Annotated in this window: 48 protein-coding genes (2 of these 48 cut by a window edge); 35 read left to right on the plus strand and 13 right to left on the minus strand. The window is 66.5% G+C overall.

The genetic code is table 11. From position 1 onward, the window contains the following. The 4 genes from FLG15_RS00205 to kduD form a co-directional block, all read left to right on the plus strand. Positions 1-62, plus strand: partial view of a family 43 glycosylhydrolase gene (locus tag FLG15_RS00205; protein WP_057678716.1) — the end only. Its footprint begins 1,522 nt before the window's first position; 62 of the gene's 1,584 nt are visible here — the last part of the coding sequence; the start codon falls outside the window, past its left edge; its stop codon occupies positions 60-62. A 141-nt stretch (positions 63-203) separates the two neighbouring features. After that, the gene (locus FLG15_RS00210; protein ID WP_017159605.1) at positions 204-1,262 is read left to right on the plus strand and encodes a LacI family DNA-binding transcriptional regulator; all 1,059 of its coding nucleotides are present in this window, start codon (positions 204-206) and stop codon (positions 1,260-1,262) included. A 1,031-nt stretch (positions 1,263-2,293) separates the two neighbouring features. Then, positions 2,294-3,148 carry a 5-dehydro-4-deoxy-D-glucuronate isomerase gene (gene kduI / locus FLG15_RS00220; RefSeq protein ID WP_057679970.1) on the plus strand — a complete coding sequence of 285 codons (855 nt, stop codon included), beginning with the start codon at positions 2,294-2,296 and terminating at the stop codon, positions 3,146-3,148. Positions 3,149-3,331: 183 nt separating this feature from the next. Further along, a complete protein-coding gene (gene kduD, locus FLG15_RS00225; protein ID WP_057679969.1) occupies positions 3,332-4,087 on the plus strand; it encodes a 2-dehydro-3-deoxy-D-gluconate 5-dehydrogenase KduD in 756 nt (251 codons plus the stop codon). Between the two features lie 136 nt (positions 4,088-4,223). Here kduD and FLG15_RS23275 read toward each other — a convergent pair whose 3' ends face one another. Continuing rightward, positions 4,224-4,412 (minus strand): hypothetical protein, encoded by a 189-nt coding sequence (locus FLG15_RS23275; protein WP_158011203.1) that lies wholly within the window; start codon positions 4,410-4,412, stop codon positions 4,224-4,226. Between FLG15_RS23275 and FLG15_RS00230 the strand changes: the two genes are divergently transcribed. Both FLG15_RS00230 and FLG15_RS00235 read left to right on the plus strand, forming a co-directional pair. Beyond that, positions 4,396-5,052: an RpiB/LacA/LacB family sugar-phosphate isomerase gene (locus FLG15_RS00230; RefSeq protein WP_017154952.1), complete on the plus strand. Its 657-nt coding sequence runs from the start codon at positions 4,396-4,398 to the stop codon at positions 5,050-5,052. The genes FLG15_RS23275 and FLG15_RS00230 overlap by 17 nt on opposite strands. A 555-nt stretch (positions 5,053-5,607) precedes the next feature. Next, the gene (locus FLG15_RS00235) at positions 5,608-6,741 is read left to right on the plus strand and encodes a GDSL-type esterase/lipase family protein (RefSeq protein ID WP_170922361.1); all 1,134 of its coding nucleotides are present in this window, start codon (positions 5,608-5,610) and stop codon (positions 6,739-6,741) included. 211 nt (positions 6,742-6,952) lie between these two features. Here FLG15_RS00235 and FLG15_RS00240 read toward each other — a convergent pair whose 3' ends face one another. Beyond that, positions 6,953-7,597, minus strand: a complete 645-nt coding sequence (locus FLG15_RS00240; protein ID WP_057678488.1) for a DMP19 family protein — start codon at positions 7,595-7,597, stop codon at positions 6,953-6,955. A gap of 138 nt (positions 7,598-7,735) precedes the next feature. Then, positions 7,736-8,626: a phenylalanine 4-monooxygenase gene (gene phhA / locus FLG15_RS00245; RefSeq protein ID WP_150145286.1), complete on the minus strand. Its 891-nt coding sequence runs from the start codon at positions 8,624-8,626 to the stop codon at positions 7,736-7,738. Positions 8,627-8,754: 128 nt separating this feature from the next. On the opposite strand from phhA, the gene FLG15_RS00250 reads away from it, so the two are divergent. Together FLG15_RS00250 and FLG15_RS00255 are read left to right on the plus strand one after the other, a co-directional pair. Further along, entirely contained in the window at positions 8,755-9,237 is a 483-nt protein-coding gene (locus FLG15_RS00250) for an Lrp/AsnC family transcriptional regulator (protein WP_003490476.1), read from the plus strand. A 290-nt stretch (positions 9,238-9,527) separates the two neighbouring features. After that, complete coding sequence (locus tag FLG15_RS00255; RefSeq protein ID WP_150145289.1) at positions 9,528-11,726, plus strand: TonB-dependent siderophore receptor; 2,199 nt, start codon at positions 9,528-9,530, stop codon at positions 11,724-11,726. A gap of 562 nt (positions 11,727-12,288) precedes the next feature. Here FLG15_RS00255 and FLG15_RS00260 read toward each other — a convergent pair. From FLG15_RS00260 to FLG15_RS00270, 3 genes are all read right to left on the minus strand, one after another. Then, positions 12,289-13,326 (minus strand): patatin-like phospholipase family protein, encoded by a 1,038-nt coding sequence (locus FLG15_RS00260; RefSeq protein WP_017157369.1) that lies wholly within the window; start codon positions 13,324-13,326, stop codon positions 12,289-12,291. 565 nt (positions 13,327-13,891) lie between these two features. Further along, positions 13,892-14,899, minus strand: coding sequence for a TIGR00266 family protein (locus FLG15_RS00265; RefSeq protein ID WP_057678491.1), 1,008 nt, complete (start codon positions 14,897-14,899; stop codon positions 13,892-13,894). Positions 14,900-15,099: 200 nt separating this feature from the next. After that, positions 15,100-15,945: an ABC transporter ATP-binding protein gene (locus tag FLG15_RS00270; protein ID WP_057678492.1), complete on the minus strand. Its 846-nt coding sequence runs from the start codon at positions 15,943-15,945 to the stop codon at positions 15,100-15,102. 145 nt (positions 15,946-16,090) lie between these two features. Here FLG15_RS00270 and FLG15_RS00275 point away from each other — a divergent pair, with 145 nt between their 5' ends. Genes FLG15_RS00275 through FLG15_RS00290 form a run of 4 tightly spaced genes read left to right on the plus strand, consistent with a single transcriptional unit; the run spans position 16,091 to position 19,936 of the window. Further along, the gene (locus FLG15_RS00275; RefSeq protein ID WP_057678498.1) at positions 16,091-17,296 is read left to right on the plus strand and encodes a DesA family fatty acid desaturase; all 1,206 of its coding nucleotides are present in this window, start codon (positions 16,091-16,093) and stop codon (positions 17,294-17,296) included. A gap of 22 nt (positions 17,297-17,318) precedes the next feature. Then, positions 17,319-17,681 carry an EF-hand domain-containing protein gene (locus tag FLG15_RS00280; protein ID WP_057678499.1) on the plus strand — a complete coding sequence of 121 codons (363 nt, stop codon included), beginning with the start codon at positions 17,319-17,321 and terminating at the stop codon, positions 17,679-17,681. Between the two features lie 48 nt (positions 17,682-17,729). After that, positions 17,730-18,467 (plus strand): ATP-binding cassette domain-containing protein, encoded by a 738-nt coding sequence (locus tag FLG15_RS00285; RefSeq protein WP_057678500.1) that lies wholly within the window; start codon positions 17,730-17,732, stop codon positions 18,465-18,467. Further along, positions 18,464-19,936 carry an ABC transporter permease/substrate-binding protein gene (locus FLG15_RS00290; protein ID WP_150145292.1) on the plus strand — a complete coding sequence of 491 codons (1,473 nt, stop codon included), beginning with the start codon at positions 18,464-18,466 and terminating at the stop codon, positions 19,934-19,936. Before FLG15_RS00285 ends, FLG15_RS00290 begins: the two co-directional genes overlap by 4 nt. A gap of 138 nt (positions 19,937-20,074) precedes the next feature. Here the strand turns inward: FLG15_RS00290 and FLG15_RS00295 are convergent, their stop codons facing one another. Beyond that, positions 20,075-21,256 (minus strand): aminotransferase class V-fold PLP-dependent enzyme, encoded by a 1,182-nt coding sequence (locus FLG15_RS00295; RefSeq protein WP_057678494.1) that lies wholly within the window; start codon positions 21,254-21,256, stop codon positions 20,075-20,077. A 65-nt stretch (positions 21,257-21,321) separates the two neighbouring features. Here FLG15_RS00295 and egtB point away from each other — a divergent pair, with 65 nt between their 5' ends. Genes egtB through FLG15_RS00310 form a run of 3 tightly spaced genes read left to right on the plus strand, consistent with a single transcriptional unit; the run spans position 21,322 to position 23,879 of the window. Then, positions 21,322-22,611, plus strand: coding sequence for an ergothioneine biosynthesis protein EgtB (gene egtB, locus FLG15_RS00300; RefSeq protein ID WP_150145295.1), 1,290 nt, complete (start codon positions 21,322-21,324; stop codon positions 22,609-22,611). Further along, complete coding sequence (egtD, locus tag FLG15_RS00305) at positions 22,608-23,594, plus strand: L-histidine N(alpha)-methyltransferase (protein WP_150145298.1); 987 nt, start codon at positions 22,608-22,610, stop codon at positions 23,592-23,594. Before egtB ends, egtD begins: the two co-directional genes overlap by 4 nt. Before the next feature lie 15 nt (positions 23,595-23,609). Further along, positions 23,610-23,879, plus strand: coding sequence for a DUF3253 domain-containing protein (locus tag FLG15_RS00310; RefSeq protein ID WP_057678497.1), 270 nt, complete (start codon positions 23,610-23,612; stop codon positions 23,877-23,879). Positions 23,880-24,161: 282 nt separating this feature from the next. Here FLG15_RS00310 and FLG15_RS00315 read toward each other — a convergent pair whose 3' ends face one another. Then, a complete protein-coding gene (locus FLG15_RS00315) occupies positions 24,162-27,905 on the minus strand; it encodes an indolepyruvate ferredoxin oxidoreductase family protein (RefSeq protein WP_170922363.1) in 3,744 nt (1,247 codons plus the stop codon). 159 nt (positions 27,906-28,064) lie between these two features. On the opposite strand from FLG15_RS00315, the gene FLG15_RS00320 reads away from it, so the two are divergent. From FLG15_RS00320 to FLG15_RS00385, 12 genes are all read left to right on the plus strand, one after another. Next, positions 28,065-28,700 (plus strand): hypothetical protein, encoded by a 636-nt coding sequence (locus tag FLG15_RS00320; protein WP_039584125.1) that lies wholly within the window; start codon positions 28,065-28,067, stop codon positions 28,698-28,700. Between the two features lie 847 nt (positions 28,701-29,547). Next, on the plus strand, positions 29,548-30,465 hold the full coding sequence (locus FLG15_RS00330; protein WP_017157356.1) for an AEC family transporter: 918 nt from the start codon (positions 29,548-29,550) through the stop codon (positions 30,463-30,465). 335 nt (positions 30,466-30,800) lie between these two features. After that, positions 30,801-31,433: a nucleotide-binding protein gene (locus FLG15_RS00335; protein WP_150145300.1), complete on the plus strand. Its 633-nt coding sequence runs from the start codon at positions 30,801-30,803 to the stop codon at positions 31,431-31,433. Between the two features lie 15 nt (positions 31,434-31,448). After that, positions 31,449-31,925 carry a SixA phosphatase family protein gene (locus FLG15_RS00340; RefSeq protein ID WP_003488452.1) on the plus strand — a complete coding sequence of 159 codons (477 nt, stop codon included), beginning with the start codon at positions 31,449-31,451 and terminating at the stop codon, positions 31,923-31,925. Positions 31,926-31,928: 3 nt separating this feature from the next. Then, complete coding sequence (locus FLG15_RS00345; protein ID WP_017159612.1) at positions 31,929-32,501, plus strand: YceI family protein; 573 nt, start codon at positions 31,929-31,931, stop codon at positions 32,499-32,501. Beyond that, positions 32,498-34,516, plus strand: a complete 2,019-nt coding sequence (locus FLG15_RS00350; RefSeq protein ID WP_150145303.1) for a phospholipase D family protein — start codon at positions 32,498-32,500, stop codon at positions 34,514-34,516. The genes FLG15_RS00345 and FLG15_RS00350 overlap by 4 nt, the downstream gene beginning before the upstream one ends. Positions 34,517-34,877: 361 nt before the next feature. Further along, positions 34,878-35,306: a hotdog fold thioesterase gene (locus FLG15_RS00360; RefSeq protein WP_017157352.1), complete on the plus strand. Its 429-nt coding sequence runs from the start codon at positions 34,878-34,880 to the stop codon at positions 35,304-35,306. A gap of 21 nt (positions 35,307-35,327) precedes the next feature. Beyond that, the gene (locus tag FLG15_RS00365) at positions 35,328-36,227 is read left to right on the plus strand and encodes a lysophospholipid acyltransferase family protein (protein WP_007968095.1); all 900 of its coding nucleotides are present in this window, start codon (positions 35,328-35,330) and stop codon (positions 36,225-36,227) included. Between the two features lie 59 nt (positions 36,228-36,286). Further along, a complete protein-coding gene (locus tag FLG15_RS00370; protein WP_017157351.1) occupies positions 36,287-37,273 on the plus strand; it encodes a YheT family hydrolase in 987 nt (328 codons plus the stop codon). Between the two features lie 57 nt (positions 37,274-37,330). Beyond that, the gene (locus FLG15_RS00375; RefSeq protein WP_057680069.1) at positions 37,331-39,403 is read left to right on the plus strand and encodes a tetratricopeptide repeat protein; all 2,073 of its coding nucleotides are present in this window, start codon (positions 37,331-37,333) and stop codon (positions 39,401-39,403) included. A 190-nt stretch (positions 39,404-39,593) separates the two neighbouring features. After that, the gene (locus FLG15_RS00380) at positions 39,594-40,205 is read left to right on the plus strand and encodes a YbhB/YbcL family Raf kinase inhibitor-like protein (RefSeq protein ID WP_057680070.1); all 612 of its coding nucleotides are present in this window, start codon (positions 39,594-39,596) and stop codon (positions 40,203-40,205) included. An 83-nt stretch (positions 40,206-40,288) separates the two neighbouring features. Next, positions 40,289-41,299 (plus strand): zinc-dependent alcohol dehydrogenase family protein, encoded by a 1,011-nt coding sequence (locus tag FLG15_RS00385; protein ID WP_057687044.1) that lies wholly within the window; start codon positions 40,289-40,291, stop codon positions 41,297-41,299. A 47-nt stretch (positions 41,300-41,346) separates the two neighbouring features. Here the strand turns inward: FLG15_RS00385 and FLG15_RS00390 are convergent, their stop codons facing one another. Both FLG15_RS00390 and FLG15_RS00395 read right to left on the minus strand, forming a co-directional pair. Beyond that, entirely contained in the window at positions 41,347-42,162 is an 816-nt protein-coding gene (locus FLG15_RS00390) for an META domain-containing protein (protein WP_057659333.1), read from the minus strand. A 276-nt stretch (positions 42,163-42,438) separates the two neighbouring features. Beyond that, the gene (locus tag FLG15_RS00395) at positions 42,439-43,236 is read right to left on the minus strand and encodes an undecaprenyl-diphosphate phosphatase (RefSeq protein ID WP_017157346.1); all 798 of its coding nucleotides are present in this window, start codon (positions 43,234-43,236) and stop codon (positions 42,439-42,441) included. Positions 43,237-43,456: 220 nt separating this feature from the next. Here FLG15_RS00395 and glnA point away from each other — a divergent pair, with 220 nt between their 5' ends. The 7 genes from glnA to FLG15_RS00435 all read left to right on the plus strand — a co-directional run bounded on the left by glnA (position 43,457) and on the right by FLG15_RS00435 (position 51,426). Then, positions 43,457-44,866: a type I glutamate--ammonia ligase gene (gene glnA, locus FLG15_RS00405; RefSeq protein ID WP_017157345.1), complete on the plus strand. Its 1,410-nt coding sequence runs from the start codon at positions 43,457-43,459 to the stop codon at positions 44,864-44,866. Between the two features lie 274 nt (positions 44,867-45,140). Continuing rightward, a complete protein-coding gene (locus FLG15_RS00410; RefSeq protein ID WP_002808480.1) occupies positions 45,141-45,479 on the plus strand; it encodes a P-II family nitrogen regulator in 339 nt (112 codons plus the stop codon). Positions 45,480-45,501: 22 nt separating this feature from the next. After that, entirely contained in the window at positions 45,502-46,944 is a 1,443-nt protein-coding gene (locus FLG15_RS00415; RefSeq protein WP_017157344.1) for an ammonium transporter, read from the plus strand. Between the two features lie 264 nt (positions 46,945-47,208). Next, on the plus strand, positions 47,209-48,264 hold the full coding sequence (locus tag FLG15_RS00420) for a two-component system sensor histidine kinase NtrB (RefSeq protein WP_016850649.1): 1,056 nt from the start codon (positions 47,209-47,211) through the stop codon (positions 48,262-48,264). Next, the gene (gene ntrC / locus FLG15_RS00425) at positions 48,257-49,684 is read left to right on the plus strand and encodes a nitrogen regulation protein NR(I) (protein WP_017157343.1); all 1,428 of its coding nucleotides are present in this window, start codon (positions 48,257-48,259) and stop codon (positions 49,682-49,684) included. Before FLG15_RS00420 ends, ntrC begins: the two co-directional genes overlap by 8 nt. Before the next feature lie 443 nt (positions 49,685-50,127). Then, entirely contained in the window at positions 50,128-50,730 is a 603-nt protein-coding gene (locus FLG15_RS00430) for a superoxide dismutase family protein (protein ID WP_057659326.1), read from the plus strand. A gap of 48 nt (positions 50,731-50,778) precedes the next feature. After that, positions 50,779-51,426 carry a superoxide dismutase family protein gene (locus tag FLG15_RS00435; protein WP_057659324.1) on the plus strand — a complete coding sequence of 216 codons (648 nt, stop codon included), beginning with the start codon at positions 50,779-50,781 and terminating at the stop codon, positions 51,424-51,426. 130 nt (positions 51,427-51,556) lie between these two features. On the opposite strand, the gene xopAG is transcribed toward FLG15_RS00435, so the two are convergent. Then, positions 51,557-52,798, minus strand: a complete 1,242-nt coding sequence (gene xopAG, locus FLG15_RS00440; protein WP_209028916.1) for a XopAG/AvrGf1 family type III secretion system effector — start codon at positions 52,796-52,798, stop codon at positions 51,557-51,559. Positions 52,799-54,278: 1,480 nt separating this feature from the next. After that, the gene (locus FLG15_RS00445) at positions 54,279-55,163 is read right to left on the minus strand and encodes a hypothetical protein (protein WP_057659320.1); all 885 of its coding nucleotides are present in this window, start codon (positions 55,161-55,163) and stop codon (positions 54,279-54,281) included. 88 nt (positions 55,164-55,251) lie between these two features. On the opposite strand from FLG15_RS00445, the gene FLG15_RS00450 reads away from it, so the two are divergent. Further along, positions 55,252-56,547, plus strand: coding sequence for an acetyl-CoA C-acetyltransferase (locus FLG15_RS00450; RefSeq protein ID WP_057679167.1), 1,296 nt, complete (start codon positions 55,252-55,254; stop codon positions 56,545-56,547). Between the two features lie 214 nt (positions 56,548-56,761). Here the strand turns inward: FLG15_RS00450 and FLG15_RS00455 are convergent, their stop codons facing one another. Next, positions 56,762-57,671 carry the 3' portion of a heme biosynthesis protein HemY gene (locus FLG15_RS00455; protein WP_150145309.1) on the minus strand. Its footprint extends 356 nt past the window's final position, so only the last 910 of its 1,266 coding nucleotides appear in the window; its start codon lies beyond the right edge, outside the window; the stop codon is at positions 56,762-56,764.

The raw sequence follows: 57,671 nt of genomic DNA on the forward strand, positions 1-57,671 counted from the left end.
TGTATGCCGCAGGCCCCGGCCAGGTGGAATTCCGCAACTTCCGCTACCGCGCCCTGGACTGACCGTTCTGCATCGGCGGGCATGTCGTGGCGCTGCCTGCCGTGGCAGGCCCGGCACGGCGGACCCGGTGCAGCGGCAGGCTTCGCTCAGGTCTGCCGGCCGTCTGGCCGGTAGAATCCAATCAACTTTACTGGTTGACCGCTATGCCCGCCCGCAAGATGCCTGAAGAGGGAATGCCTGGCCTGCCGAAGGGCCGGGTTGCAACGATCAACGACATCGCGCGGATGTCGGGCGTGTCCAAGAAGACCGTCTCGCGGATCATCAATAACTCGCCGTTGGTGCGGCAGGACACGCGCGAGAAGGTCGAGGCGCTGATGCGCGAGGTCGGCTACGCGCCGGATCCGCTGGCGCGCGGGCTGGCGTTCCGGCGCTCGTTCCTGATCGGCATGGTCTACGACAACCCCACCGCGCAATACATCGTGGACATGCAGTACGGCGCGCTGGACGCGCTGCGCGGTTCCAGTTTCGAGCTGGTGGTGCACCCCTGCGACAGCCGCAGTCCCGGTTATATCGAAGGCGTGCGCCGCTTTGCGCAGGCGCAGAAGCTGCACGGCGTGATCCTGGTGCCGCGCGCCTCCGAAGACCAGGCACTGGCCGACATGCTGGCCGAGATCGGGTGCCGCTACACCCGCATCGCCTCGATCGCGCTGGACACCACCTCGCAGACGGTGATCACCCACGACCGCGACGGGGCAGCGGAGGCGGCCGATTACCTGCTCTCGCTGGGCCACCGCGACATCGCCCTGGTCACCGGCCCCAGCGCCTACCGCTCCTCGATCGAGCGCACCTCCGGCTTTGCCGACGCGTTGGCCCGTCGCGGCATCGAACTGCCGCCCGAGCGCATCGTCGAAGCCGGCTACACCTTCGAATCGGGCGTGGCCGCCGCCGAAAAGCTGCTGCTGGGCAAGAAGCGCCCCACCGCCATCTTCACCGGTAACGACGAAATGGCCGCCGGTATCTACAAGGTGGCGCTGCGCGCCGGCATCAGCATCCCGCGCCAGCTCTCGGTGATCGGCTACGACGACAGCTCGCTGGCCTCGCGGCTGTGGCCGCCGTTGACCTCGGTACGCCGCCACACCCGTGACACCGGGCGTACTGCCGCGGCGATGCTGATCCAGCCCGACAACGCGCCGCAGCTGCCCACCGCCAGCGTGCGCCCGCACCTGATCGTGCGCGACTCCTGCCAGCCGCCGGAAGATTGAGCGCCGCGCGCCGCGCGCCGCGCCTTAGCCGGCGCTACGCGCCACCTCTTCGCAGGAAGAAGGAACACGCTGCGTTCGGCCAACGGCTGGCCCCCATCCGCCCTACGGGCACCTTCCCCCGCAGGCGGGGGAAGGCAGTCCGCGGTCGCGGCTGTAAAGCCCCTCTCCCTGCGGGAGAGGGGTTGGGGTGAGGGTACGGCGGCAGACAGCCACCTGAGCACCCAGGCACGCACTGACCGCCGGCAACCTTCACGTGCAGATTGCGCCTTGCCTCCCAACACAAGTGCGTAGCCTCCGGACCCTATCCGGCGCTACGCGCCACCGTCTCCCGATGGCAGAAGGATCAAAGCCCCTCTCCCTGCGGGAGAGGGGTTGGGGTGAAGGTACGGCAGCAGACAGCCATCCGAGCACCCAGGCACGCGCCGCCCGCCGGCAACCTTCACGTGCAGATTGCGCCTTGCCTCCCAGCACAGCGCGCAGCCTCGGACCCTCATCCGACGCACGCGCCACCGTCTCCCGACGGGAGAAGGATCAAAGCCCCTCTCCCTGCGGGAGAGGGGTTGGGGTGAGGGTACGGCGGCAGACAGCCATCCGAGCACCCAGGCACGCGCCGATCGCCGGCAACCTTCACGTGCAGATTGCGCCTTGCCTCCCAGCACAGCGCGCAGCCTCGGACCCTCATCCGACGCACGCGCCACCGTCTCCCGACGGGAGAAGGATCAAAGCCCCTCTCCCTGCGGGAGAGGGGTTGGGGTGAGGGTACGGCGGCAGACAGCCATTTAAGAGCCCAGGCCGGCGCCGATCGCCGGCAACCTTCACGTGCAGATTGCGCCTTACCTCCCAACACAGCGTGCAGCCTCGGACCCTCATCCGGCGCTACGGCCCCCTTCTCCCGACGGCAGAAGGAAGTGGACAGTCCTCGCCGCCCCACACCGTCTTTCGTGCACTGCGCAATGACACCGGTTAACCAGAGTCGGTAGACTAGCCCCCTGCAAGCCCATGTTCCCCCTCGCTTGCCTTGGAGAAGTGCCATGTCCCTGTACTGCAAAACGCACTACGCCACCCATCCCGACGCCATCAAGGGCGCCAGCAACGACGCGCTGCGCGAGCTGTACCTGCTCGATGGGCTGTTCGTGGACGACGCGGTGACGCTCAAGTACACCCACTATGAGCGCTTCGTGCTCGGTGGCGCCGCCCCGCTGGGCAAGACGCTGGAACTGCCGAAACAGACCGAGCCGGCATCGGCCGCCGGGCATCCGTTTCTGGAGCGTCGCGAGCTGGGCATTCTCAATGTCGGCGCAGGCACCGGGACGGTGACCGTGGACGGTACTGCCTACACGCTCGGGCCGAAGGACGGCCTGTACGTGGCGATGGGCAGCACCGATGTCAGTTTTGCTTCCGAAGACGCGGCCAACCCGGCCCAGTTCTATCTCGCCTCCACGCCGGCGCATGCGCGCTTTGAGACCAAGCAACTCTCGATCAAGGATGCGGTGGCACTGGAGCGCGGCGCGCTGGAAACCAGCAACGAGCGCACCATCTACCAGTACATCGTGCCGGCCACCTGCCCGTCCTCGCAGCTGTTGCTCGGCCTGACCGTGCTCAAGCCCGGCAGCGTCTGGAACACCATGCCGCCGCATCTGCACGACCGCCGCAGCGAGGTGTATTTCTATTTCGACCTGGGCGCCAACGACCGCGTCTACCACTTCATGGGCGAACCCGATGCGCAGCGCCACATCGTGATGCAGAACAACGAAGCGGTGGTGTCGCCGCCGTGGTCCATCCACATGGGCGCCGGCACCAGCAATTACGCCTTCATCTGGGCAATGGGCGGCGAAAACCTGGATTACACCGACATGCACGTGCTGGATATCTGCCAGCTCAAGTAAGGCCTGCATCCATGCGCCTGCATGCAGACGGCCGCGGCCATGACACCGCTGTGTTCAAGCCGGGGCCAGCAACGCCGGCGCGATGCAAGGGCTTGTGGCGCAACCCCACTCATAAGACGCAATCGTCCGCGCACTGCGCGGCTCACAGCACACCACCGCACACCCAGCAGGAGCGATAAGGTAATGAGCAATCCGTTCAGTCTCGAAGGCAAGGTCGCACTGGTCACCGGCGCCAACACCGGCTTGGGCCAGGGCATTGCGCTGGCATTAGCCGAAGCCGGTGCCGACATCGCTGCCGCCGGCATCCAGGCGCCCACCGAGACCGAAGAAAAGGTCAAGGCGCTGGGCCGCCGCTTCATCGCCATCGAAGCCAACCTGATCAGCATCGAGCCGGTGCAGCGCATCATCGACGAGACCATCGCCGGCCTCGGCGGGCTGGATATCTTGGTCAACAACGCCGGCCTGATCCGTCGCACCGACGCAGTGGATTTCAGCGAGCAGGATTGGGACGACGTGCTCAACGTCAACCTGAAGTCGGCCTTCTTCATGGCGCAGGCCGCAGGCCGTCACTTCATCGCCCAGGGCCGCGGCAAGATCATCAACATCGCCTCGATGCTGTCGTTCCAGGGCGGCATCCGCGTGCCGTCCTACACCGCCAGCAAGTCGGGCATCGCCGGCATCACCCGCCTGCTTGCCAACGAATGGGCCAGCAAGGGCGTGACCACCAATGCCATCGCACCGGGCTATATGGCCACCGACAACACCGCGCAGCTGCGTGCCGACGAAGACCGCAACAAGGCCATCCTGGACCGCATCCCGGCCGCGCGCTGGGGCGTGCCGGCCGACCTGGGCGGTACCGCGGTGTTCCTGGCCAGCAGCGCGTCGGACTACGTCAACGGCGCCATCATTCCGGTCGACGGTGGCTGGCTGGCGCGCTGATCCAGATCGCACGGCGATGACGCGCACCCTCCAACGCGCGCCGCCGCCCATGGTGTTGCTGCGCTGTGGTGTCCTTCTCCCGCTTGCGGGAGAAGGTGCCCGAAGGGCGGATGAGGGTCGGCCACACGCACATCAATCAACTGCCAATGTGCTTCGCGGCAATCTGCCTTCCCGACTGCATCAGCGCCTTGATCACTGCAACGAAACAATGCGCCGGCAGTTGAAAAAACGGCAACCAAAGGCACGCATCATCGCGACCTGGCAACAATCCTTTTAAGGATCTTCCCCAACCCAATCGGAGCATTCCCATGAAAATCGCACTCATGAATGAGTTTAGTCAGGCCGCCAAGAACCCGGTGATCCTGCAGCAGCTCAACGACGTCGCCAGCGAGCAGGGCCACAGCGTGTTCAACGTCGGCATGGACGGCGACAACGACCACCGCCTGACCTATATCCATCTGGGCATCGTCGCCAGCCTGCTGCTGAACTCCAAGGCGGTGGACTTCGTGGTGGCCGGCTGCGGTACCGGTCAGGGCGCGATGATGTCGCTCAATGCGCACCCGGGCGTGTTCTGCGGCTACTGCATCGAGCCGACCGACGCCTACCTGTTCGCCCAGGTCAACAACGGCAACGCGCTGTCGCTGGCGTTTGCCAAGGGCTACGGCTGGGGTGCGGAAATCAACGTGCGCTACATCTTCGAAAAGGCCTTCAGCGGCGAGCGCGGCATGGGTTACCCGGCCGAGCGTCGCGAATCGCAGCAGGCCAACGCCGGCATCCTGACCCAGCTCAAGCAGGCCACCGCCAAGTCGTACCTGGACGGCCTGCGCGCCATCGACCCGGAGCTGATCAAGCAGGCCGTCGGCGGCGAGCGCTTCCAGCAGTGCTTCTTCGACAACGCGCAGGATGCAGAAATCCGCAACTTCGTTGCCGGCGTGCTGGGCAAGACCGAGGCGGCGGCTGCGTGAGTCACGCTGCACGCGCATGCCTGATCTTGTTTACAGAGCAGGCATGTGCCAGTACCACGATGCAGTAGATCGTCTGAGCTTCATGCATCGCAAGCCCAAGCGGGCCCTTGATGGAGAAAGGCGTTTCATCAGGGGCATCGCTTGATCCGGCAATGTCGACCTCTGACGCCTCGGTGACTGAAGTGCCACTACGCGCACGCAGGCAACACGCCTGCACGCACGTCGCCCCGCTTCCAGCGGGGCGAAAAGGCAAGGCTAGCGCGCCATTGGCGCGTCCGCCTTCGAGCGCCCACGCCGCATGGTGTGGGCGTGGGCTCGGGCGCGGAGCGGGGGTTGGGGTGGGGGTACGGCGGAAGACAGCCAATCCAGGCAGCTAGGCGCACGCGCCGAACCATCGACGAACGGTCACACCATTGCATCGCTCAGCAACGGCATCAACGCGTCGCTCTGCCGAGCCCAGTGAGCGCGCAAAGCGCAATTGCATCGCCCAAGACCACGCATGCGCCCCATGCGTCGATACGGATCGCAAACCGCAACAACAGCAAGTAACCGCACGTGCACTCAGCGGAGCCCCTCATGCATCGACTGCTTATCGCCATGCTGTTGCTCTGCACCGGCATCGCCCACGCCGCGCCGCAGCGCATCTTCATCGCCGGCGATTCCACGGCTGCCGAATACGGTGCCGAGCGCGCCCCGCAAGCCGGTTGGGGCCAACTGCTGCAGGACTGGTTCGATCCGGCGCAGTGGCAGGTGCACAACCATGCCAAGGGCGGCCGCAGCACGCGCAGTTTCATTGCCGAAGGGCGGCTGGATGCCATCGCAAGAGAACTGCAGCGCGGGGATGTCTTGCTGATCCAGTTCGGTCATAACGATGCCAAACGCGAAGACCCCACGCGCTACACCGATCCCACGACCGATTACGTGCAGTTCCTGCGCCGCTATATCGCCACTGCGCGCGACAAAGGCGCCACGCCGATCCTGATCACGCCGGCCGCCCGGCTGTTGTACGACTTCGGCGCGTTGCTCGACACGCACGGTCGCTACACCCTGGCGATGCAGCAACTTGCCGCGCAGGACCAGGTGGAGCTGATCGATCTCAACGCCAGTTCCAGCGACTGGATCCGCGCGCTCGGCGAGCAGGCCGCCAAACCGTATTTCCTGTTCGTGCCCGAACAGGGCAAGGCCGACGGGACCCACTTCAGCCGTGCCGGCGCGACCGCCATCGCCTGCCTGGTAGTGCAGGGGTGGGTGCAACTGCAGCCGACGCTCAAGGCGCAGCTGCGGCGCGACGCCGATTGCGGTGCTGCGCCCGACACCGCTGCGCAACGCGCCGCACAACCGCATCCGTCGTTGATCGCACACGAACGCGATCTTGCGCGTCGCCAACCGGGCCCACACGGTGGCGCCGGCCCGACCACCGCCTATCCGTTTTTTGCCGACGCCCCGGATCTGACGTTCGTGCTGCGCAAGCGGGTGCTGCACAAAGGCGCCGGCATCGGCCTGCATCTGCACGACAAGGACGAGATCTACTACATCGTCAGCGGGCGCGGCTTATATGCGCTGGACGGCAAGCAATACCAGGTCGTTGCCGGCGATGCATTGTTGACGCGGCCGGGCAGCACGCACGCCCTGCAGCAAACCGGCGAAGAACCGCTGGTGCTGTTGCTGGCGTACACCGCATCCAAGTAAGTCTCGCGCCAAGACAGCGCGGCTGCAACGAAGCGCTGCGTTTTTTCATTGGGGCTGCGTTGCAATCAGGCATGGCCAGCGTGCGGGTCGCCTGCTTCCACGTGCAGAAGGCTGCGGCGGATCAGCGACAGCAGACAGCCAATTGCGCCGGCCCACAAACCGCGTCAGTGGTGTTCGCCGCCGACATCCGGCGGTGCACGCGTTCCAGCCGTCAGGCCTTGTCCACCCCGTAGTGCGTCAGACCCAGGCGCGCCAGTTCGGCCGAACGGCGGTAGTAGACCTCTTCCCAACCATCCACGCGTTGGCGGTCGGTGTCGCTCATGGCATCGAGAATGTCTTCGATACTGAGCAGATTCGGGTCTTCTTCCAGACGCTCGAACACTGCGCCCAGGCCTTCGATGGCCTGGCGCGCTTGCGCGGCGCCCATGGCGGCCAGCCCCCGCAATGCATCGCTGCGGGTCGCCGCATCCCAGCGGTCGAAATAGCGGGCGTAGCCGCTCTCGTTCATGTCCGCATCCAGCCGCGCCAGCGCGATGAGTTCGCGCTCGCCCGGCGACAGCGCATCCATGCGCCCGCGCGATTGGCTGAGCTTGGCCTGCACACGGGCAGCGCGGCGGCGCCACAGCAATTCGGGCATGTTGAGCAGGCCTTCCGGGGTGGGGGGCGCCACTGCGGGCCAGTTCACTCCGAAGCCGTCTTCGGTGATCTGCCATTGCGCGCGTTGTGGCGGCGATGCCTTGAGCAGGAGCCGATGCGCCTGGATGGGCTCGTCGATGCGGATGCCGTTGGCCAGGGTGAACAGCAGGCGGGTGTCGTCCAGCTCCAAGCGCCGGATGCGCAGATGCGTCAGGTCCATTGAGCGAAGGCGATGTGGGGAGGTTCGACCTTAGTGCGCGTTGGCGGTGGTGTCGAGTCGGTGCAGGCTACGTCGCGGCAGCGTGCCCGCGGCACCGCGGCGTACGGCGGTTGGTGCCGCGCCAGCGGAGCCGCGACCTCACACGTCGCCGTCGCGGCTCCAACCCTCGCTGCTGCCGCGCTGGATCACCCGATCGCTCGGCAGCACATCACCGGCCGGCACCTGCGGCTGTTGTGCAAGCTCGGCGTAGATCGGGGTGAAGTCCGGCGCGGTGGCCTCCATCAGCTGCGCAAAACTGTCGATGACGAAATAGGTCTTCTGGAAGCTGTCGATGCGGTAGCGCGTGCGCATGATGCGTTGCAGGTCGAATCCGATGCGGTTGGGTGCCGGCGATTCCAGCGAATACAGCGATTCGCCCTTGGACGACACGATGCCGGCACCGTAGATGCGCAGGCCCTGCGGCGTGTCGATCAGACCGAATTCCACGGTGTACCAATACAGCCGGGTGAGGTTCTGCAGCGCGTCCGGGCCGATGCCGTGCGCCTTGACCCCGCCGCGGCCATAGGCCTGCATGAAGTCGGCAAACAGCGGGTTCATCAACAACGGCACGTGGCCGAACAGGTCATGGAACAGATCCGGTTCGGCGATGTAATCGATCTGATCGGGCCGGCGGATCCACCAGGTCACCGGGAAGCGCCTGTTGGCCAGATGGTCGAAGAAATCCAGCTCCGGCAGCAGGCCCTGCACGCCGACCAGGGTCCAGCCGGTGGCGGCCTGCAACACCTGGTTGAGCGCATCGAAGCGCGGGATGTGCGTATCGCCCATGCCCATCGCGTCCTGCGCCTGCAGGAACTCGTCGCAGGCCCGACCGACCAGCAGCTCGCGCTGGCGCCGATACAAGGTGCCCCAGGTGGCGTGATCGTCGGCGCTGTAGCCGTCCCACGGCTGCTCCACCACCGCGGTGGTGTAGACCGGCACATAGCCCTTGTCGGTGAGCTGGTTTTCGACGCGTTGCGGGGCGGTCTTCATGCAGCGGCACTTCCCGGGTGATCAGCCGTCACCTTAGCCGGATGCGCGCGCAACGGGATTGCGAATCTTGCGTGGCATAAGCGGATTGGCGCAAGATTTGTGCGTCTCGGTCTGCTGCTGCGCAACATATGGATCAACCCATCGCCCTGGACCGCACCGATTTGCGCCTGCTCGCCCTGCTGCAGACGCAGGGCCGCAGCAGCAATGCGGAGCTGGCCGTGCAGGTCAATCTGTCGGCGTCGGCGTGCCTGCGCCGCACCCAGCGGCTGGAGGCGGCCGGCATCATCGCCGGCTATGGCGCGCGCCTGGACGCGCGCGCGCTGGGGCTGGGTTTGCAGGCGTTCGTGCGCGTGCAGCTGGAGCAGCACGGGCAGGCCGACATCGAGCATTTCGCCGAGGGCGTGCGCGGCTGGGACGAGGTGGTGGCGTGCTGGGCGCTGACCGGCGACATGGATTACCTGTTGCAGGTGCAGGTGCGCGACCTGGAACACTTCTCGCGGTTCCTGCTCGATCGCCTGCTCAATGCCACCGGCGTATCGGATGTGAATTCCAGCTTCGTGCTGCGCACGGTGAAGGCGCCGGAAGGTCTGCCGTTGTCGCATCTGGCCTGAAGTGCAGATCAGCCATGTGGCGCTAGCGCAGGGCGCCGCGCGCAAGCCGCAGCCGGCGAGGGCGCCGCGCGCGGCCGCTTCCCAGGCGAACGCAGAAACGTGCTGCTTGCCACATAAACGATAACGATTTACATTTGCGTCACATCTTGGCCGCGTCCGGCCATGTCGTTCGTGTCGCATCGCCAGCCCGCGCAGGGTCAGCCAGCCGGTTCGAGTGGACGCCCGCGTGTGCCTGTGCCTTTCCCTGTTGCGTGACGCGCTGCGTCCGCAGCGATCGACGAGAACGCCCCATGTCTGCTGCCATCGCTCCCCTTGGCCTGTTGTCTGCCGCGCTGCTGTGCGCGCTGTCGACCTTGGCTCCCGCCGCCCATGCCGCCGACGCCGCCGATGCGACCAACGCCACGACGCTCGACCAGGTCAGCGTCAATGGCACGGTGAGTCGCGCGCAACCGGCCACCACCACGCGGCTGCCGCTGACCCTGCAGGAAACCCCGCAGTCGGTGAGCGTGATCGGGTTGCAGCGCCTGGAAGAGCAATCGCTGTTCAGCATCGACGATGTGATGCGCAATGTGACTGGCGTCAACGTGTCGTTCTACGACACCCAGCGGCCGTTGTATTTCGCGCGCGGTTTCCAGATCACCGACTTCCAGGTCGACGGCCTGCCCACCTACAGCGGCGCCACCAACCAGGAATACGACACGGTCTTCTACGACCGCATCGAAGTGATCCGCGGCGCCAATGGCCTGCTCACCGGTGCGGGCATTCCCTCGGCCACGGTGAACCTGTTGCGCAAGCGCCCGAGCAAGGACTTCGATGCCTCATTCGGAGTGAGTGCGGGCACCTGGGATTTCCGCCGCATGCAGGCCGACGTCAACGCGCCGCTGACCGAAGACGGACGCTTCCGCAGCCGCGTGGTGGCCGCCTGGCAGGATCGCGATTACTACTACGACCGTTACCACGACAACAAGATGTCGGGCATGGCGGTGCTGGAAGGCGACCTGACCGACAGCAGCACGCTGACCGTGGGCTACCAGCGCCAGGACAACAGCCCGGTCGGTTCGACCTGGGGCACGGTGCCGTTCTTCGCGGCCGACGGCTCCTTCGCCAACCTGTCGCGCTCGACCAACATGGCGCCGGAATGGACACGCTGGCAGCGCGACACCAGCACGGCATTCGCCAACCTGGAACAGCGCTTCGGGCAGGACTGGTTGCTGCGCATCAACGCCGCCCACACCAAGGGCGCCGTGCAGAGCCTGCGCGTCTACGGCAGCGGTTACCCGGCCGCCGATGGCAGCGGCGTGTTTCTGCGCGCCAACGCTGGCGAAACGCAGGACACGCGCGATAGCGTGGACGTGTACCTGTCCGGCGGGTTCGCCTTGTTCGGCCGCCAGCACGACGTGGTGATCGGCGGCAGCTGGCAGGACCTGCAATCGACCACCTATACCCTGGCGCAGACCTATCCCGACGACTGGACCACCTGCGGCAGCGAACGGTGCTATTTCATTCCCAACATCCGTAACTGGAATGGCGACGCGTCCGCGGTGAGCTACATGCGTACCGGCGCGCGACGCGACGCACGCACCACCCAGCGCGGCGTGTATGCCTCCACGCGCTTGCGGCTGGCCGACCCGCTGTCGTTGATTGCCGGCGCGCGGCTGAGCTCCTGGGAAACCCGCACCCAGGCGTTCAATGCCAGCGGCCGCTACACCGGCACCAGCGGCCGCTATGAAGTCAGCGACGAAGTCACCCCGTACGTCGGCCTGGTGTACGACATCGTGCCGGAGGTGTCGGTCTACGCCAGCTACACCGAAATCTTCAATCCGCAGAACTACCGCGACAAGGACAACACCCTGCTCGCGCCGGTGGAAGGGTCCAACCTGGAAGCCGGCATCAAGGCGCAGTTGTTCGATGGCCACGCGATGGCCACCGCCGCCGTGTTCGAAGCCAAGCAGGACAACTACGCGGTGCGCGACATGACCCAGCCGGAAGCTTCGCTGCCGGATGGCAGCTCGGCGTACATCGGCGTGGATGGCACCAAGAGCCGCGGTTGGGAAGTGGATTTCAATGGCGAAGTGTTGCCCGGTTGGACCATCAACGCCGGCTATACCCACGTCAAGGTGACGCGCGCGCCCACCGATGCGATCTACGCCAACCTGCCCGAAGACTATCTGCAACTCTCCACCCAGTGGCGCCTGCCGGGGACGTGGGACCGGTTGAGCATCGGCGGCGGGGTGAGTTGGCAGAGCGCGGTACGCGGCTTCAATATCGCACGCCCCACCGGCGACGGCACGGGCGCCACCACGCCGGTCACCGTGGTGCAGAACCCGTACGCGCTGGTGCATTTGAACGCCAATTACCGCATCAGCGAGCAGTGGACCGCCTCGCTGGCGGTTCGTAACGCGTTCGACAAGACCTATTGGGCGAATCTGGATTATCAGAACTACGGCGAACCGCGCTTTGTCAGCGTGTCGCTGCGTTGGCGGTATTGAGGTCGTGGGCGATGCAGACGCCTGAGTGAGGCATGCGGCCGAGCGACGCGCATTACGGCGCGATGCGTGCGGTGTGGTGACCGGGACGGCATCGCGAGCAGGTCGCTCCTGCAAACGCGGTGCAACCACGTAGCAAGCGCAGTGCAGCGACGCAGGTCGTCGTCGTCGAGCCTTCGGCCACGACGCCATCTCGATGACGTTTGGCCCTCAACTGCCACGACTCGGCCAAGCCCGCCGTCCGCACCAGCCACCACGTCGGGTGCAGGCCCCACGTGGGGTGCATTCATTGCGACCAGGCACCCACCAGCACGCCCCTTGGCCCACACGCATGCCGCAACAGCGAGGGCTGCGGCACAGGCCATTGTAGAAGCGGCCCCGGCCGCGATGCCGTCCCGATGACATCTGGCCCGAGCACCCACGACATCCAGCGGACCGACTGTGCAGCTGCATGCGACTGGCCGGCAGGCGTGCGCCACAGGCATCGCCGGCGGAGTCCTTGCGTGCATGCGCGCCCCGCCCACGGCCGCATCCGGCCGCAATCCATTCCTCCAGCGCAGCCGCCTTACGGCGCCACGCAGCCCTCATCCTTGCCACGCAATTTTTCCCAGCGCGAGCGTTGTTCCAGGCAGCGCTCGTACGCCTGTTGCTTGGCCGCCTTGGCCTGATCGGCGGCGGTCCGGACTGCGCTGCTGCGCGCGGCCTGCAGTTGCGCAATCTTGGCGCGAATCTGCGGCATCACCGCCATTGCGGCGCGCTCGCCTTCGAGGATCGCCGCACCGCGCTGGTTGAAATCGGCCGAGCCGATATCGTTGACCTTGGGGCGAATGACCACGTCGGCACGTTTGAGTTCGGCCTCGCCCAGGCGCTGGCCCATGATCGAGATCGACTGGTTCACCGTGCCCAGCAGGTCCCCCGGATTCTTGCCGCTGGCCTTGCTGGAAATATCCACCGCCACCACGAATTCGGCACCCAACTGGCGCGCCGCATCCACCGGCACCGGGCTGACCACGCCGCCATCGACGAAGTGATAGTTGCCGATGGTCACCGGCTCGAATACGCCCGGGATACTGCTGGACGCGCGCACCGCCTGGCCGGCATTACCGCGCACGAACACGGTACGTTCGCCATCTTCCAGACGCGTGGCGACCGCTGCGAACGGCTTGCGCAGTTTTTCGATCGGCTTGCCGCCGAGCTGTTCGTTGACGTAGTCCTGCAGTTTCTGGCCTTGCACCAAGCCACCGGAAAACAGCCGCACATCGCGGATGCTGGTCTGGTCGAGCGCGACGGCCTTTTCCTGCATTTGGAACGCATCCATGCCGCTGGCATACAACGCGCCCACCACGCTGCCGGCGCTGGTGCCGGACACCACCACCGGCGCAAAGCCGTTGGCCTCGAGCATCTTGATCACCCCGATATGCGCAAAGCCCTTGGCCGCACCGCCACCGAGCGCCACGCCGATCTTGATGGGCTTGGGGGCTGCGGCCGAAGGTGCCTGCACCACCGGCGCCGGTGTCGCCGGGCGCGGCTCGCCCCCGCAGGCGCCGAGCAGACCGAGCATGGACAACAGGGCGAGCGAGCGGGAGCAGCGGAGCGCGATCATGGCGAGAACGTCGATGGGAAAGGCGAGGGAGAATACACGCGCGCTGTCACTGCTGCGCTGGTGTGGCGTGAGTGGAATTCATTCGGAACAGCATCTTTTGCAGGCGTTGCACTTCCTTCTCCCCGCGGGAAAAGGTGGCGCGTAGCGCCGGACGAGGGTATGAGCGGCACCTGATGCCGTCCCATTCCACCTGTGGCTTCGCCCGGACCCTCACCCCAACCCCGCCTTGCGGCGCGTGGGCGCTCGAAGGCAGGCGCGCCGATGGCGCGCTCGCCCTGCCTTTTCGCCCCGCCGGGAGAGGGCTCCGGTTCCGTGCGGCGATGGACGTGGCTGCGGCCAGGGTGCCGTCATTGCACCAACGGCCCGGTCGCCTGCCTTCTCCCGCCGGGACAGTTTCCTGCTTCATGGAGCAGGAGCTGGCGCAACGCGCCGGACCAGGGTATGCCCCAGCACATGCCAGATGCCTGGAGCGACAAACGCCGCCATGCGCCTTCAGAAGCGCCACGACGCGTGCTTCGCCCCCCGAATCCAAATCGCCATCACGCCCGCCCGCCGCGACACCCGATCAAAACCGGTTATCGCCATCCAGCAACCGCCCCAGGCCGCCCAACACCGAGCCTTCGCCGCGCTGTTGGCCGCCGGCTTGCGGGGCGGCCTGCAGCATGCGGCCGGCCATGCGCGAGAACGGCAGCGATTGCAGCCAGACCTTGCCCGGGCCGGTGAGGGTGGCCAGGAACACGCCTTCGCCGCCGAAGAACATGCTCTTCAGGCCGGCAACGCGGCGCACGTCCATGTCCACGCCGGCGTGATAGGCCACCACGCAGCCGGTATCCACGTCGATGCGCTCGCCCGGGCCCAGCTCGCGTTCGACGACGGTGCCGCCGGCATGCACGAACACCCAGCCGTCGCCTTCGAGCTTCTGCATGATGAAGCCCTCGCCGCCGAACAGGCCGGTAAGGATCTTGCGTTGGAAGGCGATGCCCAGCGACACCCCGCGCGCGCCGGCCAAAAAGCTGTCCTTCTGGCAGATCAGCTGGCCGCCATGCTCGGACAGGCGCAGCGCCAGCACCGTGCCCGGGTAGGGCGCGGCGAAGGCGACCTTGGCCTTGCCGCTGCCGGCGTGGGTGAACACGGTGGTGAACATGCTTTCGCCGGTGACCACGCGCTTGCCGGCCGACAGCAGCTTGCCCATCAGCCCGCCGCCACTTTGACCGGCATGCGAGCCGTCGCCGAACACGGTGTCCATCTGCACCGCCGCGTCCTTGTACATCAGCGCACCGGCCTCGGCGATGGCGCTCTCGCCCGGGTCCAGCTCGACTTCGACGAACTGCATGTCGTTGCCGACAATGCGGTAGTCGATTTCATCCGCGCGCCCGTGCATGCCGGTCAACGGCGGCGGTGCGCTAGCGCCGCCCTGCAGTTCGGTCAGCTGACGGGCCGGCGTCCAGCCATCGAGCCCGTCGCGCCAGGCCAGCGCATCGGGGTGGCGCTGCGCGTGCGCGCGGGCGCTGGCATCGTCGAGGGGGCCGAGACGGTCGGCCTGTCCGGGGTTATGGAAATACCACTGGGCCATCGGGACGACTCCTGTCTGTGTGTGCGGCGAGTCTAAGCGCAGGCGCGGCGGCGGCGTCCCGTGTCCAAGGTCATGCCTGGAAAGCGTGGTTGTGAGGCGGTCATGCGCGCATCCGGCGCGCGCTTGGCCATCGCGCTGCCGAGCATCGTCGGCAGCTCGTGCAAGGACACGCCCTGCGCGAACTGCGGGCGGAGTGTCGGCTACTCGCCCACTGTCGCCCAACAGCGCTCGCCATCGCGCTGCACCCGCACCGGGCCGTCGAACACGGCCGACAGGCTGGCATCGGTGAGCAGCGCCTCACGCGTGCCGTCGGCCACCACCTTGCCGGCGCGCAGCAGGATCACCCGTTCGATCTCGGGCACGATTTCTTCGATGTGATGGGTCACCAGCACCAGCGTGATGCCTTGATGGGCGAGGTGCCGCATCGTCTCGAGCAGGTGCTGGCGCGCCACCAGATCCAGCCCGGTGGACGGTTCGTCCAGCAGCAACGCCTGCGGGCGATTGACCAGCGCACGCGCAATCAGCACCCGGCGGGTTTCCCCGGCCGACAGTTCGGCAAATTGCCGGTCCACGAGCGGCAATGCGCGCGCCAGCGCCAGCGCTTCGCGCGCGCGTGCACGCATGTCGTGACTAATCTCGCGATGTGGCGGCACCACAGAGCTGGCGAAGAATCCGGAGAGCACCGCGCTTTCCACATCCAGCCCTGGCATGTCGGCCAGGTTGACGCTCAGATCGCCGGTGACGATGCCCAGTTGCGAGCGCAGGCGATCCACCTGCCAGCGCGTTTGTCCCAGCACCTTCACGGCGGGCTGGCCGTCGCCGCGCGCCAGCGGGTACAGCTCGCGCGTGATCAGCTTGATGAAGGACGATTTGCCGCAGCCGTTGGGGCCCAGGATCGCGGTGTGCTGCCCCAGCGCAATGCGCAGACTCAGCGCATGCAGCACCCGCACCTGGCCGCGCATCACGCTGGCCTGGTCGAGTTCGATCAGCGGGGCGGCGTTGGCGACAGCAGCAGAAACAGCAGCGTTTTCGGTAGCAACAGTCATACGGGTGACAGCAGACGGAAGTGGGGACGGGGTCTGAATCGCTTTAGAAATGTAGGTGCAACCCTACGCATCCGAAGGGTGAAGTTTGCCGCGATCGCCCCCATCATGTCTGCATCGAATGGGGAGCGCTGCTGTGGAGATGCCGATGTTGTCCGATCCGATCATCGACTTTCTGACTTCCGGCGTGGCAGGGCTGGGCGTGTGGGGCATGCTGGCGGTGCTGCTGGTGTTCACCCAGCTCACCATTTTTGCGGTGACCTTGTACCTGCATCGCAGCCAGGCGCATCGCGGTGTGGATTTCCATCCGGTCATCGCGCATTTCTTCCGGTTCTGGACCTGGTTGACCACCTCGATGATCACCCGCGAATGGGTGGCGATCCATCGCAAGCATCACGCCAAGGTCGAAACCGAGGAAGATCCGCACAGCCCGCAGACCAAGGGCATCTCGCAGGTGTTCTGGCGCGGCGTGGAGCTGTACCGCGAAGCACGCACGCAGCGCGCCGATATCGAGCAGTACGGCAAGGGCGCGCCTAGCGACTGGATCGAGCGGCATCTGTACACGCCGCACGCCAACGCCGGCCCGATTGCGTTGGGCGTGATCAACACGGTGCTGTTCGGGTTGCCCGGCATCGCGTTGTGGGCGATCCAGATGGCGTGGATTCCGTTCTGGGCAGCGGGTGTGGTCAACGGCCTGGGCCACTGGTGGGGCTATCGCAATTTCGAATCGGCCGACACCTCCACCAACCTCACCCCGTGGGCGCTGTGGATCGGTGGCGAAGAATTGCACAACAACCATCATGCCTTCCCGAGCTCGGCACGGTTTTCGATGCGGCGTTGGGAGCTGGATATCGGTTGGATCGCGATCTGCGGCCTGCAGGCACTGGGCCTGGCCAAGGTGCTGCGGGTGGCGCCGTCGCTGGATATCCGCCCCAATATCGCCGTGCCCGATGCCGACACGCTCAAGGCGCTGCTCTCGCACCGCTTCCAGGCTATGACCGACTACCAGCGCAACGTGCTCAAGCCGGCGTTGCGCGAAGAGGCGGCTGCCACCGGCGCCAAGCTGCGCGAGTTGCTGCCGCGTCGTTTGCGCAAGGGCCTGGTCGACGATGGGCGCTGGCTCAAGCCGGACGCGCGGGCGCAGTTGCAGGCCTGGGTGGCGCAGCGCCCGCGCATGCGCACGCTGGTCGAGTACCGTGCGCGGCTGACCGCGGTGCTGGAAGCGCGCAGCCACGATGCGTCCGAGCGGCTCCGGCAATTGCAGCAGTGGTGCCATGAGGCCGAGGCCAGCGGCAATGCCGCGTTGCAGGCGTATGCGGCGCGGCTCAAGGGGTATGCGCTGAGTGGTGCGTAACCCGGGCGGCAGGCGCGCTGTGATGCATGTACATCGGGCGCGTGGCGCGATCGTGCGGGCCGTGCTGGGCGTGTGGTGCGCCTTTCTGCCGGCGGTTGCTGCGCAGGCCCAGGTGCAGGACAGCCAGCAATATCTGCAGCGCATGGATACCGATGGCGATGGGCGGGTGAGCCTGGACGAATATCTGGCCTGGATGAGCTATGCCTTCGACCAACGCGATACCGATCACGATGGCGTGCTGCAAGGCGATGAACTGCCGGGCCGCCGCGGCAAGCCGATCACCCATGCGGCGCATCGCGCCACCCTGATCGCGCGCTTCGCGCGGCAGGATGCCAATGGCGACGGCTACCTGAGCGCACGCGAATTGCTCGCGCCGCCCCGCTGATGCGCACCTTCGCGCGTGGCTGACGCTGCGTTCGGCAAGCTCGGCCGCATGTTCACTCTCGACCAGGTCAGCCGCCGCTACGGCCAGGCCATCGCACTCGATGCTGTCTCGCTGACGTTTGCCAGCGGCATCACGACCGCATTGATCGGCCCGAGCGGCGCCGGCAAATCCACCGTGCTGCGCATGCTGGTCGGGCTGGAGTGGCCGGACAGCGGCACGGTCGCGTTCGACGGCACGCCGTTGCAGCGCGCCAACCTGCAGGCGCAACGGCAACGCATCGGCTACGTCATCCAGGAGGGCGGCTTGTTTCCGCATCTGGACGCGCGCAGCAACGTGACCTTGCTGGCACAGACGCTGGGCTGGACGCGGGAGCGCATCGATGCGCGTCTGGATGTCTTGTGCGCCTTGTGCCAACTGCCGACGGAGTTGCTGGCGCGCTACCCGGCCGAACTCTCCGGCGGTCAACGCCAGCGTGTGGGGCTGATTCGTGCATTGATGCTGGACCCGCCGGCCTTGCTGCTGGACGAACCGCTCGGCGCGCTCGATCCCATCGTGCGCTACGACTTGCAGGCGCAGATGCGCGAACTGTTCGCGCAGTTGGGCAAGACCGTGGTGCTGGTGACGCACGACGTGGCCGAAGCGGCCTATCTGGCCGACCACCTGGTGCTGATGCGTGCCGGGCGCATCGTGCAGCAAGGCACTGCGCGCGAGCTGCTGGAGCAGCCGGCCGACGCGTTCGTGCAGCGCTTTCTCACCGCCCAGCGCAGCATTGGCGATGCCGCATGATGGCGCGTGCGCTCATCGCTGCGGTGCTGCTGATCTGCAGTGCCGGCGCGCAGGCCGCGCAGGTCGCCATCGGTTCTAAGAATTTCACCGAAGCGGTCATTCTTGGCGAAATCGCCACCGCTGCCGGCAAGCGCGATGGTGTGGACGTGCAGCACCGCGCGCAACTCGGTGGCACGCGCATCCTCTGGCGCGCGCTGGAGACCGGGCAGATCGACGCGTATGCCGAATACACCGGTACGCTGGCACAGGAGCTGCTGCAATTGCCCAACGCCAGCCAGGCCGAGCTGCGCGCCGCACTCGATGCACGCGGGCTGGCGATGACCGATTCGCTGGGTTTCCAGAACACCTACGCCTTCGGAATGCAGCGCGAACGTGCGCAGGCGTTGGGCATCGCCTCGTTGTCGGATCTTGCACGACATCCCACCCTCAAGATCGGTCTGAGCAATGAGTTCATGCAGCGCGCCGATGGCTGGCCGGGCGTGCGCGCGGCGTACGCGCTGCCGCAGGCCGCGACCGGGCTGGATCACGACCTGGCCTATCGCGCGCTGCAGAGCGGCGCCATCGAGGTCACCGATCTGTACAGCACCGATGCGGAAATTCCGTATTACCAGTTGCAGGTGCTGCGCGACGACCGCCACTATTTCCCCGATTACCAGGCGATTTTCGTGTATCGCAAGGATCTGGCGCAACGCGCACCGGCGATGCTGCAGGCCTTGCGTGAGCTGCAAGGACGCATCGACGAAGCGACCATGCAACGGCTCAATGCACAGGTCAAACTGGAGCGGCAGTCCGAAGCCGCGGTTGCCGCGCACTGGTTGGGCGTGACACCGGCATCGGAGGCGGACTCGCGTGTGGAGCGTTTGCTGCGGCATACGCGCGAGCATCTGGCGTTGGTGGGTATTTCTTTGGGTCTGGCGTTGCTGCTTGCGCTGCCGCTGGGCGTGCTGGCGGCGCGGCGTCCACGCCTGGGGCAGGTGGTGTTGTCGTTGACCGGCGTGCTGCAGACGCTGCCATCGTTGGCGGTGTTCGTGTTCATGATTCCGCTGTTCGGCATCGGCGCCAAGCCGGCGATTGCCGCGCTGTTTCTGTATAGCCTGCTGCCGATCGTGCGCAACACCCACGCCGGGCTGAACTCGATCCCACGCGAACTGCGCCAGACTGCCCGCGCCATCGGATTGCCCGCGTGGACACGCCTGTGGCGGGTGGAACTGCCGCTGGCCCGCCGCACGATCGTGGCCGGCATCCAGACCGCGGCGGTGATCAATGTGGGCACCGCCACGCTGGGCGCGCTGATCGGTGCAGGCGGCTATGGCCAACCGATTCTCACCGGCATCCGCCTGGACGATCTCGGCCTGATCCTGGAAGGCGCCATTCCCGCCGCGGTGCTGGCGCTGGTGGTCCAGGCCCTGTTCGAAGGACTGGAGCGTTGGGCAACGCCGCGTGGCTTGCGGATCAGCCAACGCGGCTGAGCGGCAGGGCAAGCCTGTTCACGGCTACGCCCATGCGGTTCACGACCACATCGATGCGTCGGAGCGGACCTGGCCGCGATGCGGCATCCCGGTGACGCCATGGCGCGGCCAGGTCTGCTCCTGCACGCAGGCGCCGCTTCATGCGCCTGGCAGCGCCTCAATCACCCGTGACAGTGCATGTTCGGTGACACTCAAATGCGGCGCAATCCGTAGACGTCCGTGCCGCCGGGTGCAGATCACCCCGAGCGTGGTAAGGGTTGTCGCCACTGCGTCCAGCGTATCTGCCGGCGGCTGCAGTGCGGTGAGATGCGGCGCATGTCCGCGCGTGCACCAGCTGCCCAAGCCGCGCGCCTGAAGGGCGGCGTTCCAATGCGTGGTCAACTCGCCCAATGCGGCTGCGATGCGCGCCGGCTGCCACGCGTTGAGTTGTTGCAAGGCCACGGTGGCCATTGCGACTCGCAACGGGTCGGCAACCCCGCCGGCATCGAATCGGCGCGCACCGCTGCGGTACCGCGGCGCGCTGGCCACCGGGAATTCCCAACTGCTGCCTGCATCGCGGCCGATCCAGTGTTCTTCGATCGGCAGCCCGTCTGTGCGCCACTGCGGCGCGACCCATAGCCACGCCAATCCCATCGGCCCGAGCAACCATTTGTGCCCGACGCTGACCACGAAATCCGGTTGCCAGCGGTGCAGATCGGGTGGCAACACCCCCAGGCTCTGGCTCAGGTCCAGCACCAGGGCCGCTCCGCGTGCATGCACGGCGGCACTGATGCGGTCCAGATCCAGCATTCGCCCGTCCAGCCAGTACGCATGCGGCAAGCTCGCAATCCGCAGCGCAGGCGTGTCGGCAATGGTCTGCAGCACTGCATCGGTCAAGCTGCCGCCAGCGGTGGTGGGCACCGCCACAAGATGCGCGCCGGTCTCTGCGCAGCGGCGCTGCCAGATCAACAGATTGGAAGGAAATTGCCCTTCCAGCACCAGCACTGCGTCGCCGGCCTGCACGGGCAGATTGCGCGCGGCCGTGGCCAGGCCGTGCGCGGCCGAGGGCACCATGGCCACCGCATCGGCATCGCCGTCCAATAACGCGGCCGCAAGTCCGCGCACCTGCTCGATCTGCTGTAACCAGGTATCGAATGGCAACCGCCACGGTGCGGCCATCGCATCCACCGCGTCATGCGCCACTGTCTGCATGGCGCGCAACAGCGGACCACGCGACGCCGCATCCAGATAGATGACCCCGGGAGGCAGCGCAAATGCCTGCTGACGCTGGGCCCAATCGAAGGGCCCAGCAAGCGTACTGGACAGAGATGGCGATGACATGCCCACAGCTTACCGCTGGCTGCCACGCTGCCGACACAGCACGTTCACGGGCGCTCCCCAAGCATATGGCGATGTCTGCACTCTCTCCTCTGCTGGGCCACCTCCAGCAACAGCAGTTGACGCTGCTGGAACGCTACGCGCAGACCCGCGCGCTGAGCGACCGTCTCGCCGCACCCTTGAGCGCCGAAGACGCGATGGTGCAGAGCATGCCGGACGCGAGCCCGAGCAAATGGCACCTGGCGCACACCACCTGGTTTTTCGAACGCTTCGTGCTGCAGGCCGATCCGGCGTATCGCGTGTTCGAGCCGGCCTGGGATTTCCTGTTCAACAGCTACTACCAGAGCGTGGGGCCGATGCATGCGCGGGCCCGCCGCGGCGTGCTCTCGCGTCCCTCGTTGCAGCAGGTACGCGACTACCGTGCTGCGGTCGATAGGCAGATGCAGCAGCGCTTGCGCGAAGGCCTGCTCGATGCCCAGGCCTGCACCGTCGTGCAGCTCGGTATCCAGCACGAGCAGCAACACCAGGAGTTGCTGCTGACCGATATCAAGCACGCGCTGTGGAGCAACCCGTTGCAGCCGGCCTATCGAGACCTGCCCGCGCCGCCTGCGGCTGTTGCCAGCCCACTGCGCTGGCATGCGCGCGACGAGCAGATCGTCCAGATCGGTGCGCCCGCATGGCCACAGGCCGACAGCTTCGCCTACGACAACGAATCGCCGCGCCATCGCGTACTGGTCGGTGCGCATGCGCTGGCCAGCCGTGTGGTCACCAACGCCGAGTTCCAGCAATTCATCGATGACGGCGGCTACCGCAGCGCTGGCGCCTGGCTCAGCGATGGTTGGGCGATGGTGCAGGCACACGGTTGGCAGCATCCCTTGTATTGGGATGCCGATGGCCGCGAGTTCACGCTGGACGGTTGGCGCACGCGCGACCCGCACGCGCCGGCCTGCCACCTGAGCCTGTTCGAAGCCGATGCGTTCGCGCGCTGGGCCGGTGCGCGCCTTCCCACCGAAGCCGAGTGGGAGCAGGCCGCGACCGGCGTGCCGGTACAGGGCAATTTCGTCGACACCGATGCGCTGCATCCGCGTGGCGCCGATGCCGTGGACACCGGTATCCAGCAGCTGTTCGGCGATGTCTGGGAGTGGACCGGCAGCGCGTATTTGCCGTATCCAGGCTTTACCCCGTGGCCCGGATCGCTGGGCGAATACAACGGCAAATTCATGAATGCGCAATGGGTCTTGCGTGGTGGCAGTTGCGCCAGCCCGGCCAGCCATCTGCGTGCCAGTTACCGCAACTTTTTCCCCTCCGATGCGCGTTGGCAATTTGCCGGCATGCGCCTAGCCAAGGATCTGCCTTGAACGCCGCCGCCCATGCCATGCAACGCGCGCACGCCGCGCTGACCGATCTGCGCCCGCAGCCGGACGACATCACTGCCGATGCCCTGGCGGGGTTGTCGCAAACGCCCAAGACGCTGCCGTCGAAATATTTCTACGATGCGCGCGGCTCGCAGCTGTTCGAAGCCATTACGCGGCAGCCGGAGTATTACCTCACCGGCACCGAGCTGAGTTTGCTGGAAGCCAGCATGGGCTCGATCGCTCAGGCGATCGGCGCCGGCGTGCATGTGGTCGAATACGGCAGCGGCAGCGGCCGCAAGACCGAATTGCTGCTGCAGGGCCTGCGCGATGTGGTGGCCTACACGCCGCTGGAAATCTCCCGTACCGCGCTGCTGGAAAGCACCGCGCGGCTGGCCCAGCAATTTCCGCAGATCCAGATGTTGCCGGTGTGCAACGACTTCACCAAGCCGCTGCGCCTGCCCGATGCGCAGCGGCCGGCGCGGCGGCACGTGGTGTTCTTCCCCGGCTCCACGCTCGGCAATTTCGCCGATGCGGCCGCGATCGAATTGCTGGACGCGATGCGCCAGACCATGGGCAGCGATGGTTGCGCCCTGATCGGTATCGATCTGGACAAGGACGCCGGGCTGATCGAAGCGGCCTACAACGATGCAGCCGGCGTCACCGCCGAGTTCACCCTGAACCTGCTGGCGCGGCTCAATCGCGAGATCGGGAGCGATTTCGATCTGGACGGTTTCCGTCACCACGCGGTGTATGTCCGTGAGCGCGGCCGTATCGAAACCTTCCTGGTCAGCCAACGCGCGCAGCAGGTGCGGGTCGGCGGCAAGGACATCGCGTTTGCCGAAGGCGAAGCGATGCAGGTCGAATACAGCTGCAAATACACCGACGCGCGTTTTGCCGAACTGGCTGCCGCAGCCGGGCTCAAGGTCACCCACGGCTGGAACGATGCCAAGGATTGGTTCGGCCTGCGCCTGCTGCGCCCAGTGTGATCCTGCGGGGTCGGCGTGCAGCCGCCGGATGATGCGCAGGTTTCCGCGTTGATCCGGCACCTGCTTGCGCAACGTCGTCCCGAGCAGTCGATCTGTACCTCGGAAGTCGCGCGTGCGTTGAGCAGTGACGCGGCGGTATGGCGGAGCCTGATGCCCCAGGTGCGTGCGGTGGCCGCAGCTGCCGCAAGCGCTGGTGTCGTGCGTGTCACCCAGCAAGGCAGAACCGTGCAACTGCCCGATGTTCGCGGACCGATTCGACTGATGCGCGGGCCGCATTTCGACTGAGGTTGGCCTGCGTACAGGAGTGGTCAGTGACCAGGCCATGCGGGTGTATGCTGATCGGATCCTCTCGGCCTTTACCTATCGAGCCCCCATGGACGGGTTCACGGCGTGTCCCGCGAGCGGTGAGGGCATCGCGCCCGCGAGATCTTCGCGTCCGCCGCAAGGACCAGTCGAGATGGTCGATAGATGCATGGTCTCGAATGAAGCAGCCAACCAACTGTCTGGTGCTGTGTCCGCGCCAAGGATGTCGCAGCCGTGCCCGCTAAAACCATGCTGAGCGGTGCATCAGGCCGCCTGCACCACATGCAACGCCTTGGGATTGCGCCACTGCGCCAGCAGCGCCGCTTCGCGCGCCTTGGCTTCCTGCAGATGCGCATGCTTGACGTGGCCATAGCCGCGAATGTGTTCCGGAATGCCGGCGATCTGCGCGGCCAAACCCACGTTATCGGCATCCAGCCGTTCCAGCAGCATGTCCACGGTGGCACTGTAATCGGCGATCAGCTGGCGCTCGCCACGCCGTTCTTCGCTGTAGCCGAAGACGTCGAACGTGCCGCCACGCAGGAACTTCAACCGCGCCAGCAGCTTGAAGGCGGTGAACATCCACGGCCCGTACTCGCGCTTGATCAGGTTGCCGTGCGCGTCTTTCTTGGCCAGCAGCGGCGGCGCCAGATGGAAGCGCAGCGTGTAGTCGCCCTCGAACTGTTGCTGCAACCGGCGCTGGAAATCGCCACGCGTATACAGCCGCGCCACCTCGTATTCGTCCTTGTAGGCCATCAGCTTGAAGGCGTAACGGGCCACTGCCTCGGTCAGTGCGCTGCTGCCGGGCACGCGTTGCAGCTCGTGCGTGCGTACGCGCTCGACCAGGCTGCGATAACGGTGCGCGTAGGCGGCATCCTGGTAGTCGGTCAGGAACGCGACGCGACGCGCGATGGCCTCGTCCAGCGAGTGCGCCAACTGTTCGTCGTCGAGCGGGGCGGCCGGTGCAGCGACCTCGCCATGCAGCGTGCTGCCGTCGGTCTGCGCCAGCGCACGCGGTGCGCTCTGGCCGCTGAGGTCGTGCTCTTCCCAGCTGCCTGGTCCGCGTGCATGCGGTGTCTCGCCATGCAGATGTGCAGGCGCGTCGGCATCGGCCAGACCCGCAGCGCGTTGCACCGCCGGCAGATCGATCGCCGCCAGGCGCCCCCAGGCGAACGCCTGCTGATTCATCGCCACGGCGGCACCATTGAGTTCGATCGCGCGCATCAGCGCCGCATGCGACAGCGGCACCAACCCGTGCTGCCAGGCGTAGCCGAGCACGAACAGATTGCTGGCGATGGCGTCGCCCAGCAGGGCGGTGGCCAGCTGCGTGGCATCCAGCAACAACGGCTCCTGGCCACCGAGCGCAGTGCGCACACCGGCGATGATCTCGGCAGCGGGAAACTGCAGGTCCGGCTGCGTGGTGAATGTGCCCGGCATGGCTTCGTAAGTGTTGAGCACCACCTGGGTGCGGCCATCGCGCACCTTGGAGAGTGCCCAATAATCGTTGACCACCACCATGTCGCAGCCCAGCACCAGGTCCGCTTCGCCGGCGGCGATGCGCACGGCATGGATGTCGGCGGGCTGGCGTGCGATGCGGATATGCGTGGTCACCGCGCCGCCCTTTTGCGCCAGGCCGGTCTGGTCCAGCACCGTGGCGCCCTTGCCTTCCAGGTGCCCGGCCATGCCGAGCAGCGCGCCGATGGTCACCACGCCGGTGCCGCCGACGCCGGTGATCAGGATATTCCACGGCCGTTCCAGCGCGGTGCGCTTGGGCGGTGAGGGAAGCGTGTCCAGCAGCGTGCTGGCGTCGCGCCGCTTGCCCTTGCGCGGGGCACCGCCATGCACGGTGACAAAGCTTGGGCAAAAGCCCGAGACGCAGGAATAATCCTTGTTGCAGTTGGACTGGTCGATCTGGCGCTTGCGCCCGAATTCGGTTTCCTTCGGCAACACCGACACGCAAAAACTTTTCTCGCCGCAATCGCCGCAGCCTTCGCACACCAGCGAATTGATCATCACCCGCTTGGGCGGATCGATCAGCTTGCCGCGCTTGCGACGGCGGCGTTTTTCGGTGGCGCAGGTCTGGTCGAAGATCAGGATCGACACGCCCTTGACCGTGCGCAGATGCTGCTGCACGGCATCCAGTTCACCACGATCGTGAAACGCGACCTCAGGCGGAAACAGGTCGCGTCGCCGCGTCCATTTGCCGATGTCGTCGCTGACCACCGCAATCTCATGGATGCCTTCGGCGCGCAACTGATGCGCAATGTCGGGCACGCTGAGCGTGCCGTCCACCGGCTGCCCGCCGGTCATCGCCACCGCATCGTTGTAGAGAATCTTGTAGGTGATGTTGACGCCGGTGGCGACCGACTGCCGGATCGCCAGCGAGCCGCTATGGAAATACGTGCCATCGCCCAGGTTCTGGAACACGTGCGGGGTGTCGGTAAACGGCGCCTGCCCCGACCACGTCACCCCTTCGCCGCCCATGTGGGTGAAGGTGTCGGTGGCGCGGTTCATCCAGGTCACCATGTAGTGGCAACCGATGCCGCCCAGCGCGCGCGAGCCTTCCGGCACGGCGGTGGAGGTGTTGTGCGGGCAGCCGGAGCAGTAATGCGACACGCGCGGGAACTGCGCACGTGGTAGCGCCATTTCCGCTTCCTTGGCGTCCATCCAGCGCAGCCGCTGCTGGATCGAATCGGTATTGATCGTGCTCGATGGCAGCAGGCGCAGGATGCGTCTGCCGATCACCGCCGCGATGGTGGCCGGCGTCAGTTCGCCGGTGGACGGCAGGATCCACGCGCCCTGCTCATCGTACTTGCCGACAATGCTCGGCCGCGCACCGGCGCTGGCCGGCCAGTTGTAGAACAGCTCCTTCATCTGGCGCTCGATGAAGGCCTTCTTCTCCTCCACCACCACGATGTCTTCAAGCCCCTGCGCGAACGCGCTGATCCCCACCGGCTCCAGCGGCCAGGTCATGCCGACCTTGTACACGCGGATGCCGATCTGCGCGCAGGCCTGCGCATCCAGGCCCAGGTATTCCAGCGCCTGCAGCACGTCCAGGTAGCTCTTGCCGGTGGTGACGATGCCCAAGCGTGCGTGCGGCGCATCCAGCACCACCTTGTCGATGCGGTTTGCGCGCGCAAAGGCTTGCGCGGCGGCAATCGCATAGCGATGCAAGCGCATCTCCTGGTCCACCGGCGGGTCTGGCCAGCGGATGCTCAAACCGCCCGGCGGCAGCTCGAAATCCTCCGGCAGCACGATGGTGCGGGCGAACGGGTCCACGTCCACCGAGGCGGACGATTCCACCGTTTCGGCAATCGTCTTGAAGCCGATCCAGCGCCCGGTGTAGCGGCTCATCGCCCAGCCGAGCAGGCCCATGTCCAGGATGTCCTGTACCCCGGCCGGGTTGAGGATGGGCATCATCGCGCTGACGAATTCGTCTTCCGACCCGTGCGGCAGGGTCGAGCTGCGGCAGGCATGGTCGTCGGCGGCCAGCGCCAGCACGCCGCCAAACGGCGAGGTACCGGCGGCATTGCCGTGCTTGAACACGTCGCCGCTGCGGTCCACGCCCGGCCCTTTGCCGTACCACATGCCGTAAACGCCCTGCACGTTCGCGCCGGGGAAGAGGTTGGTCTGCTGGGTGCCCCACACCATGGTGGCGGCAAGGTCCTCGTTCAGGCCTGGAGTGAAGGTGACCTTGGCCGCGTCCAGGTGCTTGCGCGCCCGCCACAGTTCCAGGTCCAGCCCGCCTAGCGGGCTGCCGCGGTAGCCGCTGATGAAGCCGGCGGTCTGCAGCCCGGCGTCGTCATCGCGCAGGCGCTGCAGCAGCGGTAGCCGCACCAGCGCCTGCACACCGGACAGGTAGATGCGCCCATCGGTGCGCGTGTACTTGTGGTCCAGCGTGTAGTCCGCATCCACCCGGCCGAGCTCCGGCGTGTTGGCAGAGTCGGGAGAAGAAAGCGCAGCGGTACTGGTCATGGCGTGCCCGGAAAGGGTGGCTGGGCCCCGGTGCATGTCATCTGAAACTATCTGACGCACCCGACGGATTCCAAAACGGCGGCGCAAAGTGTAACAGTCAGCTTTTCCGCACCTATCCCTGTGCGGATGCGCAGCCGACGCGCTGCGGGTAGGATGGGGATGGGAAGGGGTCGTTTGCTGTCAGGGGAAAACACAGTGAAAAGGAAATACGCGTGGGCCGCTCTGGCCCTGCTCGGAGGGGTGTGGTCGTTGGCGCAGGCGCAGAGCTTGCCCAAGCCCAAGGAGTTCTATTTCGACGAAGACCGCGGTACCACCAAGGCCGTGGTGGCCGTACAGGGCCAGGGCGATGCAGTCGTCGACCGGCTGGCGGCGATGGTGCAACGCGACGCCCGTGCGGCCGATCCGCGCGCGCAATTGGCGGCGCTGGCTTATGCGGGCGGGCGCACCCAGTTGGGCGATGAGTTGTATCAGGGCGCGCTGGCGCTGGTCTCCAACGGCAGCCAGCAGTACCGGGCCATCACCTGGAACTATGGGTGGGACCTGCTGCGTGCCGACCAGCCCGACAAGGCGCTGCAGCAATGGGCCAACTTGGCCAATGGCCGTCCGGCCACGCCGGAATGGCTGCCAACCACGGCTGCACTGGCGCTCTGGCGTGCCGGGCGCAAGCAGGAGGCGGTCGAGTGGTATGCCGCAGCCGTGCGCACCTGGCCGGACCGTTGGAGCAGCACCGCCAACTACGCCAGCCTGTTGCCGGAATGGCGCGAAGCCGACCGTGCCAGCCTGGCCGAGGTCTTCGCAGCCTGGCAGGCCAACCCGCCAGCGTTTCGGTAATGCCTCGCCGCGCTGCGGGAGTTCCTGCAGCGCGGGTCGTGCAGTGGATCGACGGGCTGCCGCCGTTTGCCGATAAACCAGGCGCCATCTGGTGCGCCGGCCCGCCGCTTACCTGAAACCAAGACGTCTGACCTTGATGCCGTTCGCTCGGCGAAAGGCTGATCGGGTCTGCCTGTCGCAAGCACCGGCTTGGCACCTTGGCTTGCTGACGTTGCGGGGTCGATGCGGGAGAGCAGAGCATGGGTCTGCGGCGTGGCTGCAGGGCCCTTGCCCGCCCAACCATCGCAGGACACGCCTGCAAGGACGTCCCTGTAGGCTCCGTGGGGGCCTCCATGCCGCCAAGGGTCCTGTGACGGTGAGCGCGCAAGGACCGGTTGAGGTGGTCGATGCGCAGAGTTAAAGAAACAGCCGGTCGAATGGCTGACGCTGCGTCCTTGCTCTTCAATCAAGTCACCAACGCGCTGTCTAGTGCGGTGTCCTGGCCGATTGCGGGGCCGTCGGTGGCATCGAGGCCGCCATCGAACTCCCAGGGACGGGTTCACGGCGTGTCCCGCGCGCGGTGAGCGTACCGCGCAGCCGACGCTGCGAATTTGCTGCAGGGTTTGTCCGCGCACCATCAAACACGGTGCAATGCCGTGTTTGTCCGACGCATCGTCTGGAACAGCGCAGGCGCCGCGTCTTAGCTACGCTGGCTTCGGCATAGGGAAACCATGCGGTAGTGGGAATTGCGCAGTGACCGAAGCTCGGGTGGCGTGCGCCTCGGATCAGCCAGGCCAACGCATCGTCCGATGCGCGTACCGTGCGCTATGCGATCCTGTGCATCGCATTCCAACGGACACGATCGCGCATGGCGGTAGATGCATTTGCCTTGATTCTGGCCATGTTGGGGCTGGGCCTGCTGTTCGCCCGCCTGCGGGTGTTGCCGGACAACAGTGCCGATGTGCTCAACCGCATCGTGCTGTACATCTGCCTGCCGGCATCGGTGCTGACCTATGTCCCGCGCCTGCATCTGGATGCTTCGCTCGGTGGGGTGATTGCCACGCCATGGCTGCTGACCGCCATCATCGTGCCGTTGCTGTGGGGCTGCAGCCGCCTGTTGCGCTTCGGCCGCGCCGAATACGCCGCGCTGCTGATGTGTGTGGTGTTTACCAATTCCAGCTTCATCGGCTTTCCGATGGTGCGCGCGCTGATCGGCGATCACGCACTGCCGTATGCAGTGGTCTACGACCAGTTTGGCACCTTCGTGTTGCTGTCCACGTTCGGGCTGTACGTACTGGCCCGGTACAGCGGCGATACCCCGCCGACCGCACGGCTGATCGTGATGCGCGTGCTGCAGTTCCCGCCGTTGTGGGCGCTGCTGTTCGCCTTGACCCTGATGCCCGAGCAACCGCCGGCCTGGATCGGCGCGGGCCTGAAGAACCTGGCCGATGCGATGTTGCCGCTGGTAATGCTCTCGGTGGGCTTTTCGCTGCAGTTGCGCCTGCCTGCCGACGAACTCAGGCCATTGGCAGTGGGCCTGGTGTTCAAGCTGCTGTTGATGCCGGTGCTGGCCTTGCCATTGTCCTGGGTGCTGGGCCTGCACGGGCAGATGTTGCAGACCAATGTGCTCGAATCGGCCATGCCCACCATGATCACCGCCGCCGCGCTGGCCATTTCGCACCGGCTGGCGCCACGCCTGGCTGCAGCGATGGTCGGCTACAGCATCCTGCTGTCGTTGCTGACGCTGCCTGCGTGGGCCTGGCTGCTGGCGCGGCTGGTGGCATAAGGCGGTAACGCTGGCGGCAGCCAGAGCCCACTCGTACCGCGCGTACGCACGCACGCACGCGCTTGCGCTTGTCCGAGCCGTGGTACGCCAACAGCTGCACCATTGGCGCCATGCTGCAGTGCGACGGCGCGGCTGAGCCAGACGCGTGGACGATCCTGCGCCGTGCCAGGCTCCCATCGTTGCCACGCACAGCGGCGGCACCAGGCCTTGCGCTCATCGGCTGACGGTCTGTGCTGTCGTTGCCTGCCCCGCAGCAGTGCGTTTAACGCGTTTCGACTACTTCCTCACCTTGTCGCGGTGTACGCTGCCGGCCTGCTCCCGGAAGCGAGGCGTGCATGAAGACAGTCCTGGTGGCCGCCTCCAAAGGCGGCGTCGGCAAGACCACGATCGCCACCAACCTGGCCGCACATGCGGCGTTGCAAGGCCAGCGCACCGTGCTGGCGGATGCCGATCCGCAAGGCTCGTCCACCCGCTGGGCAGAGCGCCGCGCCAGCCTGGAAAGTGCGGTCTTGCCGATCGACGCCACCAAGCGCCGCAGCTGGCAGAGCGCTGTGCCGGACGGCACCGATACCCTGATCGTCGATGCGCCGGCCGGTGCCATGGCCGATGACTTGAGCGGATTTCTCGACCACGTCGATGCCATCGTGGTGCCGGTGTTGTCCTCGGCGCTGGATATCGAAGCGGTGGTCGGCTTTCTCAACACGCTGGCCAAGGTGCCGCGCGTGCATCAGCGCAAGCTGCCGGTGGGCCTGGTGCTCAATCGTGCCCGTCCCTGGACCCAGACCTCGCAACAGGCCGCCGACATGATCGGCAGCTGGCCGTATCCGCTGGTGACCCAACTGCGCGACACCCAGGCCTATGTGGTGATGGCCGGCCTGGGCCGCAGCTTGTTCGACTACCGCTCGGCGCAGGTGCGCGACCATCAACAGGACTGGGGGCCGCTGTTCAAGTGGCTCAAGAAGTCCTAGAACCGGAAAGTTCCCATGCGCGAATTGATCTTGTTGCGACACGCCCACGCCGAACCGGCCGACACCGGCCAGGCCGATTTCGATCGCCCGCTGTCGCCGCACGGCATCGCCGAGGCCGAAGCGGCCGGGCGTTGGCTGCGCGAGCAGCGGCTGGTGCCCGACCGGGTGCTGTGTTCCCCGGCCCGCCGCGCCCGCGAAACCCTGGAGGCGGTACTCGAGCTCACCGGCTACATCGAACAACGGCTGGACGAACGCATCTATGAGGCCACGCCCGGCACCCTGGCCAGCCTGGTGGACGAACATCGCGAGGCCGAGCGCCTGCTGCTGGTGGGCCACAACCCTGGCCTGGAACGGCTGGCAGCGCTGATGCACAGCGGCCAGACCGGCGATTACCGCGGCATGCCCACCGCCTCGATCGCGTTGCTGGCCTTGCCGCTGGACGCCACCATCGAGCCGGGCATCGCCCGCCTGACCGCCTTCTGGTGGCCTTGATCCGTGTCATCGTCGCTGCGCTGGTACGCCTGGCTCGCGCTCTGGGTCGTTTTCCCCTGCATGGCGCAGCAGAAGGTGCAGTCGATCGACCCGGCGCAATCGCGTTTCGGGTTCGAGATCAAGACACGCTTCGGGATGAAGATCGAGGGGTTCTTCCCGCGTTTTCGCGGTGACGTGGTGACGTTGGCCGATGGGCGGCAACAGGTGCGCTTCCGGCTGGACGCCACTCAGGTGGAGATCCCCGGCAAGGACCGGTACACCAGCTGGATGCGCGGGGAAGATTTTTTCGACGTTGCGCAGTACCCGGTGGTCGAATTCGAATCGCTGCCGTATGTCGAGGAAGTGGTGAAGCAGGGCGGCGACATCGTCGGCAACCTGACCATCCGCGGAATCACGCATCTGGAAACGCTGCATGTGGTGCCGGCCGAATGCACGCGGCCGGGCTATGATTGCGACGTGATCAGTCGAGGGACGGTCCTGCGTGGACGTTACGGAATGAATGCGTGGCAGATGGCCCTGGGCGACAGGGTGACGTTCATTCTGCGTGGGCGCCTGCAGGAGGCGCGGCGCCCGTGACGTATCTGTTGAGGGTTTGCGTGCTGGCAACGTTGTTGCTCGGCACCGGATGCGCCAGCCTGTCACAAACCGAACGCAACCGTGCCGCCGGTGTCGCCGCTGCGGCACGCAGCACCGTGGTCAATTGCAGCCAGGCCAATCGCTGTGCGCAACCCTCGCCGTTGCGCGCGCTGGGCGGCGAGGCGATCACCGCCTCCACACCGGCGGCGCCGCGGCATTACGCCACCATCGTCGACCACGGCGAAGAATCGCTGGTGGCCCGGCTCAACCTGATCCGCAGCGCCACCCGCAGCATCGATCTGCAAACCTACATCTTCGATAAGGACGACAGCGCCCGCATGGTGCTGGATGCACTGGTGGACGCCGCCCAGCGCGGGGTCAAGGTGCGCATCCTGATCGACCAGTTGTCGGCGATCGCCGATCTGCAGATTCTCGGCGCGCTGGCCAGCAGCCATAAAAACCTGCAGCTGCGCATCTACAACCCCACCTTCGGCAAGGTCAAACTCAATTACTTCGACTACGCCGGCAGCGTGCTGTGTTGCTTCCGCCGCTTCAACCAGCGCATGCACAACAAGCTGCTGGTGGTGGACGACGTGCTGGGCGTGGTCGGGGGGCGCAATTACCAGGACGACTATTACGACTGGGATAGCGAGTACAACTTCCGCGACCGCGACGTGATTCTGGCCGGGCCGGAAGTGCGCGCCATGGCCGCCAATTTCGATGCGTTCTGGCGCGCCCGGCGCAGCGTCCCGGCCGAACGTCTGAACGATGTCGGGCGCCTGCTGCTGGAGCAGGGCGTGCCGACGATGCCGCCGGCACAGTTCCGCCGGCCCGACCGGGTGGCGCGGGTGGACCATGAAGCGCGCGACCCGCAATTCGTGCGCGATGCCTTCGTGACCCCGGCCATGCCGGTGCAGCGTGTGCTGTACGTGGCCGATCTGCCGCAAAAACACCGCCGGGAGCATGCGGCCAAGGCGGTGTCCACCGCGCCGGAACTGGATGGCCTGATTGCCGGCGCGCAGCAGGAAGTGCTGTTGCAGACCCCGTACCTGGTGTTGTCCGACCAGGCGCAGGCGATCTTCCGCACGTTGCGCAAACACCCGCAGCCGCCGCGCATCGTGGTGTCGACCAATAGCCTGGCCGCCACCGACAACCCCATCGTGTATGCGCTGTCGTACAAGTTCAAACGCCGCAACATGCGCGAGCTGGGCTTCAACGTGTACGAGTTCAAGCCATTTCCGCTGGATGCCCCGGTGGATTACGCCAACCTGGTGCCGGACCCGCTCAACCCCGCGTCCGACGTCAATCAGGACAGCCGCGCCAATCGCCTGATCGGCGGCAGCGCAGCGGGCAATGCGATGCGCGGCAGCAGCGGCCCGGAGGGCAACGCCAGCGCGAGTGCCGGCAGCGTGCTGCGCGGCAGTGGTGGCGGCCGTGCGCCGGGCGGGAGCGAGGTCGATCGGCGCGTGTTGCGTACCGAAACGCGGCCATCGTTCCTGGGCACGCGCGCGGTCAACAAGCCGCTGCCGGTGACCCGCGCCGGTGCGCGCATGGGCTTGCATGCCAAGTCGTTGGTGGTGGATCGCCGCATCGGCGTGATCGGTACGCACAACTTCGACCCGCGCAGCGAGAACTACAACACCGAAGCGGCCGTGGTGATCGACGATGCGCGCTTTGCGCAGGCGTTGGCCGCCAGCATCGAGCGCGATATCGCCCCGGAAAATGCCTGGACGGTGGCGCCGCGCGAAAAGCCGCCGGTGTTGGGCGGGTTGAACTACAGCGTGGGCAAGGTCTCCGAAGCCTTGCCGGTGCTGGACTTCTGGCCATGGCGCTACGCCACCAACTACGAGTTCCAGCCCGGCCCGGAGTGTCCGTTCCCGCTGAAGCGGCAGGACCCGCGGTTTCGCCAGTGCTATGTGGCGGTGGGCGATTTCCCGGAGGTCAATGTCGGCCCGAAGTGGCTGCTGGTGCGCATGCTGACCGCCTTCGGCGCCGGGCTGGTGCCGATCCTCTGATCGGCTGGCGTGCCGCACGGGTGGCAGCAGCGGATGCCTGGTGATTGCACGTTGTGGCTGGATGGGCACAGTTGGCTACAGATCGACTCTAAATACACCGGAAATCGCCGAAGCGGCTGCAGTTGCCGCGGGCGGGGGGAGCGCAATGCATCGGCGCCGCCAGCGCATGCTGTCGGCCGCCAGCACTCCTGCCCAGTTGCATCGCACCCCAGGCGCCTGGATGCTCTTGCGCTTCCCGCTTCCCGCTTCCCGCTTCCCGCTTCCCGCTTCCCGCTTCCCGCTTCCCGCTTCCCGCTTCCCGCTTCCCGCTTCCCGCTTCCCGCTTCCCGCTTCCCGCTTCCCCATTCCCCATTCCCCGCCCATGACCTTCCGCGAACCTGTCGATCTAGCCGCCCTCAATGCCGCCAGCCGCGATACCTTGATCGCGCATCTGGGCATCGTCTTTACCGAAGCCGGTGACGACTGGCTGCGCGCCACCATGCCGGTGGATGCGCGCACCAAGCAGCCCTATGGCCTGCTGCACGGTGGCGCCTCGGTGGTGCTGGCCGAAACCCTGGGCAGCAGCGCCGGCAACCTGTGCGTGGATATGTCGACCCAGATCTGCGTGGGGCTGGAGATCAATGCCAATCACCTGCGCGCGGCCACCCAGGGGCTGGTGACCGGCACTGCGCGGGCGGTCCATGTGGGGCGCAGCACGCAGGTCTGGGACATCACCATCGAAAACCCGGCCGGCAAGCGCGTCTGTGTGTCGCGGTTGACCCTGGCGGTGATCGCGCGCAGCGATGGCTGAGTTCGCCCGGCAGCGGCATGCATGGAACAGCGTCATCCGCTGCCGGCACTGCGCGGCGGCCACGCTGCTGTCACAATGGTCGCGCCTCCTTCCCCCGTTACCGGTTCCGTTCGTCGAATGAGCGAGTCATCCCTGGACGCCACGCGCGACGCTGGCGGCGCGTTGCGTTGGTTCCGGTACCTCTACCGGGTGCCACTGTTGTTGCTGCATCTGTGCCTGGGCCTGCCGGTCACCATGCTGTGCGTGGTGGTACCGGCGCTGGCGCGGATCCGCATCGGGCACGACGACACCCTGGAGGAGCGGATGATCCGCTGGTGGCAGGGCACCTTGATGCGGGTGTTCGGCTTTCGGCTGCGCCGCTTCGGGACGCCGCTACCGGGCGCGACCCTGTTCGTGGCCAACCACGTCAGCTGGGTGGATATCTCCATCCTGCACAGCCAGCGGGTGATGGGGTTTGTGGCCAAGCGCGAAATCGCCGGCTGGCCGCTGGTGGGCTGGCTGGCGACCAAGGGCCAGACCATCTTCCACCAGCGCGGCAATACCGAATCGCTGGGCGGGGTGCTGCAGGAAATGCTGTTGCGCCTGCAAAGCGGCAAGCCGGTGGGGGTCTTTCCGGAAGGGCGTACCCGTGGCGGTACCGAAGTGGGCCCGTTCCATGCGCGCATCTTCCAGGCAGCGGTGGAAGCCGGCGTGCCGGTACAGCCGGTGGCGCTGCGTTACGGGCTGCGCGGCAATGCACAGGCGGTGGTGGCCTTCGGCGAGCGCGAGAGTTTCTTCGCCAATATCGTGCGCCTGCTGGGCGAGCCGTCGCGGCTGGCCGAAGTGCATTTTCTCGAGCCGATTCGCGCGCTGGACATCGAAGGCCGCCGTCGCATGGCCGAGACCTCGCGCCAGCGCATCGTCGCAGCGATGGAGTCCTAGCCGACGATGCGCACGCGCCTCTCCCCTGCGGCCAGCCGCAACGCCGGTGCGATGCGCGCATGAATGCCTCCGATTACTTGCCGCCGCGCTGGCTGCGCAACCCGCACGTGCAATCGGTGCTGGGCAGCAGTGCCTTGCGGCGCATCCGCAGCCGCCAGTTGCTGGCCGCCAGCGGCGCGGTCACCAGCGAACACATCCTCGATGGCGGCGACGGTGTGCGCCTGCAGGGCTGGATGAGCGTCCCGCCCGGCGATGCACCGCCACGCGGCACCGTGCTGTTGCTGCATGGCTGGGAGGGCAGCGCCGATTCCAATTACATGCGCCTGACCGCCGCGCGCCTGCTCGGTCTGGGCTACCAGGTGTTCCGGCTGAACTTCCGCGACCACGGCGGTACCCACCATCTCAATGTGGACCTGTTCCACTCCGACCGCATCGAAGAAGTGGTCAATGCCGCCGGCGATCTGTGGCGGCGTTTTCCTGCGCCGCAGTTGCTGGCTGCAGGGTATTCGCTGGGCGGGAATTTCGCGCTGCGGCTGGCGCTGCGTGCGCCCGCCGCCGGCCTGCCGCTGGCGCGCGTGGCGGCGGTGTGCCCGTTGCTGGACCCGGCCGCCACCATGACCCAGCTGGAAAAGGGCCCGCAGTTCTACGACTGGTACTTCCGCCGTAAATGGCGCGAATCGCTGCTGCGCAAGCGCAAGCTGTTCCCCGAGCAGCACGGGTACGACGACGCCACCCTGGCGCTGGACATGCGCGGGCTGATGGCCTGGCTGGCGGTGAAACATACCGGGCACGGCTCGCTGGAAGCGTATTTCGATAGCTACTCGATTGCCGGCCAACGCCTGGCCAACCTGCAGGTGCCGGTCGACATCCTGATGGCCGAAGACGACCCGGTGATTCCGTTCGCCGATTTCGCCGCTTGGCAGTTGCCGGCGCATGCGCAGCTGGAAATCGCGCGCTGGGGCGGGCATTGCGGCTTTCTGGAAAACGCCCGCGGCGACGGTTTTGCCGAACGCTGGGTGGCTGAGCGGCTGGCCGCTGCCCGGTAGCTCGGCGCCGCAGCGCGCATCGTTACAATAGCGGTTTGTCCGGGACCCGCCACCGCCATGCAAGACGCCATTCTTCAAGCCCTGCGCCGCAATGCGGCCGACGATGCGGTGGCGCTGGCCCGCGAGTGGGTCACCAACGCGCCCGATCACGCCGCCGCCCACCGCTGGCTGGCGCTTGCGCTGCAGCAGCAGGGGCAGCCGGCGCTAGCGCTGGACAGCATCGATACCGCGCTGACGCTGACGCCCGAAGATGCCGACCTGCACCTGCTGCGCGCCGGCGCCTTGCTGGCCACGCGCGATCTGTCCGCCGCCGATGCCGCGCTGTCGCGCAGTACCGCGCTGGATCCGAATCAGTTCAATGCCTACGTGATGCAGGCGCATCTGGCGGTGGCCCGCGGCGATCTGGACGAGGCCGAGCGGCTCAGCCGCACCGCCGCGCGCCTGGCGCCGGAACACCCGCAATTGCTGGCGGTCGATGGCGTGGTGGAAATGCGCCGGGGCCACAGCGACCGCGCGCTGGCGCTGCTGACCCGCGCCGCCGAGCAGCTGCCCGACGATGCACGCGTGCTGTTTTCGCTGGGCTTTGCGTATCTGCAGAAGGAGCATTTTGCGTTCGCCGAGCGTGCCTTCGAGCGCGTGATCGAGCTCAATCCCCCCGGCACCGCGCTGCGCGCCTTCATTGCGCAACTGGCCCAACGCCAGGGCCGCCTGGACGATGCACTGGCGGCGATGCAGGGCGTGCTCGAGCAGCCCGGCGGCGATCTGCCGGCCATGCGCCGGCTGGCCGGCGAGATGGAGCTGCAGGCCGGGCGTCCCGACCAGGCCGCCGCGCACCTGCGCCTGGCGCTGGCGCACTGGCCGGCCGACCGCCGCACGTTGCACGCGCTGCTCACCGCCTGGGAGCGGCTGGGCGCGGTGGACGATGCGCGCGACACCCTGGATGCGGCACTGGCCACCTCGGCCACTGCGCACGACCTGTGGCTGGCCCGCCTGGCGGTCGAGCCGGTCGGTGGGCCGCAGGCGCAGGCCGTGATCGAGCGCTGGCTGCTGGCCATGCCCGAACACCTGCCGGCCCTGGAAGCGCTGATGCGCGTGCACGACATGCAGGGCCAGGCCGACGCAGCGGAGATGGTGGCGCGTCAGATCGTGGCGGTGGAGCCGGGCCGCATCAGCGGCGAGCAGCGCATTGTCGAAGCCTTGCTGCAACGCGACCCACCGGCGGCGATCGCCTGCGTCGAATCGTTGATCGAATCGCTGCCTGCACCGCAGCAGACCGTGCTGCGGCCATGGTTGGGCAATGTGCAGGACCGCGCCGGCCAGCCCGATGCCGCCGTGGGTACCTGGATGCAGTTCCACCGCGAACAGGCCCAGCATCGGTTGCCGTTGCCGCCGCAGGCAGCCAAGCAGCCCACGCAGTGGCCTGCGCTGGGCAGCATTCCCGACACCGTCACCGCACGCCCGCTGTTCGTGTGGGGCACGCCCGGCTCGCATGTCGAACGCCTGGTCGCGGTGATGGGCGCGGCCACCCCGCTGGTGCGCGGCGACCGCTATGGCACCACGCCGCCGTCGGATGCGCTGCAGAGCTACCGCACCCTCGAACAGCTGGCCTCCGGCGAACTGGCACCGACGGCGCTGGTGGAAGGCTGGAAGGCGCAACTGCCGCGCCGCGGCATCGACGATGGCAATGTCATCGACTGGTTGCTGTGGTGGGACAACACCTTGCTGACCGCGCTGCGCCCGCACCTGCCCGAGGGCCGGCTGGCGATTGCGCTGCGTGACCCGCGCGACATGTTGCTGGACTGGCTCTCGGCCGGTGCGTCGGCGCCCCTGGCGCTGCAATCGCCGCAGCAGGCCACCGACTGGTTGCTGATCGCACTGGAACAGCTGGCCACGCTGCACGAGCGCGACCTGTACCCCCACCGCATCATTCGGCTGGACGGGATCGAAAACGACCCGCAAGGTATTTCGACGGCCCTGGAACAGGCGTTCGGGCTGAGCTTCCCACTGGTCGAACCGCGTGGCCCGGCGCGGTTGGCCTCCGGCCGCTGGCGCGATTACCGCGGCGTGCTCGGCGCGCAGTTCGATCTGCTCACCCTGATCGCGGTGCGCTTCGGCTACCCGCAGGACTGAGGCGCCATCAACGCGGTCGCGCCCACGGCAGGTGGGCGTGGCCGCAGTCGCGTCGTCGCATCGTGTGCAGGCGCGGCACGTACGCGGCGGTAAACCCGGCCGAGCGCATCAGAAGGTTCCATGGCGGCGTCTTCCGCTGTGGCGCAGACCCAGGCACCCTGATCCGTATCGCTTCCCTCGGAGATCCGCCATGCGTCTGACCAGCAACAGCATCGAAAACGGCAAGCCCATCGCGGTGGAATTTGCCGCCGGCACGCCGGAGGGCTTTGCGCCCAACCGCAATCCGCACCTGGCCTGGAGCGAGGCGCCGGCAGGTACGCAGTCGTTTGCGCTGCTGTGCCTGGACCCGGACGTGCCGACCGTGCCCGACACCGTCGGCCGCGACGACCTGCAGATTCCCGTCGAGCAGCCACGCACCGATTTCGTGCATTGGGCCATGGCCGATATCCCCGCCGATGTGCATGAGATTGCGGCAGGCAGCTGCAGCGACGGCTTCGTGGTCAAGGGCAAGCAGCAGCCAGCCGGCCCGGCCGGTGCCCGGCAGGGCCTGAATTCCTACACCCGGTGGTTCGCCGGCAATGCCGACATGGCCGGCGACTACCGCGGCTACGACGGCCCGTACCCGCCGTTCAACGACCTGCGCGTGCACCGGTATTTCTTCCGCGTGTTCGCGCTGGACGTGGCCCAGCTCAGCCTGCCCAACAGCTTCACCGCCGCCGACGTGCTGTCGGCGATGCAGGGGCATGTGCTGGCCGAAGCGGCGTTGCACGGCACCTACACCTTGAACCCGTCGCTGCGCTGAGTGATCGCGCCGATGGCGGCGCTCGCTCCATCCCCCATGACGCCAGCCACGTTCGGCCGGCGTCGCAGCACAGGCAATCCCCCTTGAACGCATTCCAGATTGGCAATCAAACCGGCCTCGAGAGCCTGGTTGCGGTCGAGATGCCCGAACCAGTTGCAGGGGCTGGTGAGGTCATCGTCGCTCCGCGACTGGTGGGCTTGATCAACCGCGACCTGCAGATCCTGAAGGGCACCTACGGCGGCAAGCTTGCGCCCGCGCGCGTTCCGGTTGCCGAGGGTGTGGGCATCGTGACCTGCGTCGGCGCAGGCGTCAGCCAGGTCGCGCCAGGCGACCGTGTCGTCTGTGGGCACTTTCCCACCTGGCTGGATGGCAGGTTCCGCGCCGAGATGTTCGCCCACGACCTGGGCGTGACCCACGACGGCTGGCTGGCCGAAAAGGTGTCGCTGCCCGCCAGTGCCCTGATCAAGGTGCCTGCGTCGCTGGAGGACGAGGATGTCGCTGCGCTGGCATCGGCCGCGGTGACCGCCTGGCACGCCCTGGTGGAAGTGGCCAGGATCAAGGCCGGCGACCTGGTGCTGTGCCTGGGAACCGGTGGCGTCTCGATGGCTGCGCTCCAACTGGCCAAGCTCCACGGTGCCCGCGTCGCCATCACCTCGTCCAGCGACGACAAGCTCGAGCTCGCACGCCGCCTGGGCGCCGACATCACCGTCAACTACCGCACCCACCCCGACTGGGCCGAGGCGGTGATGCAGCTGTCCGGCGGCGGCGCGGACGTCGTCATCGAGACGGGCGGGCAGGACACCTTGGGCCAGTCGATCAAGGTGGCGGCCGCGAATGCGACCATCGTGGTGATCGGCGTGACCCCCGGCGCGGCCTCGCCGATTCCCGACTACGTGGCGTTGATCCGCAAGAACGTGACCATTCGCGGGATCGCCAACGGAAGCCGGGCGATGTTCGTGGACCTGCTGCAGGCGATCGAGCAGCACCGCATCAAAACCCTGCACAGCAAGACGTTCCGGTTCGACCAGGCGCCCCAGGCCTTGGACTATTTCGCCAAGGCGCAACACGTGGGCAAGGTCCTCATCCGGTTCTGATGCGGGTAGCGGCGTCGCAGGGTGCGCGGCCCAATGCTGCAGCCGCGCTAGCTGCCGGCCTCGATCATCTGGTCGAGCACGTACACCGGTTTGGTACCAGGCTCGCTGCCGGCCGGGTAGCGGGTCACGCGTAGCAGGGTGCGTATGCCGTCTTCATGGTCGAAACCCTCGATCGTGCCCTCGTAGGGCTGCCATGATGTTGCGGCCTGTACGGTGGCAGGTGCGTCCGGGTCGTGCTCGCGCACTTGCAGGCAGCGCCGCGCGGGGTCGGAAACGCAGGGCATGGTCTCTGCGGCGACTTCGATCAACAGCGTCTGCCCCGGCCCGCCATAACCGGTGTCCGCAGTGGGCGTGCCGCCGAAGATCAGCACGGTGCCGTCGCTGCGGGTCAGGGTCAGGCGGGGCGCGGCTGCTGCGTTGTCCATGATCACTGCGAAGCGCCCGGACAACAGGTCGCTGGCCGCGCGCTCCTGCGCCATCCGGCGTGCATCGGCGCACATTCGCTTGCTCGAGACCACCCGGCCAATCTGCACGTGCGCCTCGGCCACGCGGTAGGTGGCGCCCAGCGCGTTGCAGGTCTGGCTGACCTGGATGCGCTGATCGCTGAAATCCAGTTGCACTGGCGGCACGCCGTCGACGAACAGGCTGCGCAAGGCCGTGCCATGCGCATCGCTGGCCCGCTGCAGGTGCCAGTGCTGCGCGCGCAGGGCGGCGCGTAACGGGACATTGTCCGTGTCAGAGGGAGCGGCGACCGGCGCCCGCGCAGCAGCGTGGCTGGAGCCGGGCGGCTCCGGCGATGCACCCGACCCGCAGGCCGTCACGCCCGCCGCCAGCAATGCTGGGGCCAAGAACACGGCACGCATGCGCAGCTCCCGGTGATCGATGCGTCAGTGATACCGCCAGCGTGCGCCCGCGGCAATGACCGGCGTCACGACGTGGACGCCCCGGAGCGCCAACCAACGACCGCGCGCACTGCCAGGCGGGCGCGGGCGCTGCCCGGAATCGGCTGCTGTCGCCGGTCCGCTGCAGTGCCCAGCGTGCCGTCCACAATCTCTCGGGGGCGGCGCTTTGCGTTCCTGGCGCCTGGCCCGCATGGCGCAACCATCGCGACCTGCAGGCCAGGTAGGGGCGGTCGGGTGTCAGCCCGCAGCCGCCGGCAGCCACAGCAGCAGGGCGGCGCCCAGCAGCATGCGGTACACCGCAAACACCGTGAACCGGTGCTTCTTGATATAGCCCAGCAGCCACTTGACCACCACAAAGCCGGTGATGGTCGCCGCCACGAAGGCCACCGCCACGTCAGTCCAGTTTTCGGTGCCGAAACCGCCTTCCTTGTACATCTCCAGCAGCGCGTAACCGCTGGCCGCAAACATGGTCGGAATGCCCACCATGAACACGAAATCCGCCGCTGCCGAGCGCTTGCTCAGGCCCAGCAGCATGGCGATGAAGATTGTCGAGGCCGAGCGCGACGTACCGGGAAAGACACCGGCCACGACCTGCGCCAGGCCCACTGCAATGGCCACCTTCCAGGTCACCACATCGCGCTCGGGCAGCTTGCCGGCGAAGTGTTCGGCCACCAGCATCCATACCCCGCCGATCAACAATGCCCAGGCGACCGGTTGGAGCGTTTCGGGCAATTGCCAGCCGGCCTTGCGCACGACCAGTCCGACCACCGCGGTGACCAGGAAGGCCACGCCGACCTTGAGCACGTAGTCGCGGTTGGCGCGCTCGCCCAGGCCGGTGGCCAGGCCCCACAGGCGCTGCCGCAGCGCCAGGCAGATGGCCAGGATCGCGCCGGCCTGGATGACGATATTGAAGAAGTCAGAACGGCGTCCGAGCCATTGTTCGGCAATCAGCAGGTGGCCGGTGCTGGAGATCGGCAGAAATTCGGTGAGGCCTTCGAGAATGCCCAACAACAGGGCGGAAATCAGATCGGACATCGGACTGGGCAGGGGTGAGGGAGGCGCCAGGATAGTGCATTGCGGCATGCACCACATTGGTGCGTTCGGTTTTGCGTTTTGCACTTAGATGGTGCGGTACAGGTGCTACGGTCGCGAGCGATGTCAGCAAAATCAAGGGCTTGTGAAGCGCGATCGCTTGGCACGGTCCCTGCTGTAGTACCGCCCACGAGCCACTTAACTCCTGCTGAGGTTTCTTCCGATGTCCGTGGAAAATGTTGAAAAGCTGATCAAGGACAACAAGGTCGAGTTCGTCGACCTGCGCTTCGTCGATATGCGTGGTGTACAGCAGCACATCACCTTCCCGGTCAATATCATCGAGCCGGCGCTGTTTGAAGAAGGCAAGATGTTCGACGGCAGTTCGATCGCGGGCTGGAAGGGCATCAACGAGTCGGACATGGTGTTGCTGCCGGACGCGGGCACCGCGTACCTGGATCCGTTCTTCGCCGATCCGACCCTCGTGCTGACCTGCGACATCCTCGACCCGGCCACCATGCAGAGCTATGAGCGCGATCCGCGCGGCATCGCCAAGCGCGCCGAGGCCTATCTGAAATCCTCCGGCACCGCCGACCAGGCGTTCTTCGGCCCGGAGCCGGAATTCTTCATCTTCGATTCGGTGCGCTTTGCCAACGACATGGGCCACACCTTCTTCCAGGTGGGTTCGGAAGAGGCGGCCTGGAACACCGGCGAAAAATACGACGGCGGCAACAGCGGTTACCGCCCGGGCGTGAAGGGCGGCTACTTCCCGGTCCCGCCGACCGACAGCCTGCACGACCTGCGCGCGGAAATGATCAAGACGCTGGAGCAGGTCGGCATCGAAACCGAAGTGCACCACCACGAAGTGGCCACCGCCGGCCAGTGCGAGATCGGCACCAAGTTCAGCTCGCTGGTGCAGAAGGCCGACGAACTGCTGACGATGAAGTACATCATCAAGAACGTCGCCTACCGCAACGGCAAGACCGCCACCTTCATGCCCAAGCCCATCGTGGGCGACAACGGCTCGGGCATGCACGTGCACCAGTCGCTGGCCAAGGGCGGCGTCAACCTGTTCACCGGCGACGGCTACGGCGGCCTGTCGCAGCTGGCGCTGTGGTACATCGGCGGCATCTTCAAGCATGCCCGCGCGATCAACGCCTTCGCCAACTCCGGCACCAACAGCTACAAGCGCCTGGTCCCGGGCTTCGAGGCGCCGGTGATGCTGGCCTATTCGGCGCGTAACCGTTCGGCCTCGTGCCGCATTCCGTGGGTCACCAACCCGAAGGCGCGCCGTATCGAAATGCGTTTCCCCGATCCGTTGCAGTCCGGCTACCTGACCTTCACCGCGCTGATGATGGCCGGCCTGGACGGCATCAAGAACCAGATCGACCCGGGCGCCCCGAGCGACAAGGACCTGTACGACCTGCCGCCGGAAGAAGAGAAGCTGATCCCGCAGGTGTGCTCCAGCCTGGACCAGGCCCTGGAAGCGCTGGACAAGGACCGCGAGTTCCTCAAGGCCGGCGGCGTGATGAGCGACGACTTCATCGACGGCTATATCGCGCTGAAGATGCAGGAAGTCACCAAGTTCCGCGCTGCGACCCACCCGTTGGAGTACCAGCTGTACTACGGCAACTGAGTTCCACCGCGGTGATGGCGGAGGCCCCCCTCCCACCTCCGCCATCGCCGCACATGTTCGATCGATCCAGGGCTCCGGCCGTGGATCGCAGGGGTAACGAGAGAACACATCGTTCGCGGCGCGCGGGCCTGACCTCTCCCACGAGGCGGATGCATGGCATCTGCTGGGGTCCGCGCAATCGCGAACGATCGGATGCCGGGGTAGGCATCCAGGTGACTGACACCGCCGGGCGGCGCAATGCCGGCCGGTTCTTTCCACCATTCGGGGTATGCGCATGAAATTGATCACCGCCATCATCCGGCCGTTCAAGCTCGACGAGGTCCGCGAGGCCTTGTCTGCAGCTGGCGTGTCGGGCATCACCGTGACCGAGGTCAAGGGCTTCGGGCGCCAGAAAGGCCACACCGAGCTGTACCGCGGCGCCGAGTACGTCGTCGACTTCCTGCCCAAGATCAAGATCGAAACGGTGGTCACCGACGACCGTCTGGACGCGGTGGTCGAAGCGATCCAGAACGCCGCCGGCACCGGCAAGATCGGCGACGGCAAGATCTTCGTCACCGCGATCGAGCAGGTGGTGCGCATCCGCACCGGCGAGATCGGCGCCGATGCGCTCTGACCCCACCAGCCCCGGAGTTCGTATGAAGACAGCTCTTTTTGCCGGGTGGAAAGCCCGGTTCTACAGCGTGTGCATGCTGATGCTGTTCAGCGCGCTGATGGTGGGCGGCATGGGCAGTGCGCATGCGCAGTCCACCCCGCAGGTCACCCCGCTGCCGACCGAGCCGGTCACCACCGAACCGCTGCCGTCGGCGCAGCCGGCCACCCCGCCGGCCGCCGCCGCCGAAGCCGCACCGGTGGTGGAAAAGGGCGATGTCGCCTGGATGCTGACCTCCACCCTGCTGGTGCTGATGATGGTGGTGCCGGGCCTGGCGCTGTTCTACGGCGGCATGGTGCGCGCCAAGAACGTGTTGTCGGTGCTGATCCAGGTCGCCACAGTCTTTTCGCTGCTGACCATCCTGTGGGTGTTGTATGGCTATAGCCTGGCGTTCTCCGGCGAAGGCGCGTGGATCGGCAACCTGGACAAGGCGCTGCTCAAGGGCGTCACCATCGAAACCCTGGCGGCCACCTTCACCAAGGGCGTGAGCCTGCCGGAATACGTGTTCGTCGCGTTCCAGGCGACCTTCGCCGGCATCACCGGTGCGCTGATCGTGGGCGCCTTTGCCGAACGCGCCAAGTTCGCCGCGGTACTGCTGTTCTCGGTGATCTGGTTCACCTTCGGCTACCTGCCGCTGGCGCACATGGTCTGGGCCACCGGCGGGTACCTGTTCGGACTGGGCGCGCTGGATTTTGCCGGCGGCACCGTGGTGCATATCAATGCCGGTGTTGCCGGCCTGGTCGGCGCCTATTTCGTCGGCAAGCGCGCCGGGTTGGGGCGTGAGGCGATCAAGCCGCACAACGTGACCCTGACCTTCGTCGGCGCCTCGCTGCTGTGGGTGGGCTGGTTCGGCTTCAACGCCGGTTCCAACCTGGAAGCCAATGCCGGTGCGGCGCTGGCCTTCCTCAACACCTTGCTGGCCACCGCCGCCGCCATCCTGGGCTGGTCGCTGACCGAGAAGATCATCAAGGGCAAGTCGTCCGCGCTGGGCGTGGCCTCGGGCATGGTCGCCGGCCTGGTCGGTATCACTCCGGCCTGCGGCACCGTGGGTCCGTTCGGTGCGATCGTGATTGGTCTTGCCGCCGGCGTGCTGTGCGTGTGGGGCGTCACCGGTCTGAAGCGCCTGCTCGGTGCCGACGACAGCCTGGACGTGTTCGGCGTGCATGGCCTGGGCGGCATCATCGGCGCCATCCTCACTGGCGTGTTCTCGGCGGCCTCGTTGGGCGGCCAGAAGGGCGGCGATTACGACATCGTCCACCAGGTCGGCATCCAGGCGCTGGGCGTCGGGATCACGGTCGGCTGGATCGGCGTGGTGTCGGTGGTGGGCTTTCTGGTCGCCAAGCTGGTGTTCGGCCTGCGCGTCAGCGAAGAAGCCGAGCGCGAGGGCCTGGACATCACCTCGCACGGCGAAGCCGCGTACGAGTCCTGAGCATGCACACCCGCGGCCGCGCTGCCGCGGGTGGCGCCACGACCCGGCCGGGATCGCCCAGCCGGGTCCGTTTTTTCCCGCCGCCCGTTGGGCGCGGAACCACTGCCGAGGTGCCTGCATGACCAGCCCCACGCCCATGACTGCCGGCGCGGATGCACGCTGGATCGGTGCGACCCGCCTCCGTCCGGCCTACATGGTGTCTCCGTACGCTTCGCTTTGCGCGACATCGATGCATGGCGCTGCCGTTTGCACTAAATTGGTGCAATGGTGACGTCCTCTTCCATGCCATCGCTGGACAGCCTGGGCACACCGGTCGCCTGGGCCGACCGCGAGGGCCGCGTGCTGGGGGTTAACCCGGCGTTTGCCCGCTGGCTCGGGGTCAGCGCACGGCGGTTGGTCGAACAGCCCCTGGCCGCGCTGGAAGTGCAGGGCGACGCGCTGGCGCGCTTTCTGCTCAACGACGAGCGCGACGTCTTGCGTCTGCACCGGCTGGCGCTGGGCCTGCCCAACGACGCGCCGCGCTTTGCCGAGGGCTGGCTGTCGCGGCTGGACGATGGCGGCTGGCTGCTGGAAACCCACCCGGTCGACGAATTCCCCGCGCTCGATCCCACCCACGCCCTGCCCAACGCCTTGAGCGCTGCGCTCAAGGGGCTGGCGCACGAGCTGCGTAACCCGCTGGCCGGGCTCAAGGGCGCCGCGCAGTTGCTGGCGCGCCGCGCGGCCGGGCGCGATGAAGACGAACGCGAACTGATCGAGCTGATCGGCACCGAGATCGAGCGCCTCAACACCCTGCTCGAACGGCTGCTCTCGCCCACTCCGGCGCGCCCGCACGATCGCCTCAACATTCATGTGGTGCTCGAACGGGTGTTACGCCTGGCCGAAGCCGAAGGCGGCTGGTCGGTGCAGGTGCAGCGCGATTACGACCCCAGCATTCCGGACATTCTGGGCGATGGCGACCGTTTGACCCAGGCGGTCTGGAACCTGGTGCGCAACGCCTTCCAGGCCGGCGCCACGCGCGTGACGCTGCGCACCCGCGTGGAGCACGGCCAGCGCATCCGCGACCGCGTGCATGCGATGTCGCTGCGGCTGGAGATCATCGACGACGGCGGCGGCGTGCCGGAAGAACTGGCCGAGCACCTGTTTCTGCCATTGGTCAGCGGCCGTGCCGAAGGCAGCGGGCTGGGCCTGGCGCTGGCCCAGCAGGTCTCGCGCGAACACCACGGCACGCTGACCTATCGCTCGCGTCCGGGCCATACCGTTTTCACCCTGCTGCTGCCCGAGCTGGCCGGCGATCACGACAAGGAGCATCCACATGGCTGAGGCCGCCGGCGTATCCCACATCTGGGTGGTCGACGACGACCGGTCGGTCCGGTTCGTGCTGTCCACCGCCTTGCGCGATGCAGGCTACGCCGTGGACGGCTTCGACAGCGCCGCGGCCGCGCTGCAGGCGCTGGCCATGCGGCCCACGCCGGATCTGCTGTTCACCGACGTGCGCATGCCCGGCGAAGACGGCCTGACCCTGCTCGACAAACTCAAATCCAAGCACCCGCAGTTGCCGGTGATCGTGATGTCGGCCTACACCGATGTTGCCAGCACCGCTGGCGCCTTTCGCGGCGGCGCGCACGAGTTCCTGTCCAAGCCGTTCGACCTGGACGATGCGGTGGCACTGGCCGCGCGCGCATTGCCGGACGCCGATGCCGGCGTCGAAGAGATCCTCGCCACGCGGCTGGCCGAAGGCTCGGCCTCGTTGATCGGCGACACGCCCGCGATGCAGGCCTTGTTCCGCGCGATCGGCCGCCTGGCGCAGGCGCCGCTGTCGGTGCTGATCAATGGCGAAACCGGTACCGGCAAGGAGTTGGTGGCGCGCGCGCTGCACAACGAATCCCCGCGTGCGCGCAAACCCTTCGTCGCGCTCAACACCGCCGCCATCCCGGCCGAATTGCTGGAAAGCGAGTTGTTCGGCCACGAAACCGGCGCGTTTACCGGGGCGACCAAACGGCATATCGGCCGCTTCGAACAGGCCGATGGCGGCACGCTGTTTCTGGACGAAATCGGCGACATGCCATTGCCGCTGCAGACCCGGCTGCTGCGCGTGTTGGCAGAGAACGAATTCTTCCGCGTCGGTGGGCGCGAATTGATCCGCGTCGATGTGCGCGTGATCGCCGCCACCCACCAGGACCTGGAAGCGCTGGTCGAACAAGGCCGCTTCCGCGCCGATCTGCTGCACCGCCTGGATGTGGTGCGCCTGCAATTGCCGCCGCTGCGCGAACGGCGCGGCGACATCGCGCAACTGGCCGAAAATTTCCTGGCCATGGCCGGGCGCAAGCTCGACATGCTGCCCAAGCGGCTCTCGTCGGCCGCGCTGGAAGACCTGCGCCAGTACGACTGGCCGGGCAATGTGCGCGAACTGGAAAACGTGTGCTGGCGCCTGGCGGCGCTGGCGACGTCGGACATCATCGACGTGGTCGACGTGGACGCCGCACTGGCGCGCGGCGGCCGTCGTCACCGCAGCGGTCGCAGCGACGGGCAGTGGGACGACATGCTTTCCAGCTGGGCCGCGCAACGCCTGAGCGAAGGTGCCCAGGGCCTGCACGCCGAAGCGCGCGAGCGCCTGGACAGAACCTTGCTGGAAGCGGCGCTGCAACTCACCCAGGGCCGCCGTGCCGAAGCCGCCGCCCGCCTGGGACTGGGCCGCAACACCGTCACCCGCAAGCTGGGGCCGGGCCGCAAGCGCCGCTGATCAGCCCGCACGCGGAGGTGAGCCCTCTCCCACCTGCGTGAGAGGGCGTGAGGGGCACCTGCAAAAAGCCGGACTACGCGCAGGTGTTTGAGCCACACAGCGAAACAGGCGAGCTTGACGAGCATCGCGGCACGCGTGCATGAACTCTTCGTTGTTTGCTCGCACGCGCCACTGCCTCGAGTCAGGCGGCGCGCGACGCCGCCATCCGTCCTTCGAGCAGCTTCCCTCGCACGCGGGAGAAGGCAAGACGGTCGGGCAGGGCGGGCATCGCGCTTTGCAGTCGAGTTCCTCTCCCGGCTGCGGGACAGGGGCGGTGCGAGCACGTTTGCGCATCTCCGGCCAGCGACACCTAGCCCGTAAACTCGTGGGCTGTCCCAAGTGCATTTCATGACACGTGAACATGCACCCGCATAGGTTTCCAGCCTGATCAGGAGAACTGCTCGATGCGTTACCGGTCGCCCACGATCGTTGCCCTCACCGCGCTGGCGCTGGCCGCCTGCAGCAGCACGCCGCCGCCGCCCAAGGCGCCTCCGCCGCCAGCAGCGCGGGTAGTGCCTGCGCGCCCGGTGCAGCAAGCCGAGGCGGCGCTGGCATCTGCCTCGGGCAGCCTGGTCAGCGGTCGGGTAGTGCTGGTGCCGGCGCTGCAAGGCATTCGCCTCACCGGCACCATCGGCGGCTTGCGTCCGGGCGCCGTGTCCGGATTCCATGTGCACGAACGCGGCGATTGCAGCGCAGCCGACGCCAGCAGCGCCGGCGCGCATTTCAACCCGGCCGGTTCGCCGCACGGGCGTGCCGGTGGCGGCGCGCATCATCTGGGCGACATGGACAATCTGCGTGCAGACGCCGAAGGCGTGGCGCATCTGGACATGATTCTGTCCGGCATCAGTCTGGGCGATGGCGCCCCGACCGACGTGATCGGCAAGTCGCTGATCGTGCATGCCGACCCCGACGACTATCGCAGCCAGCCCAGCGGCAATGCCGGTGCGCGCCTGGCCTGTGGCGTCATTCGCGTCACCCAATGGGGCACGCCCCCTTCGCAGCCCTGAGTCGGGGCATCAACGGCTGCAGTTGCGGCCTTTCTTCAGGAGTACTCCATGCGCATTGTTCCGACCACCTTGTTTCTGGCCACCGCCCTGGTGCTGACTGCGTGCAAGCGCGATGAACCAGCGCCGGCCGAGCCGGCACCCGCACCGCAGGCCAGCACGCCGGCCGCAGCGGCGCACGGTGGCGAACACGCCGCCTCCATGGTCACCGAAGCGGCAGCCACCACCACCGCGACCGCCGAGCTCAAGCCGACCAAGGGCAATGACGTCAAAGGCACGGTGACGTTCAAGACCGTCGACGGCGCGCTGCGCGTCACCGGCCAGCTCAGCGGCCTCAAGCCCAATACCGAGCATGGCTTCCATATCCACGAAAAGGGCGATTGCAGCGCACCGGACGGCAGCAGCGCCGGCGGCCATTTCAACCCGTCCCAGTCCGATCACGGCAATATCAGCGCCGACCCGCACCACGGCGGCGACATGCCCAACATCACCGCCGACGCGCAGGGTAACGCCACCATCGACGGCCCGGTCTCCAGCAACGTCAATCTGGGCAAGGCCGACCAGTTCGATATCGCCGGCCACGCGGTGATCGTGCATGCCGACGCAGACGACTACAAAACCCAGCCCACCGGCAACGCGGGCGGCCGCCTGGCCTGCGGCGTGATCACCACCGACAACGCGCAGGCGGCGACCAAGTAAGCGCGCTGCGTTGCGCCATGGTCCAGGCTGCGGCGCAACGCTTCAATCGCAGATCAAATTTGTTGAATGCTCACCCGGCGCTGAGTCACGTCAGCGCGATGAGGTAAGGCAGGGGGGCGATTAACTCGCCCTAGTCGCTGCTGGTCATCGACTTTCCTGCATAGAATGCCTGTGCAGCATCCTTGCAAATCTGCTCATAGAATGCATCGGCGTCTTCGGTGGTGTAGCCGGCACCCACGAAGCATCCGCGTGCGATTTCATGAAGCGAGTGCCGGATGCTGCTGGCATCGTCGTATACAGCATTGAGGCAGGCAACCACGACACCGACATCCTCTTTCGAAAGGCGCGGCTCTCCGCTCATCAAGCGTGCATGGTTGATGCATGCAACGGCATTTGCACTAGTGAACGAGTCGCCCAGGCCAGAGCAGTCTTCAAAGCCGGTGCCTTCTGCGTTGAGTTTGAAGTGCGCGATCGGCAGGCCTTCCATGTTCTTCTGCTTAGCCATTTTCATGAAGTCTGCAAGCGTTTCAGGTTGATCCTGCAGACGTCTTGACTGAATCTTCGTTTCCAGCTTTTGCAGTAACGGTCCGGCGATGCTGGTATTTCTTTTCAGGACACTGATGGAGGGATCTTCGAACATCAGGGTCGCATCGATCCTGTCGGTTTGCTCTTGCGATAGCAGTCCGTTGGCGATCAGGGTCTTCATGATGATTTTCTCCGGGTGACCCCAATGCTCGTCGGCTGCATAGACTTGCCGGAAATTCAATATTGCCTGGCCGGCGGCGTGCTGTGCTTGCTTGCCAAGCTTGTCAGTGTCCTCCAGTGCCCGTTCAAACGATTGCATGCACTGCTTCAGGGACAGTGCCTTGTCGCTCTGTGAGGCCTGTTTGAAGTGCTGCATGCCGCGGTTGATGAAGGGCCGGGTGATCGAGCGTGAGGTATATCCACTTGCTCCGGTTTGGACGTTGGGCACGCCAACCAACGAGTACTTGTTTTTCCTGTCGTACAGCTCGCTCTTGCTCAGGTCCGGATCCGCTGGCATTTGCTCAGGTGCATACTTGGTAATGCACTCCCGCTTGATCCGCTCCCCCTTGAGGCAAGCGAAGTTGGTGAGAAGCGATTCCCGCGCGGCTTGGCTGTCGAAAAGATGACCGACATAGACCTTGGTCGCCGCGCGGTAATCGGTCATGGTGGCGAACTGGTTGGAACCGCACGTTCTGATCGGTACAAAGGGGCGGCTATGGGATGCACGCTCCTCCTCAGTGGCACTGTGGTACCGGGCGTAATACGTCTCGGCCTTTGCGCATCCTTTATCCAAACGATCATTACTGGTAAAGCCGCCTTTGCCATCGACCAGCGATGTCGTGGACAGAAAGAAATTGTCTGCAACATAGCCAGCACCGGCGATGCCCAGGGCGTACTTGGCCGCCCGAGATGCCCATTGTCCGCCCCGGCCCCCGTTGTTTTGGCGTGCGCCTTCTTTTTCGCCGGACTTCCTCTGCGCTCCTTGCCTGGCGTTTCGCGCTGGCAAGGCTGCCAGCAAGCCTGCGGTCTCATTTTTGTGGAGCGATGTGGATGCCGACGCAGAGGGGGGCTGCGTTGACGCTGCATCATGGGCAAGAAACCGTTGAATGGCAGTCAATGGGAGTTGGGCTTTGGTGCGCATGGATGTATCTCTCAAGTGCAGGACAGAAACCGGCGACGCCGCCGAATGCATGCTCGGAGCCATCGGAGCTTGTTGACTAGGCGAAGTGCTGATGGACGAATGGAATAGGGCCTATGAAAAGCATGGCCGCGCGTTACCGACGACATATCGATCGACTCTGCGGGTATCACATGGAAGATTGCTATCAGTCCGCGGTGAGGCTGTGTTGACTGTGCGTGCCTGAGCTGGCGGCACTCATCGACCGTGGTGAGTCACCAGCGATCCGGAGCGACAAGCCATCGGGATGACAAGAACGTAAATGTGCATATAACGCCGTGTATTCCACTGCTACCGGATTAACGACCTATTTTCCTGAAGGCCTGAGCTGTCTGCATCTCGAATGCGAAAAAGCGATGTCACAAACGAGTGGCTGTGCGAAAGCTCGGCGATCGCACCAGGCGGACCGATGCATTTCGGTTTGGTGTAAGCGTGTCCGCATCACGTTGACTCGGGAAGGCTTGAATAATTACAACTCCCATCAGACGCTTGCAAAAAAGACACACTGAGCCGAATCGGAAGATGGCGATGCAGCTTTCTTTGGAGGCGCGGAGTACACCATGCGCGCACGCGGCGCGAGGTGTTCTTGGCACAGATGGATCAGGTTGTGACATGGCAGGCCCTTCCTGGCGCTGATCGCGCCGTATCAGCCGACGTTGGTGCAGTCGGGCGAGAGCCGTATGGGATGAAGACGACGCTGCGTCTCGTTAGCAAGCCCCGGAACAGCACCCGCCTGAGCGGTGTCCATTCCGAACGGCATGTAACCGACCACAGCGCGGTTCTCTACGCCGTCTACGCCCGGATGCCCGACCGAGTGCAAAACGCCTGATACGGCAAGTCGAAAAGCACGAACGTCAACGATGCACAGGCCTAGGTGATCCGACCGGAGCCAGCGGTGGTCAGTCGATGAGATGCTGGCAGGGGCCGCAGAAAGACAGGTGCCTACCGCCACCGGGAGGTAGATGCGGGTTTTGGCTGCAACGCCGCGGGCCTACAGGTGCGCTTCACATGCCGGCGATGTTTCGGTGCCCACGCCAGCGGATAAGCGCGCTGCCTGTCGTCATACGGCGGAACTATGCCGTCGCGTGACGGTAGAAGCGGTGCTGCCGCCAGGCGCGACCGTGCAGGTCGGGCAGGCAGTGCGCATTGGTTAGGCCGCCAGCGCCTGCCGCGGATCCTGGCCCGGCTCGATATGCACGTAAAGCACAGGTAGCCCGTGCGCTTCCAGCACCGCGGCCATCTGCCGCTGGCGTGCCAGATAGTGCTCGTACACCCCGCGCAGGCGTTCGCAGTCTTCGCGGTCGTGCGCGTAGTAATCGCACCAGCCTGCCGGGTCGAACAGGGCGATGCGCACTTCGCCTTCGGTGTAGCGCAATACCGGTTCGGGGGGCTGCTCCAGCCATTCTTCGGTGTGCGGTGCCAGCAGTGCGGCTTCGATCAGCGGCCACAGCGGCGCCAGGCCCTGATTGTCGTACTGCATCGACATCATCGCCGCCAGATCGTTGGCGGTGAGATACCGCGCATGCTCGATGCGGGCGCCGAAGCTTTCCTGCGCCAGCAACGCGGTATCGGCCTGCGCCATGCCTTGGGCCAGTAGCACCTCTTCCATCGCATCGGCCACGGTGGCAACCGTCTGCGGGTCGCCGGAAAGCACGAACGGCAGCACGCGCAACCCACCGCCGACCAGTTGCGCATCGGCCTGGAACGGCAGCGGAATCTCGCCTTGCGCGTCGGCACCGAAGGCCAGCACCCGCGGGCCCTGGTCGCGCCCTGGCGCACGCGCCTGCAGCTCTTCCAGGCGCCGGTGCAGCGGCCAGCCCGGTCGCAGTACCTCGGCCGGATCGAAATGCGCCAATGCCACGCTCAATTCCAGATCGCGGACTTCCGGGATCCATTGCGCCAAGTCGCGGCCGATGCGTTCGGCCAGCATGCCGGCCTGCGCCGGCACCAAGGCGCCGCGCTCGGGGGCGCTTCCGCCGGTCAATTCCAGCGCCAGCACACCCATGGCGGTGACGCTTTGTTCGGTCTTGCTCATGATTCGCGGTTGGCCCATCACGGGGTCGAAGCTACACTGCGGCGATTATGCCTGCCGGCCCTGTGCAGGCCATGTCCCCGAGTCCTCCATGCCAGGTCAACCGATGCCCGCAGCCCGTCCCGTCGCCATTCTGGGCGGCGTTCGTATCCCGTTCTGTCGTCAGAACACCGCGTATGCGGATGTGGGCAACCTGGGCATGTCGGTGCGCACGCTGGGCGCGTTGGTCGAGCGCTTCGGGTTGCATGGGCAGCAATTGGGCGAAGTGGCGATGGGCGCGGTGATCAAGCACTCCGCCGACTGGAACCTGGCGCGCGAGGCGGCGCTGTCGTCGGGTCTGTCGCCGCTGACGCCGGGCATCACCCTACAGCGCGCCTGCGGCACCAGCCTGGATTCGGTGATCACCATCGCCAACAAGATCGCGCTGGGGCAGATCGACTCGGGTATCGGCGGCGGCTCTGACACCACCTCCGAAGTGCCGATCGTGTACGGCAAGAAGTTGCGCGCACGGCTGCTGGCTGCCAACCGCGCCAAGGCCACCGGCGACAAGCTCAAGGCCCTGCTGCGCGGCTTCAAGCTGGCCGAACTCAAGCCCGAATTTCCCGGCGTGGCCGAGCCGCGCACCGGCAAGAGCATGGGCGACCATTGCGAAGACATGGCCAAGGAATGGAACATCTCGCGCGATTCGCAGGACGAATGGGCGGTGGCCTCGCACCACAAGCTGGCCGCTGCCTATGAGCGCGGCTTCTTCGACAGCCTGATCGCGCCATTCCGCGGCGTCTCGCGCGACAACATCCTGCGCGCCGACACCTCGCTGGAAAAACTCGCGACCTTGCGCCCGGCATTCGACAAGACCTCCGGCCGCGGCACGCTCACCGCCGCCAACTCCACCCCGCTCACCGATGGCGCCGCCGCGGTGCTGCTCTCCAGCGAAGCCTGGGCGCTGGCGCATGGCCACACGCCGATGGCCTACCTGCGCGATGCGCAGGTGGCGGCAGTGGATTTCGTGCATGGCGAAGGCCTGCTGATGGCGCCCACCATCGCGGTGCCGCAGATGCTGGCGCGCCAGGGCCTGACCCTGCAGGACTTCGATATCTACGAAATCCACGAGGCCTTCGCCGCGCAGGTGCTGTGCACGCTGCGCGCCTGGGAAAGCGAGGATTACTGCCGCAATCGCCTCGGGCTGGACGCGTCGCTGGGTCGCATCGATCCGGACAAGATCAATCCGCTGGGCTCGTCGCTGGCTACCGGCCACCCGTTCGCCGCCACTGGCGCACGTGTGGTGGCCACCGCTGCCAAACAGCTGGAAGAACGCGGCGGCGGACGTGCATTGATTTCGATCTGCACCGCCGGCGGCATGGGCGTGGTGGCCATCGTCGAGCGCTGATGCCGCCGCGCGGCAGGGGATTGGGCATTGGTGATTCGGGATTCGCAGGTGCAGTCGCGGCCTTTGCGGATCCTCTATCCTGAATTCCATCGCTGCGTGGCAACAGCGCGACGTCAACTTCTTCGATGAAGTAGATGCCCGCTTGGCGCGCAGTCGCCTCGTTCTTCGGAGTGCAATGCGGCGGTACGCACATCGCATACCGCCGCTGTCTTGATTACAGGATGCGATCGTCCGCTGCGTGCGGATCGATGGGCGCGGGGTCGTACGCGCTCACGACCGGCCCGCGCAACGACTGCTGTGGCATGTCCTCGATCACCGGCTCGCCGCGCGCAGCGCGCAAGGCATTGGCGTAGCAATGCTGTGCCGAAAGCAGGTCGCCGGAGGCGGCAAACCCGTGTCCGAGCTCTTCCCAGGCCTCGCTGCCGGCGCCGGCTGCGATGGCGCGATGCAGGAATTCCTCGGCTTGCGACCACTGCTGTTGATGCCGCGCAAGCCGCGCCAGGGTCAGCAACAGACCTGGGCTGTCGGGATATTGGGTGAGCCAGCGTTGCGCGCTGGCGCGGCGCGAATCGTATTTTTCCAGCGGCAGCACGCCGTACAGGCGTACCAGCGATTCGTCCCATTGCGCGTCCAGCGCCTGTTCCAGGCTATGCACGGCGGCATCGTCCCAATGCAGCACGGCCGCGCGCTGCGCATAGGCGCCCACCACTGCGGGAATGGTGCGTAATGCCTTGGGCAATGCTTCCCAGCGCTCGGCCAATGCATTGGCGTCGCTGGCCTGCAACAGGGTCTGCTCGGCCAGCGTCGCTTCCAGCGTGCTGTAGGCATCGGGCGCCAGGACCGCCTGCTGACGCAGGGCGCCGAGCTGTCCATAGGCTTCGTCGGCGCGGCCGATCTGCGCCAGGGCGTGGGTGCGCAACAGCAGGCCGCGCGCCGGCAACGGCTGCGCGTTGGCGCTATCCAGTGCGTTGATCGCATCCACCGGGCGCTGGCGCGCCAGGTGCCGCTCGCCCTGCAACAGCGCATATCCTGTCGGGTCGCGCTCGGCCAGTTGCTTTGCAAGTGCGGTGGCCGCTGCCTCGTCGCCGCGCGCATCGGCCACGCGCACCGCGCTGGCCAGGGCA

The sequence above is a fragment of the Xanthomonas phaseoli pv. dieffenbachiae genome (assembly GCF_008639345.1).
Lineage (GTDB): Bacteria > Pseudomonadota > Gammaproteobacteria > Xanthomonadales > Xanthomonadaceae > Xanthomonas > Xanthomonas phaseoli.

Excerpts from the sequence above, each read along its gene's own strand:
- FLG15_RS00210 (WP_017159605.1), top strand. The coding sequence starts at position 204 with ATGCCCGCCCGCAAGATGCCTGAAGAGGGAATGCCTGGCCTGCCGAAG.
- kduI (WP_057679970.1), top strand. The coding sequence starts at position 2,294 with ATGTCCCTGTACTGCAAAACGCACTACGCCACCCATCCCGACGCCATC.
- kduD (WP_057679969.1), top strand. The coding sequence starts at position 3,332 with ATGAGCAATCCGTTCAGTCTCGAAGGCAAGGTCGCACTGGTCACCGGC.
- FLG15_RS00230 (WP_017154952.1), top strand. The coding sequence starts at position 4,396 with ATGAAAATCGCACTCATGAATGAGTTTAGTCAGGCCGCCAAGAACCCG.
- FLG15_RS23275 (WP_158011203.1), bottom strand. The coding sequence starts at position 4,412 with ATGAGTGCGATTTTCATGGGAATGCTCCGATTGGGTTGGGGAAGATCC.
- FLG15_RS00240 (WP_057678488.1), bottom strand. The coding sequence starts at position 7,597 with ATGGACCTGACGCATCTGCGCATCCGGCGCTTGGAGCTGGACGACACC.
- phhA (WP_150145286.1), bottom strand. The coding sequence starts at position 8,626 with ATGAAGACCGCCCCGCAACGCGTCGAAAACCAGCTCACCGACAAGGGC.
- FLG15_RS00250 (WP_003490476.1), top strand. The coding sequence starts at position 8,755 with ATGGATCAACCCATCGCCCTGGACCGCACCGATTTGCGCCTGCTCGCC.
- FLG15_RS00255 (WP_150145289.1), top strand. The coding sequence starts at position 9,528 with ATGTCTGCTGCCATCGCTCCCCTTGGCCTGTTGTCTGCCGCGCTGCTG.
- FLG15_RS00260 (WP_017157369.1), bottom strand. The coding sequence starts at position 13,326 with ATGATCGCGCTCCGCTGCTCCCGCTCGCTCGCCCTGTTGTCCATGCTC.
- FLG15_RS00265 (WP_057678491.1), bottom strand. The coding sequence starts at position 14,899 with ATGGCCCAGTGGTATTTCCATAACCCCGGACAGGCCGACCGTCTCGGC.
- FLG15_RS00270 (WP_057678492.1), bottom strand. The coding sequence starts at position 15,945 with ATGACTGTTGCTACCGAAAACGCTGCTGTTTCTGCTGCTGTCGCCAAC.
- FLG15_RS00275 (WP_057678498.1), top strand. The coding sequence starts at position 16,091 with ATGTTGTCCGATCCGATCATCGACTTTCTGACTTCCGGCGTGGCAGGG.
- FLG15_RS00280 (WP_057678499.1), top strand. The coding sequence starts at position 17,319 with ATGCATGTACATCGGGCGCGTGGCGCGATCGTGCGGGCCGTGCTGGGC.
- FLG15_RS00285 (WP_057678500.1), top strand. The coding sequence starts at position 17,730 with ATGTTCACTCTCGACCAGGTCAGCCGCCGCTACGGCCAGGCCATCGCA.
- FLG15_RS00290 (WP_150145292.1), top strand. The coding sequence starts at position 18,464 with ATGATGGCGCGTGCGCTCATCGCTGCGGTGCTGCTGATCTGCAGTGCC.
- FLG15_RS00295 (WP_057678494.1), bottom strand. The coding sequence starts at position 21,256 with ATGTCATCGCCATCTCTGTCCAGTACGCTTGCTGGGCCCTTCGATTGG.
- egtB (WP_150145295.1), top strand. The coding sequence starts at position 21,322 with ATGGCGATGTCTGCACTCTCTCCTCTGCTGGGCCACCTCCAGCAACAG.
- FLG15_RS00315 (WP_170922363.1), bottom strand. The coding sequence starts at position 27,905 with ATGCACCGGGGCCCAGCCACCCTTTCCGGGCACGCCATGACCAGTACC.
- FLG15_RS00330 (WP_017157356.1), top strand. The coding sequence starts at position 29,548 with ATGGCGGTAGATGCATTTGCCTTGATTCTGGCCATGTTGGGGCTGGGC.
- FLG15_RS00335 (WP_150145300.1), top strand. The coding sequence starts at position 30,801 with ATGAAGACAGTCCTGGTGGCCGCCTCCAAAGGCGGCGTCGGCAAGACC.
- FLG15_RS00340 (WP_003488452.1), top strand. The coding sequence starts at position 31,449 with ATGCGCGAATTGATCTTGTTGCGACACGCCCACGCCGAACCGGCCGAC.
- FLG15_RS00360 (WP_017157352.1), top strand. The coding sequence starts at position 34,878 with ATGACCTTCCGCGAACCTGTCGATCTAGCCGCCCTCAATGCCGCCAGC.
- FLG15_RS00365 (WP_007968095.1), top strand. The coding sequence starts at position 35,328 with ATGGAACAGCGTCATCCGCTGCCGGCACTGCGCGGCGGCCACGCTGCT.
- FLG15_RS00370 (WP_017157351.1), top strand. The coding sequence starts at position 36,287 with ATGAATGCCTCCGATTACTTGCCGCCGCGCTGGCTGCGCAACCCGCAC.
- FLG15_RS00375 (WP_057680069.1), top strand. The coding sequence starts at position 37,331 with ATGCAAGACGCCATTCTTCAAGCCCTGCGCCGCAATGCGGCCGACGAT.
- FLG15_RS00380 (WP_057680070.1), top strand. The coding sequence starts at position 39,594 with ATGCGTCTGACCAGCAACAGCATCGAAAACGGCAAGCCCATCGCGGTG.
- FLG15_RS00390 (WP_057659333.1), bottom strand. The coding sequence starts at position 42,162 with ATGCGTGCCGTGTTCTTGGCCCCAGCATTGCTGGCGGCGGGCGTGACG.
- FLG15_RS00395 (WP_017157346.1), bottom strand. The coding sequence starts at position 43,236 with ATGTCCGATCTGATTTCCGCCCTGTTGTTGGGCATTCTCGAAGGCCTC.
- glnA (WP_017157345.1), top strand. The coding sequence starts at position 43,457 with ATGTCCGTGGAAAATGTTGAAAAGCTGATCAAGGACAACAAGGTCGAG.
- FLG15_RS00410 (WP_002808480.1), top strand. The coding sequence starts at position 45,141 with ATGAAATTGATCACCGCCATCATCCGGCCGTTCAAGCTCGACGAGGTC.
- FLG15_RS00415 (WP_017157344.1), top strand. The coding sequence starts at position 45,502 with ATGAAGACAGCTCTTTTTGCCGGGTGGAAAGCCCGGTTCTACAGCGTG.
- FLG15_RS00420 (WP_016850649.1), top strand. The coding sequence starts at position 47,209 with ATGGTGACGTCCTCTTCCATGCCATCGCTGGACAGCCTGGGCACACCG.
- ntrC (WP_017157343.1), top strand. The coding sequence starts at position 48,257 with ATGGCTGAGGCCGCCGGCGTATCCCACATCTGGGTGGTCGACGACGAC.
- FLG15_RS00430 (WP_057659326.1), top strand. The coding sequence starts at position 50,128 with ATGCGTTACCGGTCGCCCACGATCGTTGCCCTCACCGCGCTGGCGCTG.
- FLG15_RS00435 (WP_057659324.1), top strand. The coding sequence starts at position 50,779 with ATGCGCATTGTTCCGACCACCTTGTTTCTGGCCACCGCCCTGGTGCTG.
- FLG15_RS00445 (WP_057659320.1), bottom strand. The coding sequence starts at position 55,163 with ATGAGCAAGACCGAACAAAGCGTCACCGCCATGGGTGTGCTGGCGCTG.
- FLG15_RS00450 (WP_057679167.1), top strand. The coding sequence starts at position 55,252 with ATGCCAGGTCAACCGATGCCCGCAGCCCGTCCCGTCGCCATTCTGGGC.